56 protein-coding genes, 8 tRNA genes, 2 pseudogenes and 2 riboswitches (1 of these 68 running past the window's edge) are annotated in these 57671 nt (G+C 32.2%); of the genes and pseudogenes, 5 read left to right on the top strand and 61 right to left on the bottom strand.

What is annotated here, in order from left to right; all coding sequences use genetic code 11:
- The 11 genes from DFR78_RS02315 to DFR78_RS02265 form a co-directional block, all read right to left on the bottom strand.
- Positions 1-161, bottom strand: partial view of a type II toxin-antitoxin system MqsA family antitoxin gene (locus DFR78_RS02315; RefSeq protein ID WP_114457232.1) — the 5' portion only. 73 nt of this gene lie to the left of the window's left edge; only the first 161 of its 234 coding nucleotides appear in the window; its start codon is at positions 159-161; its stop codon lies off the left edge, out of view.
- A 6-nt stretch (positions 162-167) separates the two neighbouring features.
- A complete protein-coding gene (locus DFR78_RS02310; RefSeq protein ID WP_114457231.1) occupies positions 168-485 on the bottom strand; it encodes a DUF4258 domain-containing protein in 318 nt (105 codons plus the stop codon).
- Positions 486-747: 262 nt separating this feature from the next.
- Positions 748-1230 carry a hypothetical protein gene (locus tag DFR78_RS02305; protein WP_147267744.1) on the bottom strand — a complete coding sequence of 161 codons (483 nt, stop codon included), beginning with the start codon at positions 1228-1230 and terminating at the stop codon, positions 748-750.
- A 655-nt stretch (positions 1231-1885) separates the two neighbouring features.
- Positions 1886-1962: transfer RNA gene (locus DFR78_RS02300), tRNA-Val, on the bottom strand.
- Between the two features lie 36 nt (positions 1963-1998).
- Positions 1999-2087, bottom strand: a tRNA-Leu gene (locus DFR78_RS02295).
- A gap of 32 nt (positions 2088-2119) precedes the next feature.
- Positions 2120-2194: transfer RNA gene (locus DFR78_RS02290), tRNA-Cys, on the bottom strand.
- 12 nt (positions 2195-2206) lie between these two features.
- Positions 2207-2281 (bottom strand) — tRNA-Gly (locus DFR78_RS02285).
- 10 nt (positions 2282-2291) lie between these two features.
- Positions 2292-2367: transfer RNA gene (locus DFR78_RS02280), tRNA-Phe, on the bottom strand.
- A 5-nt stretch (positions 2368-2372) separates the two neighbouring features.
- Positions 2373-2449 (bottom strand) — tRNA-Asp (locus DFR78_RS02275).
- A gap of 3 nt (positions 2450-2452) precedes the next feature.
- Positions 2453-2528 (bottom strand) — tRNA-Val (locus tag DFR78_RS02270).
- A gap of 170 nt (positions 2529-2698) precedes the next feature.
- Positions 2699-3529: an LCP family protein gene (locus tag DFR78_RS02265; RefSeq protein WP_114457229.1), complete on the bottom strand. Its 831-nt coding sequence runs from the start codon at positions 3527-3529 to the stop codon at positions 2699-2701.
- A gap of 140 nt (positions 3530-3669) precedes the next feature.
- Between DFR78_RS02265 and DFR78_RS02260 the strand changes: the two genes are divergently transcribed.
- A tRNA-Leu gene (locus tag DFR78_RS02260) sits at positions 3670-3756 on the top strand.
- A 512-nt stretch (positions 3757-4268) separates the two neighbouring features.
- Here DFR78_RS02260 and DFR78_RS02255 read toward each other — a convergent pair.
- From DFR78_RS02255 to DFR78_RS02235, 5 genes are all read right to left on the bottom strand, one after another.
- On the bottom strand, positions 4269-4451 hold the full coding sequence (locus DFR78_RS02255; protein ID WP_114457228.1) for a hypothetical protein: 183 nt from the start codon (positions 4449-4451) through the stop codon (positions 4269-4271).
- A 95-nt stretch (positions 4452-4546) separates the two neighbouring features.
- Positions 4547-5377, bottom strand: coding sequence for an energy-coupling factor ABC transporter ATP-binding protein (locus tag DFR78_RS02250; RefSeq protein WP_158531695.1), 831 nt, complete (start codon positions 5375-5377; stop codon positions 4547-4549).
- A gap of 2 nt (positions 5378-5379) precedes the next feature.
- Positions 5380-6042, bottom strand: a complete 663-nt coding sequence (locus DFR78_RS02245) for an energy-coupling factor transporter transmembrane protein EcfT (RefSeq protein ID WP_158531694.1) — start codon at positions 6040-6042, stop codon at positions 5380-5382.
- A gap of 45 nt (positions 6043-6087) precedes the next feature.
- Positions 6088-6366: a PDGLE domain-containing protein gene (locus DFR78_RS02240; protein ID WP_114457225.1), complete on the bottom strand. Its 279-nt coding sequence runs from the start codon at positions 6364-6366 to the stop codon at positions 6088-6090.
- A complete protein-coding gene (locus DFR78_RS02235; protein WP_114457224.1) occupies positions 6359-7006 on the bottom strand; it encodes an energy-coupling factor ABC transporter permease in 648 nt (215 codons plus the stop codon). The genes DFR78_RS02240 and DFR78_RS02235 overlap by 8 nt, the downstream gene beginning before the upstream one ends.
- A 468-nt stretch (positions 7007-7474) precedes the next feature.
- Between DFR78_RS02235 and DFR78_RS02230 the strand changes: the two genes are divergently transcribed.
- Positions 7475-8029: a hypothetical protein gene (locus tag DFR78_RS02230; protein WP_114457223.1), complete on the top strand. Its 555-nt coding sequence runs from the start codon at positions 7475-7477 to the stop codon at positions 8027-8029.
- A gap of 498 nt (positions 8030-8527) precedes the next feature.
- Here DFR78_RS02230 and DFR78_RS02225 read toward each other — a convergent pair whose 3' ends face one another.
- Positions 8528-9943 (bottom strand): MATE family efflux transporter, encoded by a 1416-nt coding sequence (locus DFR78_RS02225; protein ID WP_114457222.1) that lies wholly within the window; start codon positions 9941-9943, stop codon positions 8528-8530.
- Positions 9930-10418, bottom strand: a complete 489-nt coding sequence (locus tag DFR78_RS02220; protein ID WP_233486945.1) for a MarR family winged helix-turn-helix transcriptional regulator — start codon at positions 10416-10418, stop codon at positions 9930-9932. Before DFR78_RS02220 ends, DFR78_RS02225 begins: the two co-directional genes overlap by 14 nt.
- Positions 10419-10817: 399 nt before the next feature.
- Here DFR78_RS02220 and DFR78_RS02215 point away from each other — a divergent pair, with 399 nt between their 5' ends.
- Both DFR78_RS02215 and DFR78_RS02210 read left to right on the top strand, forming a co-directional pair.
- Positions 10818-11018, top strand: coding sequence for a cold-shock protein (locus DFR78_RS02215; RefSeq protein WP_199505536.1), 201 nt, complete (start codon positions 10818-10820; stop codon positions 11016-11018).
- Positions 11019-11115: 97 nt separating this feature from the next.
- Complete coding sequence (locus DFR78_RS02210) at positions 11116-12696, top strand: DEAD/DEAH box helicase (RefSeq protein WP_114457220.1); 1581 nt, start codon at positions 11116-11118, stop codon at positions 12694-12696.
- Between the two features lie 283 nt (positions 12697-12979).
- Here the strand turns inward: DFR78_RS02210 and DFR78_RS02205 are convergent, their stop codons facing one another.
- The 7 genes from DFR78_RS02205 to DFR78_RS02175 all read right to left on the bottom strand — a co-directional run bounded on the left by DFR78_RS02205 (position 12980) and on the right by DFR78_RS02175 (position 21460).
- Positions 12980-15178, bottom strand: coding sequence for a glycosyltransferase (locus tag DFR78_RS02205; RefSeq protein WP_114457219.1), 2199 nt, complete (start codon positions 15176-15178; stop codon positions 12980-12982).
- Positions 15171-16223, bottom strand: a complete 1053-nt coding sequence (locus DFR78_RS02200) for a lysylphosphatidylglycerol synthase transmembrane domain-containing protein (RefSeq protein WP_114457218.1) — start codon at positions 16221-16223, stop codon at positions 15171-15173. The genes DFR78_RS02205 and DFR78_RS02200 overlap by 8 nt, the downstream gene beginning before the upstream one ends.
- Before the next feature lie 78 nt (positions 16224-16301).
- Positions 16302-16766: a 6,7-dimethyl-8-ribityllumazine synthase gene (gene ribE, locus DFR78_RS02195; protein ID WP_114457217.1), complete on the bottom strand. Its 465-nt coding sequence runs from the start codon at positions 16764-16766 to the stop codon at positions 16302-16304.
- Complete coding sequence (locus DFR78_RS02190) at positions 16766-17974, bottom strand: bifunctional 3,4-dihydroxy-2-butanone-4-phosphate synthase/GTP cyclohydrolase II (RefSeq protein WP_114457216.1); 1209 nt, start codon at positions 17972-17974, stop codon at positions 16766-16768. The genes ribE (DFR78_RS02195) and DFR78_RS02190 overlap by 1 nt, the downstream gene beginning before the upstream one ends.
- Before the next feature lie 186 nt (positions 17975-18160).
- Complete coding sequence (ribE, locus tag DFR78_RS02185) at positions 18161-18829, bottom strand: riboflavin synthase (RefSeq protein WP_233486944.1); 669 nt, start codon at positions 18827-18829, stop codon at positions 18161-18163.
- Between the two features lie 139 nt (positions 18830-18968).
- Positions 18969-20075, bottom strand: a complete 1107-nt coding sequence (gene ribD / locus DFR78_RS02180) for a bifunctional diaminohydroxyphosphoribosylaminopyrimidine deaminase/5-amino-6-(5-phosphoribosylamino)uracil reductase RibD (RefSeq protein WP_114457214.1) — start codon at positions 20073-20075, stop codon at positions 18969-18971.
- A 140-nt stretch (positions 20076-20215) separates the two neighbouring features.
- A riboswitch (FMN riboswitch) is annotated at positions 20216-20330 on the bottom strand.
- 251 nt (positions 20331-20581) lie between these two features.
- On the bottom strand, positions 20582-21460 hold the full coding sequence (locus DFR78_RS02175; RefSeq protein ID WP_114457213.1) for a selenium metabolism-associated LysR family transcriptional regulator: 879 nt from the start codon (positions 21458-21460) through the stop codon (positions 20582-20584).
- Positions 21461-21645: 185 nt separating this feature from the next.
- Here DFR78_RS02175 and DFR78_RS02170 point away from each other — a divergent pair, with 185 nt between their 5' ends.
- Positions 21646-22146 carry a YkgJ family cysteine cluster protein gene (locus tag DFR78_RS02170; protein ID WP_114457212.1) on the top strand — a complete coding sequence of 167 codons (501 nt, stop codon included), beginning with the start codon at positions 21646-21648 and terminating at the stop codon, positions 22144-22146.
- On the opposite strand, the gene DFR78_RS02165 is transcribed toward DFR78_RS02170, so the two are convergent.
- The 36 genes and pseudogenes from DFR78_RS02165 to DFR78_RS01995 form a co-directional block, all read right to left on the bottom strand.
- Positions 22107-22904 carry an alpha/beta hydrolase family protein gene (locus DFR78_RS02165; protein WP_114457211.1) on the bottom strand — a complete coding sequence of 266 codons (798 nt, stop codon included), beginning with the start codon at positions 22902-22904 and terminating at the stop codon, positions 22107-22109. The genes DFR78_RS02170 and DFR78_RS02165 overlap by 40 nt on opposite strands.
- 6 nt (positions 22905-22910) lie before the next feature.
- Positions 22911-24068: a ribose-phosphate pyrophosphokinase gene (locus DFR78_RS02160; RefSeq protein ID WP_114457210.1), complete on the bottom strand. Its 1158-nt coding sequence runs from the start codon at positions 24066-24068 to the stop codon at positions 22911-22913.
- 85 nt (positions 24069-24153) lie between these two features.
- Positions 24154-24618 carry a hypothetical protein gene (locus DFR78_RS02155; RefSeq protein ID WP_114457209.1) on the bottom strand — a complete coding sequence of 155 codons (465 nt, stop codon included), beginning with the start codon at positions 24616-24618 and terminating at the stop codon, positions 24154-24156.
- A 78-nt stretch (positions 24619-24696) separates the two neighbouring features.
- A complete protein-coding gene (locus DFR78_RS02150) occupies positions 24697-25188 on the bottom strand; it encodes an NUDIX domain-containing protein (RefSeq protein WP_147267743.1) in 492 nt (163 codons plus the stop codon).
- Positions 25189-25288: 100 nt separating this feature from the next.
- Complete coding sequence (locus tag DFR78_RS02145; RefSeq protein ID WP_114457207.1) at positions 25289-26407, bottom strand: aminotransferase; 1119 nt, start codon at positions 26405-26407, stop codon at positions 25289-25291.
- Between the two features lie 184 nt (positions 26408-26591).
- Positions 26592-27233 carry a GTP pyrophosphokinase family protein gene (locus DFR78_RS02140; RefSeq protein WP_114457206.1) on the bottom strand — a complete coding sequence of 214 codons (642 nt, stop codon included), beginning with the start codon at positions 27231-27233 and terminating at the stop codon, positions 26592-26594.
- Between the two features lie 195 nt (positions 27234-27428).
- Positions 27429-28730, bottom strand: a complete 1302-nt coding sequence (hemL, locus tag DFR78_RS02135; protein ID WP_114457205.1) for a glutamate-1-semialdehyde 2,1-aminomutase — start codon at positions 28728-28730, stop codon at positions 27429-27431.
- Between the two features lie 60 nt (positions 28731-28790).
- Complete coding sequence (hemB, locus tag DFR78_RS02130) at positions 28791-29762, bottom strand: porphobilinogen synthase (RefSeq protein ID WP_114457204.1); 972 nt, start codon at positions 29760-29762, stop codon at positions 28791-28793.
- Positions 29763-29778: 16 nt separating this feature from the next.
- Positions 29779-31362 (bottom strand): uroporphyrinogen-III C-methyltransferase, encoded by a 1584-nt coding sequence (cobA, locus tag DFR78_RS02125; protein ID WP_114457203.1) that lies wholly within the window; start codon positions 31360-31362, stop codon positions 29779-29781.
- Between the two features lie 16 nt (positions 31363-31378).
- Positions 31379-32308, bottom strand: coding sequence for a hydroxymethylbilane synthase (hemC, locus tag DFR78_RS02120; RefSeq protein WP_158531693.1), 930 nt, complete (start codon positions 32306-32308; stop codon positions 31379-31381).
- A gap of 111 nt (positions 32309-32419) precedes the next feature.
- Positions 32420-33514: a threonine-phosphate decarboxylase CobD gene (cobD, locus tag DFR78_RS02115; protein WP_114457201.1), complete on the bottom strand. Its 1095-nt coding sequence runs from the start codon at positions 33512-33514 to the stop codon at positions 32420-32422.
- Positions 33483-34412 (bottom strand): GHMP kinase, encoded by a 930-nt coding sequence (locus DFR78_RS02110; protein ID WP_114457200.1) that lies wholly within the window; start codon positions 34410-34412, stop codon positions 33483-33485. The genes cobD and DFR78_RS02110 overlap by 32 nt, the downstream gene beginning before the upstream one ends.
- A gap of 100 nt (positions 34413-34512) precedes the next feature.
- On the bottom strand, positions 34513-35463 hold the full coding sequence (cbiB, locus tag DFR78_RS02105) for an adenosylcobinamide-phosphate synthase CbiB (RefSeq protein WP_114457199.1): 951 nt from the start codon (positions 35461-35463) through the stop codon (positions 34513-34515).
- A gap of 1 nt (position 35464) precedes the next feature.
- Positions 35465-36916 carry a cobyrinate a,c-diamide synthase gene (locus DFR78_RS02100; protein ID WP_114457198.1) on the bottom strand — a complete coding sequence of 484 codons (1452 nt, stop codon included), beginning with the start codon at positions 36914-36916 and terminating at the stop codon, positions 35465-35467.
- A complete protein-coding gene (gene cbiG / locus DFR78_RS02095; protein WP_114457197.1) occupies positions 36909-37973 on the bottom strand; it encodes a cobalt-precorrin 5A hydrolase in 1065 nt (354 codons plus the stop codon). The genes DFR78_RS02100 and cbiG overlap by 8 nt, the downstream gene beginning before the upstream one ends.
- 2 nt (positions 37974-37975) lie before the next feature.
- Entirely contained in the window at positions 37976-38761 is a 786-nt protein-coding gene (gene cobK / locus DFR78_RS02090) for a precorrin-6A reductase (RefSeq protein ID WP_114457196.1), read from the bottom strand.
- Positions 38758-39501: a precorrin-3B C(17)-methyltransferase gene (cobJ, locus tag DFR78_RS02085; RefSeq protein WP_114457195.1), complete on the bottom strand. Its 744-nt coding sequence runs from the start codon at positions 39499-39501 to the stop codon at positions 38758-38760. The genes cobK and cobJ overlap by 4 nt, the downstream gene beginning before the upstream one ends.
- A 71-nt stretch (positions 39502-39572) precedes the next feature.
- Positions 39573-40400 (bottom strand): energy-coupling factor ABC transporter ATP-binding protein, encoded by an 828-nt coding sequence (locus tag DFR78_RS02080; protein ID WP_199505529.1) that lies wholly within the window; start codon positions 40398-40400, stop codon positions 39573-39575.
- On the bottom strand, positions 40393-41175 hold the full coding sequence (gene cbiQ, locus DFR78_RS02075; protein ID WP_114457194.1) for a cobalt ECF transporter T component CbiQ: 783 nt from the start codon (positions 41173-41175) through the stop codon (positions 40393-40395). The genes DFR78_RS02080 and cbiQ overlap by 8 nt, the downstream gene beginning before the upstream one ends.
- Complete coding sequence (locus tag DFR78_RS02070) at positions 41172-41474, bottom strand: energy-coupling factor ABC transporter substrate-binding protein (protein WP_114457193.1); 303 nt, start codon at positions 41472-41474, stop codon at positions 41172-41174. The genes cbiQ and DFR78_RS02070 overlap by 4 nt, the downstream gene beginning before the upstream one ends.
- Positions 41461-42219, bottom strand: a complete 759-nt coding sequence (locus tag DFR78_RS02065; protein ID WP_114457192.1) for an energy-coupling factor ABC transporter permease — start codon at positions 42217-42219, stop codon at positions 41461-41463. The genes DFR78_RS02070 and DFR78_RS02065 overlap by 14 nt, the downstream gene beginning before the upstream one ends.
- 42 nt (positions 42220-42261) lie before the next feature.
- Positions 42262-43023 (bottom strand): annotated as a pseudogene (locus DFR78_RS12370) (sirohydrochlorin cobaltochelatase); the annotation flags it as partial.
- Positions 43024-43041: 18 nt separating this feature from the next.
- Positions 43042-43791: pseudogene (gene cobM, locus DFR78_RS12365) on the bottom strand (precorrin-4 C(11)-methyltransferase); the annotation flags it as partial.
- Between the two features lie 3 nt (positions 43792-43794).
- A complete protein-coding gene (gene cobI / locus DFR78_RS02055) occupies positions 43795-44505 on the bottom strand; it encodes a precorrin-2 C(20)-methyltransferase (RefSeq protein ID WP_114457190.1) in 711 nt (236 codons plus the stop codon).
- A gap of 49 nt (positions 44506-44554) precedes the next feature.
- Positions 44555-45142: a precorrin-6Y C5,15-methyltransferase (decarboxylating) subunit CbiT gene (gene cbiT / locus DFR78_RS02050; protein ID WP_114457189.1), complete on the bottom strand. Its 588-nt coding sequence runs from the start codon at positions 45140-45142 to the stop codon at positions 44555-44557.
- Positions 45135-45800 carry a precorrin-6y C5,15-methyltransferase (decarboxylating) subunit CbiE gene (gene cbiE / locus DFR78_RS02045; RefSeq protein WP_114457188.1) on the bottom strand — a complete coding sequence of 222 codons (666 nt, stop codon included), beginning with the start codon at positions 45798-45800 and terminating at the stop codon, positions 45135-45137. The genes cbiT and cbiE overlap by 8 nt, the downstream gene beginning before the upstream one ends.
- On the bottom strand, positions 45793-46923 hold the full coding sequence (gene cbiD / locus DFR78_RS02040; protein WP_114457187.1) for a cobalt-precorrin-5B (C(1))-methyltransferase CbiD: 1131 nt from the start codon (positions 46921-46923) through the stop codon (positions 45793-45795). Before cbiD ends, cbiE begins: the two co-directional genes overlap by 8 nt.
- Positions 46924-46925: 2 nt before the next feature.
- Positions 46926-47543, bottom strand: a complete 618-nt coding sequence (locus DFR78_RS02035; RefSeq protein WP_114457186.1) for a precorrin-8X methylmutase — start codon at positions 47541-47543, stop codon at positions 46926-46928.
- A gap of 79 nt (positions 47544-47622) precedes the next feature.
- Positions 47623-48135, bottom strand: coding sequence for a cob(I)yrinic acid a,c-diamide adenosyltransferase (gene cobO, locus DFR78_RS02030; protein ID WP_114457185.1), 513 nt, complete (start codon positions 48133-48135; stop codon positions 47623-47625).
- Between the two features lie 12 nt (positions 48136-48147).
- A complete protein-coding gene (locus DFR78_RS02025; RefSeq protein WP_114457184.1) occupies positions 48148-49671 on the bottom strand; it encodes a cobyric acid synthase in 1524 nt (507 codons plus the stop codon).
- Positions 49672-49675: 4 nt separating this feature from the next.
- Positions 49676-51214, bottom strand: a complete 1539-nt coding sequence (locus DFR78_RS02020) for a cobyric acid synthase (RefSeq protein WP_114457183.1) — start codon at positions 51212-51214, stop codon at positions 49676-49678.
- 160 nt (positions 51215-51374) lie between these two features.
- Positions 51375-51567: riboswitch (cobalamin riboswitch) on the bottom strand.
- A 152-nt stretch (positions 51568-51719) separates the two neighbouring features.
- Entirely contained in the window at positions 51720-52451 is a 732-nt protein-coding gene (locus tag DFR78_RS02015; protein WP_114457182.1) for a bifunctional precorrin-2 dehydrogenase/sirohydrochlorin ferrochelatase, read from the bottom strand.
- A gap of 23 nt (positions 52452-52474) precedes the next feature.
- Complete coding sequence (gene hemA, locus DFR78_RS02010; RefSeq protein WP_158531692.1) at positions 52475-53773, bottom strand: glutamyl-tRNA reductase; 1299 nt, start codon at positions 53771-53773, stop codon at positions 52475-52477.
- 131 nt (positions 53774-53904) lie between these two features.
- On the bottom strand, positions 53905-55092 hold the full coding sequence (locus DFR78_RS02005) for an FAD-dependent oxidoreductase (protein WP_114457180.1): 1188 nt from the start codon (positions 55090-55092) through the stop codon (positions 53905-53907).
- Positions 55093-55172: 80 nt separating this feature from the next.
- Positions 55173-55376 (bottom strand): hypothetical protein, encoded by a 204-nt coding sequence (locus tag DFR78_RS02000; protein WP_114457179.1) that lies wholly within the window; start codon positions 55374-55376, stop codon positions 55173-55175.
- A gap of 210 nt (positions 55377-55586) precedes the next feature.
- A complete protein-coding gene (locus tag DFR78_RS01995) occupies positions 55587-57338 on the bottom strand; it encodes a flavocytochrome c (protein ID WP_114457178.1) in 1752 nt (583 codons plus the stop codon).
- Positions 57339-57671: the final 333 nt, after the last annotated feature.

The raw sequence follows: 57671 nt of genomic DNA, 5'->3' as shown, positions 1-57671 counted from the left end.
TCAATTTCTAAAGCAACTTTATGCTCTAAATAATATTCACCACATTGCTTACAAACTTTAGCAGGAACATTTTTAATAATAATAATAAAATTATCAAGATCCACAATATGATTTACATTTCCTTTTTCTAAATCACCTTTGCACATCAAGCATTTTTCCATATCGCTTCACCTCCGATTCTTAAAATCATCTTTCCAAATTTCTTCATCAGGATAATAAGTAGTAATCATCCATAAATTATCATTTCCTACAGCACAAACTATATGAATTGGGTTTTTCTCTTTATTATAGCCTAAAATAAGACAACTGGGATAAGGATAATCATCAGGATAATTTTCAATAATTTCTCCATTAATTTCTCCATTCTTTATTGAAAACATAATATCATTAATTTTTATTCTTCTTTTCTGCATTTTCTTTAAAATATGTTGACTCCAGTTGATCTTTTCAGATTCTAATAATTGAATTATTCTGTTCAAATCCATTTATATCAAACTCCAATTTGGAAATTTAATTCTTATATACATTATACCATCAGCAACCAATTTTATAAAGAAACCTTGTGTAAGATCAGAAATTTCGCAAATGATTTTTAAAAAATAAAAAAAGAGAATATATTACTTTAAACATTATTTTTCACCTTAAAACAACTTAAATAAGATACAGTACCCCCTTTCCCCCATTGGAATGGAAGGCTTTTAGCGTATTTGTTTTTCAGTTCTAATACCAGCTGTACAAATTCAGATATTATCCTGAAGAAGCTCCTGGATAATATAGCGGTTCATTTAAAAGGATAAGTCCCTTGTAAAATCTTCTTAAAAATGTCTTTTTAGTTCCTTTTTTGAAATCAAAAGTTCTTAAGTTTCTGTAGATATATAAATGAAATAAATTGTATGTTCTCATTTTTTCATAATATTTTGTTGATTTAACATCTTTATGCTCATATTTATGAGCATCCTTACCCAGCCTCTCACTTTCCATACTAAAAACATTACTGCCATCAATTGCAACTACTTTTAAACCATCTATTGTGTTTGCATTTAAAGATTTATTATATCTGGCTTTTTGGATAGTGTCTACTGCTATCTGTCTTAGATCATCCAGATCAGCATGTTTTAAGGCATAGGATATTGTATCTGCAGATGGCAGGTTTGTATTCTCAAAAAACTTATCAAAATCACCATCTTTAATTGCATCTTCCATAGTTTTAAAATTGTGTAATCCAGACATTAAAGAAAAAAGATTAACTAAAATTACAGTTGGTAGTTTAACTGAAGGATGAACTCTTTTATCTTTAATCTTCTCTAATTTTTGAATTAAATCGTAAACTCTGTTACAATATTTATAATATTCTTTATTTTGACACCACTGCTAAGAATACTGTCTGAACGGTATTTTCTTTATTTTTTAAAAATTCTTTGCGGAATCTTTGACTAAAAACGTCGTATTTTATTTTTGAACAGCAGTTACCAGCGGTCAGGTTCAAATTACCACGAATAAAAATACTTACTGAATTTCAAATTTGATGAACGGTTTGCATATATGATTAAATATTACTTCTATATATTGAAAGAATTCTTTTTGCTAATCTCTAAAATCTTAATTAAAATAATAGTTATGCTAAAATTTTATTTAAGATTAAGGCAAGACATTTTAATAAGCTCATATAACATTATTGTAATAATATTATAAATTTGGACTACATTATCTATTTGCCAAAACATCAGGCTACTAAAAAATTATATTATTAAATAAACAATTTAATAATAAATAATATAAAAGAAAATTCTGTAGATTATAGCATATCTAATAAACAAAAAAATCCACAGCATAGGACTTAACTAAAATCCTCTGCTCTGGATTAAATACAAAGCTCTTATTTAAATGGTGTGGATAAGTGGATTCGAACCACTGACTTCTACGATGTCAACGTAGCGCTCTGACCAGCTGAGCTATATCCACACGACAAGAAACTTGTCGTATTTCAATTTCAAAAAGTGGTGCCGGGGGTCGGGCTCGAACCGACACGGGTAAAAATACCCACCGGATTTTAAGTCCGATGCGTCTGCCAATTCCGCCACCCCGGCAGATTTCACTGGCAATTTTTTAAATCTTTTTTTGGAGGCGGCAGACGGATTTGAACCGTCGAATAAAGGATTTGCAGTCCTCTGCCTTACCACTTGGCTATGCCGCCATAATGACCAAATGGAGCGGGAAACGAGATTTGAACTCGCGACCCTCACGTTGGCAACGTGATGCTCTACCACTGAGCTATTCCCGCAAAAAAAACATGGTGGTGAGAGACAGAATCGAACTGTCGACACGTGGATTTTCAATCCACTGCTCTACCGACTGAGCTATCTCACCAAAAATGGCGGAGGAGACGGGATTTGAACCCGCGATCTCCGGCTTGACAGGCCGGCGCGTTAAACCGCTACGCTACACCTCCTAATGGTGGGCGAAACAGGGCTCGAACCTGTGACCCCCTGCTTGTAAGGCAGGTGCTCTCCCAGCTGAGCTATTCGCCCTTTTTCAGCTGCTTAATTAGCAGCCCTTTGTTGTGTCAGCAATAACTAGTATACACAATGATGCAGTCTAAGTCAAAAAAGGAAAAATGCCTTAAGAAAGAATAAAACTCTATTATATTAAAAATACTACAAAATACTTTGAAATTCAAGTCCAAATAATAAATTTTTATTTATTCTCCAGGTAAGTTAAAAATCATTTCCAGATCCTTATTTTTCTTCATATAATTATATATATCAGCCACAAGTGCTGGTCCCATATCTGTATCAACTGATTGATATGTATTTACTATCGCAGTATAAAAATCTTTTATATTAAAAAATAAATCACCATCTAATACCTTGGCAATTACCGCATCTATGACTTTCTTTTGCCTCATAAGTCTATCCCCATTATTACTGTCATAGTTATACCATCTTACATAATTCAAAGCTTCTTTACCAGATAACAAATTATTTCCTTTTTTTAAATTAAGTCCCAAATCTGGAATTCGGAGGGATTCTTCTAAATTAATTTTTATTCCACCCAGTTCATCAATTACTTTTTCGAAAGCTTTATAATCAATATAAACATGGTAATCTATTTTTTCTCCTCTAATTTCTTCTACAATATCGCCAAAATTATCACCATAATTTTGGCTTAATTTTTTGCCATTATATTTTATACTGCTTTTTAAAGGTTCAATAATTAATTTATTTTCTGACGGCCTCAAGCTTACAATCATAATAGAATCAGCTTCAACTGTACCTCTGGCAACACTTTCTTCATCATCCAGACCTACAAACAAAATATTTAAATTCTGTTCAAAATTTGAATCATTTAAACCTACCAGTTCTGGAAGATCTCCAGTCTTCAGATAATATCCAGCTGTTCCAGCAAATAATAAAAGAAGCGCTAATAAAATTACCCAGACCCATCTGTTTTTTGAATTTTTATTATTCGTTGCTTTATTACCATTATCTGCTTCCGTATTTTTTTTAGTTTCATTATTTAACTCAGCCACTCTAAAATACCTCCTCAGCCTTCGCTAAATTAAATATTCGCGATAATAATAACAAATTCCTGCATAAATAAATATTTTGTACTAATTTCTTAAAAATTATTGACAAAAATTGATTATATGGTATAATTTATAAATGTGACGCCGAGGTGGCGGAACTGGCAGACGCGCAGCGTTGAGGGCGCTGTGGGCTTTTGCCTGTGCGGGTTCGAGTCCCGCCCTCGGCACCATCTTTATTTAATAAATTAATTTACCCCCAAGTTTTCCCTGGTAATACAGGTTTCTTGGGGGTTTTTTGATTTATATATTTTTAGCTGAATTTATTCAATAAAATTAATTGTCAAGGATAAACTAACAGGAGTTTCCCCAAAATTTATTTTCAAGCTGCAAAAAGAGGGCTTTAGTCATCAACGAAATTTTTAGATTTATCTAAAACTCAATTCGGGTGTGAAATAGGGCACACTAATCAATGAGTCCTCCTGACTCATGATTAGCTCACTCCATCCTGTAGTTCAACCCTATTTCTTCCTTCATTTCGTTAAGATTCATTGACTAAAAATTTCAATATTCCTGCATCTCCCCTTTTTGCAGCAGTATATAAAAAATGGGGAAAGTCCAGTAAACTAATATTTTCAGTAACCTGCATCATTCAAGTTCCAATAAGCATCAGTTTTAATTAAATACTTATTTTCAGATACAACTTCAAAATTTATTTTAAAATCATCAGTATATATCAATATATTCAACTGCTTTCTATCAGCTTCATTTTCAACTGCAGTATCTGCCCTTCATTTATAAGAGCTCTAATTACTTCTTGACTATCATTATATACAATCTCAAAATTTATAATATCTCTAACTTTGTCTGTTTTATTTTTATCGATTACCTTTTTACTGATGAAGCTGTTACAAAATAACTTTCTCAAATATAATCAATTATCTCCATAAAATAATTGAATTTAGAAGAATTTTACATGGTAAACGAGAATATAAATTTTTATTATTCAATCTCTCTACCAGCTCATTTTAGTCTAATAGTATTCTTTAAATAATCTCTGCTTTCCTTAATCGTTACCGGCAAATCATTTTTTGCTGCAAATCCTTTAAATATTTTACTGCTGTTTGTTAAGCTATTTCCCAGATTTTCGACACCGGAACGAAAGAAATTTTTATTTTCTCTGACTGTTAATTCTCCAGTTTTATTGAGCAGTAAAAATTTTTCTCCCCATTCAGCAGCAAAATTGAGATCATGGGTAGCTATAATAATTGATTTACCATTAGCTGAAATTTGATTTAAGACATTTATAAAAAGCTGCTGGGTAGGAGGATCCAAAAATGCTAGAGGTTCATCAAATAAAATTAAATCAGGTTCTAAAATTAAAACTCCTGCTAAAGCCACTTTTCTTTTTTCTCCATAACTTAAGTTGTGTGGATTTCTCTCGAGAATATTTTTTATAGCAAGCAGTTCTATAACTCGATTAAATCGTTTTTTCTGTAAATATTCTGGAAAAGAAAATTGCTCTGGCCCAAACAATATATCATCTTGTACTGTAGAGGCAAAAATCTGGTCATCAGGATTTTGAAAGACATAAGAAATGGACTGTCTTAATTCATCCTCTTCATAGTAATTTAATAAATTATCTTTAAAATATATTTTTCCATTTTGAGGTTCATTAATTTTTAAAATATTGTGCATTAAAGTTGTTTTACCGGCACCATTAGGACCAAGTAATACAACTTTTTTATTTGGTAAAATTTCAAAAGATATATTTTTTAAAACATTTTTTTTACTTTCAGGATAACTGAAATTAAGATTTTCAACCTTCAAAATTGTTTTAAACGATTTTACCATTATTACCATCCTCTATCTAATAAAATGATCAAAGCTGAAATAAACAGCGTCAGAAATATTGGCTGCCAGCTGATAATTAATTTTTGTTTACTTTTTACAAAAGTTGCACTTTTTAGTCCTCTGAGCTGCATCGCTTTGTAAATGCGGTCACTTCTTTTTAGAGACCTATCTAAACTGCTGCCTATAATCTGAGCTAAAATTATATATTCCTTAATATTAAAAAATTTATTTTTGATTTCGGCTCCCCTCAATTTTCTAGCTCTTATTAATCTATTGATTTCTTCTTTTATAACTCTAAAATATCTTAGAATAAAAAAAATCGTTAAAATTATCAAATTTGGAAAATGCAGTTGGGCAAGCCCATCTTTTAAATCCTGCTCTGCAAAATCTTTAAAGATTAATACATTCCATAAGATTATATTTATTAATCTAGATACTAAAACCCAGTTTTTCTCACTTTGAAGCCAAACAAGTAAAGAAGCGGTTATTAAAAATGGTAAAAAAACTAAAAACAACTTCTTTAATTTTCCCAATAAATTCAGGTATATATCTACAAATAGAAAAAAAATGAACATAACTAAATGTAAAGAAATAGATTTTACAATTAAAATTGTAATAATACCGATTAAATAAACTATTAATTTACCTCCTGCTGTATTCTTCAAAATACGTTCTCCTTACCTATTATATTTAGTCATATTTAAAATTGATTAATTTTTAGATAGTATTTTCCCTATTTTTAATAATAATAAATATAGGATAATAGCTCCCAATAAACCGGCAGCTCCTCTACTTAATAGTTCATTATTGATTGGAAGTGAATAATCTTCAAAAATAGAAAAACTGTCCTGGGCTTTATTTATAAAATTTTTAGTCTCAGCCACTTTTTCCAGTCCATCCGGCAAAGAAGAACTTAAAATAGGATTTAAAAATGCCAAAAAAGCAATAAATGCTATTATGAGATAAATATATTTATTTACTTTAAGCATCCTTAACTCCTTCCTTTTGATATGCCAATTCAAATTGTGTTGAAACTGTTTTTTTGAGATAGGAAAGTACAAGCATTGTAATTATACCTTCCATTAAACCAATAATTGTGTGCCAGCCAACCATAGCTGCCAATATGAAGTTTAAATTAACTATATTAGAAAAAGATAATTCCAATGCTGTAAACACTGCTGAAATAACTGTCGCAGATAAACCAGTTATAACAATTCTTAATTTATCAGAAAAGTTAATCTTAGTTAAAAAGTTATAAATAAAATAACCAGCCCATACTTGAATTAAAGCCATATTTAAAACATTTGCTCCCAGAGCCAGAATCCCTCCATCCATAAAAAAAACAGACTGAATAACCAAAATTGAAGTTATAATTAAACTTGCTGACCAGGGACCTAAAACCAACATAGCCAGTACACCACCCATAAGATGCCCGGAAGTTCCAAATCCAATTGGAATATTAATCATTTGTGCTGCAAAAATAAAGGCTCCCAAAATTCCTAAAATAGGGATATTTTTTTCAGAAAAATTATTTTTTAATTTATTTATTCCATAACTTAAAGCTGCACCAGATAAAAGATATGTAGTTACACAGGTTTTTAAATCTAAAAAACCGTCAGGTATATGCATAAATTATCTTACCTCCTTTTTAGTAACACGAATTTTTTTTTCGTGTTATATATTATTTTTCCCTAAATCTTTTAAAAATCCTTCTTTAATTACAAATTGTTTTTATAAAAACAGAAAAAATGCCTTTCGGCACTATCTTAATTTAATAAGATAATTTATGCCCCAAGCTTTTCCTGTAATTCAGGTTTTTTGAATGATAAAAGGATATTTAATTGTTATTATTTATATTAAAAAATTTATTTAGCTTTTTGAAATAAAATCTTATTTTTATTTTCAGTATAATGAGATATCCTAAAAAAATAAAGTGAAATAAATAAATTGATAGAGGTTTTCCAAATTTATTTTTAAAATTAAAAAATGGGGAAAGTCCTTTTGTAAAATTGATATTGACATTTTAATTTTATATCTGTATAATATAATTAATGTGTGAGAAATATAACAATATATATTAAGAGGAGGAGATTTATCATGAAGAAAACCTTAGTCTTTTTAATGGTAGCATTTTTAATCTTGGGATTAGCTAGTTCAGCTATGGCTAAAAACTCAAATCTGGTGATTGTTGGTGATGGTGAAAACGCTGCTGAATTTTCAACAGACAGAACTACTTCTGATTATGTAAAAGAATTAATTACACTTGTTGATGCTGATAAAGCAGGCGACATTATTTATCCTGATGAAAATGAATACCGCTATCTTTTTGTTCCACTTTACAAAGATGGAGAACTTTTAGGTTATGGTACATGGGTTAATACAGTTATTTATCAGCACCCTGAAGACTTTATTGCAGTAGTTGCTCCGGATGCCAGCATCTTAAAGTGGAAACCACTTGATGCAAATGATCATCATCCAGAAATGAGAAAAGAAGAGTATATAAGCAGATATTATGGTATGACACTTGATTCTACTTTTAATCCTGAAACTGATGTAATTTCAGGTTCTACAATTTCATGTAATACTTTCTATTTTGAAATGAGAAATATTTTATTAACAGCTGCTGAACTTGGCCCTTTAGCTGGAGAATAAAGCAATAACATATATATTTAAAATCACCTCCTGGATTAATTTCTAGGGGGTTTTTCTTATTTCAGTCTACTTTTGAGCTGAAATTTGAGCTGAAATATGTGTTTTTAATATGTGATTTTTATAATTTTCTTTTAAATTTAAACTTTTGAGTTTTTTGTACTCACAAAAATAAACAAATATAAAAGGGATTTCTCCTTTTAAATAATTTAAAATTTGGTTATAAAACTTTTTAAGATAGTATTTATGATCATAAAATCGAGATAGAAGCCGTTTATACCTATTACCTCTGCCCTATTATTATAAACATAATCGAAAATTTAAAAAGTATATTATGTTCTAACAAAAAACTAATAGGTTTAATAACAAAACAAATTTAAGAAAGATGTATCATGCGCTTTGCAGAATTACTAATAAATTAAAGCATATTTTCAATTGAAAATATGCTTTAATTCTTTATTCGGTTCAATCATCTCTGGTAAAAGCTTTATCATACCTTTGCTATTCAATGGCTTTTTCTTTCCAACCACCTTTTTTAAACCAGATAACAGCAATAATTGAAGTGATAAAGTTGGAGAAAAACATTCCCCACCAGATACCATTTGTTCCCCATCCTAAATTTATGCTAAGATAATGAGCCAATGGCAGACGTATTCCCCAGAGAGCAATTATTGCCAGAACCATTGCAATAACAGTATTACCTGCCCCTCTAAAAGAACCACCAAGAATAAATCTAATTCCAAGAAAACCAAATGAAAAACCGACAATCCGTAAAAATGATGTTCCTATTTTAATCACTTCAGGATTTGAATTAAATATAGAAATCACTGCTTTTGGAAATAAATTAAATAAAAAGGCCAGCAGTGTTAATAAGAACAATATAATTCCTGTACTAACCCAGGCACTTTTTTCAGCCCTGTCAGATTGTTCTGCTCCTAAATTCTGTCCAACCATTGTTGTAGTTGCAGTTGCAAAACCTCTAGTAGGAAGCATAACTACCGACAAAATACGAGAACCTATCCCATATGCTGCAACTGCTATTGTGCCAAATTGAGAAACTATACTCATTAAAAGTGTCATACCCAGAGCCACAATAGACTGTTCTCCCGCAGAAGGTAAACCCAAAATTAAGATCTTTTTAATTTCCTTAAAATCTGGCTTAAGTGAGTCCAAGGAAAGAACTAAACCTTTTTTACCTGTAAATAAAATATAGATACCAATAACTCCAGCAACTGCTCTGGAAAAAACTGTAGCAATAGCCGCTCCTCTAACACCTAAATTTGGAATAAATCCGACTCCAAAAATTAGAAATGGATCCAAAATTATATTCAATATTGCAGAAAAAATAACCATTTTCATTGGTGTTTTGGTATCACCATAACCTCTAAGCAGAGCAGAAAATATAAAAAATGAAAACATAAATGGCAGTCCTGCAAAAATAATTGTTAGGTATGAAGATGCATCAGGTAATATCCCGGCGGGAGCCCCCATCAAATGCAAAATATTCTTGTTGAATAAAACTCCAATTGCAGCCAAAACAAGCGAAAGAGTCATTACAAAAACAAAAATCTGGCCTGTAATTTTATTAGCCATTTTCTGGTTATCAGACCCCATATACTGAGCTACCAGCGTAGTACCAGCGACAGTAATACCTCCACCTATGGATATCATAAGAAAAACAAGAGGAAAACCAACAGAAAGTGCTGCAACTGAGTCAGCTCCCAGCTTTCCCAACCAGAATGTATCAGCAAGATTATATACAACCTGCATAGTATTACCAATCATAACCGGCCAGGCCAGTTTAAAAAGAGTACTGGCTATTGGACCATTTATTATATGCTCTCTATTTCCCAATTTTGGGCTATTTATTATTTCTTCGTCCTCAAAATCTAGAGTTTCGTTATCAGCTATACTCATCCATATCATCTCCTTTTTTCAACAAACTTTCAAGATTATTACAAACAGAACTAATAGATTCAATTACTTTATCCTGTTCTTGCAAATCCAGATCATTTAAAGCCTTCTCCAGAAAGCTTTGACGTACATAGAGCATTTTACAGAGAAGTTTATCTCCACTCTCTGTTAATTCCAGCAATACTACTCTTCTGTCTTCAGGACTCCTATAGCGTTTTACAAATTTTTCATCAACTAATTTATCCACTATAACAGTAAGAGTACTATTTGCCATATACATTTTTTCATGTAAAAAACTCATGTTAACCGGCTGGTTTTTCTTTATGTTCCAGAGAACCATAAAACGCGGCATTGTTAATCCGTTCTTCTTTAAATTTCTTTTAGTAAACTGCACTAAATATTTATGAATATCCCGGACGAGTTTATCAATATCCCTGGTTTCTTTGTTTAAATTCATTATTTTTTGATTTGAATCCATCAAAAATCACTCCTCATAGTTATTATCATTAATATTTCGTGACTATAAATATTATAAAACAAAAATATACTAATTGTCAAATTGTTACGCCAAAATATTATCCTATATTATTTATAAGCCCCACTTAAATTCGATACATAGTTTAGACATTTTTTCTAGTTTTCGTAGTATTTATGACTTTTATAATTTAAATTGGAATGCATTCTCATCTATTGTAATAAGCTTCAATATAATGAAAATTATCCTGTTCTGCTTGACTTCTATTTTTATACTTTCCTGTAAAAGGTAGAATGAAAATTGTATTTGACATTGTCTCTAACCTGGGTTATACTAAATAGGCTGGACATTAAAAATATATGTAGACTTGTCCAGAGACAACTAGGAGGAATTTATTTAATGATTTATAGTGGTAAAGTAAAATGGTTTAATGACCAAAAGGGTTTTGGTTTTATTGAGAGAGAATCTGGCGATGATGTATTTGTTCACTTCTCTGCTATCAATAGTGATGGTTTTAAGAGTTTAGAAGAAGGTCAGGAAGTAGAATTTGAAGTAGTAGAAGGTGACCGAGGTCCACAGGCTGAGAATGTTGTTGCAGTATAAGATTATTTAAATCTTTTATATATAGCAGCTGTTCCCTGACTATATTTCTTTAGTCGGGGATTTTTATTTGTAATAAAAAAAGGAAGTGAAAATAGATTTGCAAAAAATTAAATTTGAAGAATTAAATGTATCAAAAGATATATTAAAAGCAGTAAATGACATGGGATTTGAAGAAACAACACCGATTCAGACAAACTCTATTCCCAAAATTTTAGACGGTAAAGATATTATTGGGCAGGCACAGACAGGTACAGGGAAAACAGCAGCTTTTGGTATTCCTCTTCTGGATGAAGTTGATACAAATAACAAAAATCCACAGGCGATTATACTCTGCCCAACAAGAGAACTTGCAATTCAGGTTGCAGAAGAACTAAAAAGACTGGCAAAATATAAGAGAAATCTTCATACCCTGCCGGTTTATGGAGGGCAGTCAATTAAAAGACAGATTAAAGCACTCAAAAAAGGTGTTCAGGTAGTTATAGGAACTCCAGGCAGAGTAATGGATCATATCCGCCGCGGTACTTTAAAGCTTTCCAGCATAGATTATGTTGTTTTAGATGAAGCAGATGTAATGCTGGATATGGGATTTGTAGACGATATTGAGACAATACTGAAAGATATTCCAGAAAACAGACAGACACTCTTCTTTTCTGCTACAATTCCAAGAGCTATTAGGAACCTCAGCAAAAGATATCAAAAAAACTCAGAATTTGTTAAAGTAGCACATGAGAGGCTGACAGTTCCAGGAATTGAACAGAATTATTATGATGTAAGAAGAGGTAACAAATTAAAAGTACTAACAAGACTGCTGGATTATCACACTCCCAATCTTTCTATAGTATTCTGTAATACCAGAAAAATGGTCGATGAGCTGAATATTCAGCTGCAGGCCAGAGGATATTTATCCGATTCCATCCACGGTGGTTTAAATCAGAACCAGCGCGACAGAGTCATGGAAAAATTTCGCACCGGTATTATAGAAATCTTAGTTGCCACAGATGTTGCAGCAAGAGGTATAGATGTTGATGATGTAGAAGCAGTATTTAATTATGATGTTCCTCAGGATACAGATTATTATGTACACAGAATAGGCAGAACCGGGAGAGCTGGGAAAACCGGCCAGGCATTTACATTTATAGTTGGCAAAGATATTTACAAGTTGAGAGATATTCAAAAATATACAAAAACCAAGGTAAAACGCCAGCCGATTCCTACTGTGGATGATGTAGAAGAAGCAAAATTTGAGCAGTTTATAGATGAATTATCTGATTATATGGCAAAAGAACGTCTGGGAAGATATATAAAAATAATCGAAGATCTGCTTGATGATGATTATACTGCTATAGAAATTGCAGCAGCACTGATGAAAAAATCACTGGATACAGAGGATGAGGATGTAGTTGAAATAAAAGATTTTGGTGATACAGGTGCAGAGCCAGGCATGGTACGATTATTTGTTAATGTTGGCAAAAAAGATAGAGTATCTCCCCGCCACATAGTTGGAGCAATTGCTGGAGAAACCGGACTATCAGGCAGCCTCATTGGAGCTATCGATGTTTTCGAAAACTTCACCTTTGTAGAAGTACCAAAAGAAAGCGGCCAGGATGTTCTGCAGATAATGAAGGATAATTATATAAAAGGCAAAAAAATCAATATAGAACCTGCAAAGCCCAGATAATTCGGTATAAAATTAATTTGAAATACTAAGAATTAGTAAAAATAGGACCGGACAGATATCCTGGTATTATATAATGTTGATAGATAAGAAAAAAACTTTATATTGATATAATAGTAAAATCCCCTTCTGGTGGAAGATGAAAAATATGTCCTCCTTAAAAGGGGATTTTTTAGCTATTTATTTAAAATTTTAATTTGATATAAAGTGAGATGAATTTTTGTGGGAGAGGTCACTGCAGATTAAATAACTTCATTATATTTTCATCAGTGTTGAACAGACCAGATTATTTAAGAAGCTTTTTATAAACCTTTTCCGCTTCTTTTCCCATATTCATAATAGAATATTTCTGTGCCATCTTTAGGGCGTTTTCTGATGTTTTCGCTAATAATTCATCATCTTTCATTAACTTAATAACTTTTTCGGCCCAGCTCTTTACATCCTCTTCTGTTTTATAACCGTTATATCCATTTTTAATTACATCATCTGTTCCACTTGATCTAACTGCAACCACAGGCGTTTTACCTGCCATGGCTTCCAGCAGAACCATACCCTGAGTTTCACTGGTTGAAGCAAATACAAATAAATCTGAAGCCAGATAATATCTGCTTATTTCCTCAAAATCGATGCTGCCCAGCAGTTCAACATTATTTTCTAAGTTGTTTTCCTTAATATAATCCTGAAGATTATCTCGTTCCGGTCCATCTCCCAGCACAATTAGTTTAAAATTTAAATCAGAATTTTTCTTAACATACTTAATTCCATCCAGCAGAAAATATAGATTTTTTTCTTTAGAAAGACGGGCAACAGTAATGAGCAGTATCTCTTCATCTGCCAGCTTACTGCGCAGCTTGGAAATTGAACCTTCATCTATGCTGTAATTATCAAAATCCACTCCTGTCGGTATAACTTTAATAAATCGTTTAACACCAATAGCCCTCAGATATTCTTGTGTAGAATCTGTAGGGGCAAATACAGCATTGGCCCTGTTAGAAAAATGTCTGATCATAAGATGGGCAAACCTATTTGCAAAAAGCCTGCGCAAAAATAGAAATCCAGGTATATAGTGAGCATATTTTTCCAGCCTTGTATGATAGGTGAAAACTACCGGCACATTATATTTGTGTCCTAAGGACATTCCTTTTGAGCCAAGCCAGAAAGGGTGATGACAGTGAACAATATCAAAATCATTTTTATAAAATTCATTTTCTATCTTTCTGGAAAAAATATTAGTTATAGGAATATCCATTCCATCCTGTTTATAATAATATAGTAAGCTGCAGCGTATAATATTTTCTTTCTCTCTGTCATAATCCGGATATTGAGGCGCAAATATCTTAACCTCATGTCCAAGATTGCGCAGAGATCTGGACAGCCTTTCTATAGAAATAGGGACACCACCTATTACCGGAAAATAATTGTTGGTGAACATAGCAATTTTTAGTTTTCTGTCCTCATCTACCTCTTCCGAATAGGAAAAGTTGCGGTAATAGTCAATTTCTCTTGTCATTTCTCTATAAATTATATAACCTACCATAAAAATTATCAGTGCGGCAATTATAATATTAATATAGTTTGTGTAAATAAAAGATTGAACCGCAACCCAGATATTGACAGCTATTTTTGCAATTATCCCGGGATTGTTTTCAAGTTTTTTTACCTCGATATCAACACCAGCCTGGTCAACCTCAACTTCTATATAATGATAAAAGCTGCTGTCATTTTCTAATATCAGTTCTCCTCCTGCACCACCGGTTATAATATAGCTGACACCATTGATATTCTTTCTGGAAAAAACATCAGCATTTGACGAAAAAACTGCATCCACATTATATTCTGAAAATAATGACTGGTAAAACTCTCGTTTAGAATCAGGTTCAATAAACTTTTCTTTATCATCAAGCAGTGATTCGGTCTCCACTTTAAAAGGAGCTTTATTCATTATTACAAAAATATTTTCAAAAGAAACAGCTGTTTTAAGCTCATCTTCCAGCCATGACTGCTGCCAGTTGTCCGGAGTATGACCGGTTGTATCCAGAAAAATAAAATAGGAATCAGCAGCAGCAAAAGAAAAATAAAATGGGCCAAAATACTTATAAAAGTTCTTAAATCCTTCATCTCCAATTTCTTTTTGCCCAACTCCAGTCACAAATGGTATATTCATTTTCTGCAGTGTGCGGTAAAAAACCCTGTATTTACCTTCATTACCATCCCGCACATTATTACCAGTGGAGATTATAAAATCTGCTGAATTGGATTTCAAAACCGGCAGTATTCTTTTATCAAAAATACTGATAGAGTTTTCTATATTTCCCACAACAGCAAAAGAAAACTTTTTATCTTTTATATTTTCTTTAATCTGGTTTATATTCTGCAAATTAACAGCATTAAAATTTTCAATTGTCATTGGTGCATAGATACTGTGTGTAAATAAAATTAGTAAAATAAAAACTGTAATTAAAAATACGACTTTTTTGCTATTCATTGCTGTCCTCTCCTCTGGTCATTAAAAATAAAAATACCAGTATACCTATAAATATTCCTACATATTTTGTTAAAAATCGCCAGGCAAACAGTAGTGGGAAAATATCCTGTTTTGATACAAAACTGCTAAAAAAGAAAGAATAACCACCTTCTGCCACACCTGCTGCACCAGGAGTAGGAGCAAAGTACATAAAAAATACAACAACAAGCTGCAGAAAAATAACAGACAAATAATTTATCTGATATCCCATTCCAATTAAAAGCAGTACAGAAAAGGAAAACTCAGCCAGCAAAAATAAAATTGTAAAAAGCACAGAAAGAAAGATATGTACTTTATTCCCCTTCAAAAAAAAACTCAATCTTTCTCCAAACAGATTAATATTTTCCAGCATATATCTCAGCCCTGAATCATATTTATCGGCAGAAATAATATTTTTTTCTTTAAGAAAATTGAGGGCTCTATATACAACTTTTTTAAGAAATCTGTTTTTAAAAATAATTATATAAAAAACCAAAAAATAAAGAATTATAAAGATAAATAAATACACAAAAATGGGTATGCCACTAAAAGATGCCAAAAGTTTCTGGTTGTTTAGAAGTATAGGTGGAGCTGCTGTAAAAATAATTGTAGTAGCCAGGGCAGTCCGGATAGTAGTTGCTGCTGTAGCACTGCCTAAAGGAATTCCTTTGCGGTGAAGAAAATATACCTGAGCCACCCCACCACCGGTAGCAAGAGGTGTAATATTGGAAACAAACAAATTTATAAATACAAGCTTTAAAATATGAAGGAATTCAATTTCTATCTGCAGTGTTTTTAATATAAAAAATAGGCGCAGCCCATCCAGTACAAAATAAAGCATCAGCAGTACAAATAATGAACTTATTACTGGAAGAGGAAATTCTAAAAAGATCTTGAATTCAGATTCTTTTCCAAGCAGATTATAAATATAATACAGTGTCAGTGCAGATATAATTAAAAAAAGTACAAAATAAAACATATATTTTCTTAAACTTATTTTTTTTCCCTGGTTGTTTTTATTTTCCATAACTGCCTCCACCCTGGCTGAGAGATAATTGTTTAAAATAATTATAATATAACTGAGCTTAAAAGTAAATTTCAGCTTTTATAATTCATTAAAAAGATTTACCATCTCAATCAGTGATACAGCTGCATCAAAGCCCTTATTACCTGACTTTGTACCGGCCCGAGAAATGGCCTGCTCAATTGTATCTGTTGTTAAAACCCCAAATATAACCGGTTTTCCTGCATCCAGTCCCACCTTTGCAACTCCTTTTGCCACTTCAGAAGAAATATAATCAAAGTGTGGTGTTTCACCTCTAATAACTGCACCAAGAGCTATAACTCCATCATATTTGCTGCCTGAAGCCATTTTTTGAGCAGTTAATGGAATTTCAAAAGACCCAGGCACCCAGGCAATCTCTATATTATCATCCTCAACCCCGTGTCTTTTAAGTCCATCAAGAGCCCCATCCAAAAGTTTACTGGATATAAATTCATTAAAACGCCCTACTACTATACCAACTTTAATACCTTTACCTGTCAGCTTTCCTTCATAAATTTTTGTCATTATTCTTTTCCTCCTTTATTAAAATTTAAAATATGACCCATTTTTTCTTTTTTTACCTTAAGATAAAATTCATTTTCTTCATTTGGATCTACTTCCAGTGGAATTCTATCTGTAACTTTAAGTCCATAACCTTCCAAACCAATAATCTTTTTGGGATTATTGGTCAGCAGTCTGATAGAGCTGAGGCCAAGATCAGCCAGTATTTGAGCACCAATACCATAATCTCTGAGATCAGGGTCAAAACCGAGTGCTACATTTGCTTCAACTGTATCCATCCCTTTATCCTGAAGTGCATATGCCTTTATCTTATTAACCAGCCCAATACCACGTCCTTCCTGCCTCATATAAAGAAAAACTCCGCTTTTTTCTTTATTGATAATTGATAGGGCTGCAGCCAGCTGCTCTCCACAGTCACATCGCAGTGAACCAAATGTATCACCTGTAAGACATTCAGAATGAACTCTAACAAGAACATTCTCTTTATTTTGGACATCACCTTTAACTAATGCAATATGCTCTCTGCTGTCAATTTCACTCCTGTAAATCTTTATATCAAATTCTCCATATTTTGTTGGCAGTACAGCTTCAGCCGCTTTTTTTATCAGTTTATCTTTTCTTTTTCTGTATTTAATAAGATCTTTTATAGTGACTATTTTTAAATCATATTTTTCCGCAAATTTTTCTAAATACGGCATTCGTGCCATCTGACCATCTTCTTTAATAATCTCACAAATTACACCGGCCGGATAAAGACCTGCCATTTTTGCCAGATCCACAGCAGCTTCTGTATGTCCGGCCCTCCTTAAAACCCCACCTCTTTTTGCAATAAGAGGGAATACATGCCCAGGCCTATTAAAATCAGTCTTTTTAGCCTCTTCATCAATAAGCCTGCTGATAGTCAAAGCCCTTTCTTCAGCAGAAATCCCAGTTGTAGTATCTTTGTGATCAACAGAAACTGTAAATGCTGTTCTATGTGGATCAGTATTCTTACTAACCATAAGGGGAAGATCCAGCTCTTTTAATCTCTCTTCCTGCATTGGTGTACAGACAAGACCTCTACCTTCCTTTATCATAAAATTAATATTTTCTGTTGTTACTTTTTCAGCTGCCATAAAAAGGTCACCTTCGTTTTCTCGATCTTCATCATCAACAACAATAATCATCTTCCCACTTCTAATATCCTGTAAAGCTTCTTCAATTTTATTCATAATAGCTCCTTTCTGATTTATATAATTAAGAAAAAATAATTGATGAATTTGAAATGATATAACAAGGAGTTTACTCAAAATTATTTTTAGAATTACAAAAAAGATTCCGTCATAAATGAAATTTTTTATATTTTACTTGAAAATACAGCCTAATTAAACCACTAATCAACCAAAACTATTAATACTCTAATAAAAACCATTTTTCTTTAAAAAGTCAGCTGTTATACTACTATTATTACTGCCGCTTTTAACCTGATTCCTATCTTTTCCCAGCAATTTTAGAACATATTTCCCCAAAATATCAGCTTCAATATTAATCCTGTCTCCCCGCTTTATATATTTAAAATTGGTTGAACTCCATGTTTCCGGTATCAGAGATATTGTTAATATATTTTCTTTAATATCCATAACTGTCAGACTTACTCCATTTAAAGCTGCAGAACCTTTTTTTACTATATACTGAGTTAAATTATCACTGCAGACCAGCTGAAGCAGGTGAGCATTTTTTTCTCTTTTGATATCTCTCAAAACTGCAGTACCGTCAACATGTCCTGTAACAAAATGGCCGCCCACAAAATCATTCATTCTAAGTGACTGCTCCAGGTTAATTATAGAAGAACTTTTTAGATCAGATAGATTGGTAGAATTTAAAGTTTCCGGCATTACATCTGCCGTAAAAGAGCTGCTGTCGAAATCTACGACAGTAAGGCAGACTCCATTAACGGCAATACTGTCTCCTTTTTTAATATCTATCAGCACTTTATCTGCTGATATTTTCAGCTGATATTTAGTAGCACCCTCAATTCTGTTCTGCAGCTTTCCTGTTTCCTGAACAATTCCTGTAAACACAACCATCACCTCACTTTTTTATCTATTAAGTTAAAGTTAAACTATCTATACTCGTTAAAATACTTTATTAATTATCTGTCTTAATATTATCTATTACCAAATTCAGCCGAAAAAGTCTCGCTCTTTTTAAAATGTGGATAGGGAATCAAATTTCTTCCGCAATTAAAAAAATATTATCATCCAGCATTTTCTGTTCAATTATATGAAGTTCTTTTGCATCTTTCATCAGCTCCGGGCCAGCCCCCGAAAAAGCAGCAGTCCCATCACTTCCGAGCAGAAGTTTAGGAGCAATAAAATAATAATATTTATCTACCAGTCCTGCCTTTGCAAAAGAATAACTTACCCTGGCCCCTCCTTCTACAAGCAGACTGGATATTTTTCGTTTATGCAGTTTTTTTAACAGTTTTTTAACAGGTATATTCCCTTCTCTATTAAGTTCTACTTCCATCATCTCTACATTTTCTTTTTGAGATAATATGTTTTTTTTATCTCTATCAGCCTCTCTACCACATACTATCAGTGTTCCAGCGTCAGATTCCTGATTTAATATCTTTAGATCAGCAGAAATTCTCAGTTTAGAATCCAAAACAATTCGCAGGGAGTCTCTGCCGGGACTATCTTCCAGTCTTGTGGTGAGAGATGGATTATCCTTTAGAACTGTACCAATACCAACCAGTACAGCATCAACCTTATGGCGGAGTTTATGTCCTTCAAGTCTTGCTTTTTTGTTTGTTATCCATTTAGAATCGCCACTTCTGGCTGCAGTAAATCCATCCAGAGTCTGGGCTTTTTTGAGATATACATAGGGCAGATCAGAAGTAATATATTTTAAAAAAATTTCATTTAATTTTTCAGCCTCCTTTTTTAGAAGACCAACTTCAACTTCTATACCAGCTTCTTTGAGCATTTCAATACCTCCTCCAGCAACTTCAGGATTGGGATCTTCCAGCGCTATAACGGCCCTTCTTATATCGGAATCTATAATTTTTAGAGCACATGGTGGTGTTTTCCCATAATGGCTGCAGGGTTCTAATGTTACATATATAGTCCCTCCTGCTGCTTTTTCGCCAGCTGCATTGAGAGCATAAACCTCTGCATGTGGACCTCCATAATATTTATGATACCCCTCTCCAACTATAATTCCATTATTCACAACAACTGCACCAACAACAGGATTGGGGCTGGTAAAACCCTCACCTTTTACAGCTAACTCCAGTGCCCTCTGCATATATTTTCTATCCTCTTTTTCCATTAACACACCTCCAATTAAAAAATCCTTCCATTTCTGGAAGGGTATGAAGTCATCACTGCCGAAAAACACCTTAAATATCATCTCTGCAGATTAAATTTATAATGCAGATGCAGAACAAATTTAGGTAATTTCTCATCAGAAACACCTAACTCCCTTCCAGACTGTACTGTCGGTACTGGAATTACACCAGATCAACCCCAAAGGCTTGTGGACTTTACCACCGGTAGGGAATTTCACCCATCCTCGTTAGTTAATATTCAATTTTTCTGAATTTATTCTATCAGTTCTGTATCTATTTGTAAAGGTTTATTGTAAAAAAAACATCCTGCTATACTTTTTCAACAGCAGTAGCTTTACCGCTGGCTTACTTTTTATTTTTAGGCACAGCAGTTTTTTCATCAGATATAAATGTTCTGCCATATCCGGTAAAAATAGTAAATAATAATACTGCCAGCATTACCCACGGATAAACACGGATAAAATTGAAGTGTATTTAATTTTTATATTTAAAGACAGTCGATAAATCGCTTAATTATAGAATCATTCTCTCTGCTCTTAAAAAAAGCAAGATAAAATTTTCTGCCGCTCTGCATATCAGCAACATCTTTTTCTACAACAGGTCTGCAGCCTGCTGCTTTGGAAGATGCCAGCTGTGAAACAAAAGATATACCCAGTCCTGCCTGAACTGCAGATAAAACAGATTCAGTACTGCCCAGCTGACCGACTATATTGAAGTCATTTAAATTTAATGATAATCTTTTAAATCCAGCCTCCATTGCTTTTCTCGTACCTGATCCTTTTTCCCTTATAATCATTTTTTCGTTCTGCAGATCTTTTAGAGAAATATTATCCTTAAAGACCAGCTCATGATCAGCAGGAAGAATCAGCTTCAGCCTGTCATCAGCTGCCTCAAGAATTTTAAACTTACTATTTTCCGGCCTATATCCAACCACAGCAAGGTCAACTTTGTTTTCCTCCAGCATTTCTATGGATTTAGCGCTGTCACTTACAGCAACTTCTACCATTAGATCGGGAATATAATTTAAAAGACAGGATAAAATATCGGGGATCATATATTCAGATGGAATTGTACTGGAAGCTATATGCAGCTCTTTAACTTCTTTCCCCCTGTTCATCTCAACCTTCTGCAGTAGATCATCCCAGGTCTGTAAAATCTTTTTTCCCTCACTGTAAATGATCTTTCCAACAGGAGTCAGCTTTAACTCTCCCTGTTCTTTCTCCACCAGCTTATCTTTAAATTTTTCTTCAAGAGATTTAATCTGCATACTGACTGCAGGCTGAGTTAAATTCAACTTCTCTGCTGTGAGCGAATAGCTGCCTAAATCTATTAAGTTAACAAATATTTTTAACGTATTTAGCTTCATAGTATTCACCTGTATTTCTAAGTTTTTTATTTACTGTTAATATTAACATGACATAATTTTAACTCTCTGTTATTAAATACTACACACGTTGAGCTTAATATGGTATACTAAAAGTAAATTTATCAGATAATAATTTTAACTAACCATAAATTTAAAAACATACTAAAGACTGGAGCCTGATCAATATGAATTTTGAATATGATATTAAAAAAATTTTAAGACTTGCAGAAGAAAAAGAATCAGAGAATAGAGAATTTTTAATCTTTCTCCAAAATTATGACCACAAAAAAGTAGATAAAATAGTCCACAGACTGGGTAAAAAATATCTCCGAGAATACGACTGCCTAAAATGCGGAAACTGCTGCCACAGCCTCATTCCCAGTCTGTCCCATGCAAAAATACTTGCAATTTCTCATGAATTTAATATAAGTGTAGAGAAGTTCAAAAAAAAATATATCGAAAAAGAAATACCGGGAGGTTATGTCCTCAAAGGTGACAGCTGTCCCTTTATGCAGGAAGATAATAAATGTACCATATATCAAATCAGGCCTGAAGCATGCAGTTCATTTCCTCACCTGTACAAAGATAATATTAACCATAGACTGATAGAACTTTTAGATAACAGTTTGATATGTCCAATTGTATATTATGTACTGGAAGAACTTAAAGAAGAACTTCTGAACTGATAAAACCAGCGGAAAACATCCTGAATTTTTTTATCCCAGTATTCCCACTCATGACCGGCTTTTTCTTCTTCAAAAGTCAGATCCACACCTTTTTCTTCACAGATTTTTTTGAATGTTAAATTATCCTGATAAAGAAAATCTTCTGTACCACAGCACAAATAAAGCCGGGGTAATTTTTCTACATCCTGAACTTCAGATAAAAGGTAAAGCAGATCATTACTGCTGCCTTTCAATTTTTCTAGAACACCAAAAATCCTCCTGAATTCTGCCATTCTTTTTTCATCATCAGAAAAATCCATTATTCTTCTTGCCAGATCAACAGCACCTGAAAGGCTGGCTGCAGCTGCAAATTTATCCGGCAGTCTCAAAGCAAGTTTAACTGCTCCATATCCCCCCATAGAAAGGCCAGCCACATAATTATCTTCTTTTTTATCTGAAATAGGAAAATAATTTTCTGCTATTTTCGGAAGTTCTTCACTAACATATGTCCAGTAATTATATCCATTTTTCATATCTGTATAAAAACTTCTCTGAACATCAGGCATTACAAGTGCATAACCCCATTTTTGAACATATCTTTCCACTGAAGTATATCTCTGCCATCCTGTATGATTATCAGACAACCCATGCAGGAGATATATAACCGGAATCTTTCCGTTTTTATCTTTAAAATCTTCAATATCATCTGGCAGTATTACATTTATCTGTGTAGATACCTTAAGCACTTCTGAAAAAAAATCACACTGTATGTATGCCAATTTAGATCACCCTTTTTTCTGCAGAAATTTTTTTATCTTATCTGTTGCATCAAGCAGTGGACTGATGGAATCATCATAATTCACTTTATCGATCAATGTTGCAATCAGCTGTGACATATCTACTTCCTGAAACCAGTCTGCCTGTTTAAATTTTTCGGGAATATAAGTCAAATTGGTGGAAAACAACTTTTTGATAATTCCTTTTTTGTAGTATTCATCCATTTTATCTATCCCCTCAGTAAAAAGGGCAAAAGAAACAGCCACATAGATATTTTCTGCATCTTTTTGCTTCAACTCTCTGGCTATATCAAATACTGATTCTCCAGAAGCAATCATATCATCCACTATAAGAACATCTTTGCCTGCAACTTTTGAACCCATATATTCATGCTGTATAATTGGGTTTTTCCCATTAACAATTTTTTTGTAATCTCTTCTTTTATAGAAAAGGCCGACATCCAGTCCCAGAACACTTGCATAGTAGATAGCTCTATCCATTGCTCCTGTGTCCGGACTTATTACCAGCAGTTTGGACTTATCAACCTGCAGTTCATTTTGTGTTTCGACCATGGATTTTATAATCTGATATGTAGAATGCAGGCTTTCAAAACCGATCAGAGGAATAGCATTTTGTACTCTGGTTTCATGTGCATCAAAAGTAAAAATATTTTCTACACCCAGGTTTTCTAATTCCTGCAGAGCCATTGCACAGTCCAGTGATTCCCTGGAATTTCTCTTGTCCTGCCTTCCTTCATAAAGCATCGGCATAATTACAGAAATTCTACGTGCCTTACCTGCGATGGCAGAAATCATCCTTTTAATATCCTGAAAATGATCATCAGGGCTCATTCTATTTTCTGTACCGAACATATTATATTTGATGCTGTAATTACCCACATCGGCAATTATAAAAATATCCTTACCTCTGATTGTCTCATTTAAGATTCCTTTTGCTTCTCCATTGGAAAATCGTATGATATCACTGTCAATCACATAGCTGTCTTTTAATGCTTCGAGAAAATATTTGCTGTTACTCTGATTAAATTCCCATTTTCTCCGATCAGCAAGATGTCCGTCAATCTTTTCCCCCAAATCTTTACAGCTCTTATGAACAATTATACCAACATGTCCATAAGGAATTTTAGATACTTTACTGTCCTTCATTCATATTTATCCCCTTTATGATTTTAGTTTTTCATGTAAAAAACCGCTATCTTACTTTAATAAGAAAGCGGTATATTTTATATGCTTAAACATCAACATCGATCAATGCAGTTACACCCACTCCTTCGATTCGATCAATATTTTTTATATCAATTGGATTTTTTGTATTAACAGGTACAAGTGCTCTAATGCGAAATGTACCATCTCTAAAATCACCTTCAAGCTGGGCAACTGCCTGAACCTTATTAATCTCTGCGGCCGGTCCTGACACCTGTACTGCTCCTGCAAAAGTGCCAGAACCTACTGTAACAATCGGCACCACCTTTGTTGCGGTTTCAACCTGAACACCATTGTTAAAAGTTAGAGTATTGATAAAATTATCAATAGGTTCTGCAAATTCACTTACTACAAATCCGATGCCAAAGGTTTTAAGCAGTTGGCCCAATAATTTGTCAGCCGAAGCAGCTGGACTAAAAGTCGTCACTGAAACAGCTATCACAACAATTAGTAATACTGACAGCAGAATATTAAAACCAGCATTCCTGAACAATTCAACTCACCTCCATATCCATAGCAATTCTCTATTCTATAAAATTAGACACAGAAATCAAATTTCCTGTTTTTATTTTTAATAATCCGCTTTTATTTTAACTTCTTTAATTTTTCCTTCCTGATCTACAAATATATCACCAAGAAAAAACTCGCCTGCAAAAACAAAAGGGGATATTTCCTCATAATATCTACTTATCCCTTCTTTTTTAAAACTTTCTTCAATATTACACCACTGTACATTTCCTTCAAGACTGGATTTTATTTCACCAGTAAAGTTTTCAGTCTTAAAATAAAATGTCAGATACTCTTCTTCAAGTCCATCAATAAAATTGTTTATTATTCCCATCAACTTCAGGTTATCAACTAAAAGATTGGTTTCTTCTTCTACTTCTCGCTTACAAGCATCTATCAGATTCTCGTTTTTTTCTTTTTTTCCACCCACTACAGTATATTCATACTGTGCAGGTGGATTGTTTCTCTTTATAAGCAGTACCTTATCATCTTTAATTAAATAACAGAAAACAACTATTACAGTATTCAAATACTTCTCACTTATCTTTTTAACCATTTTTATCACACCATTTATATTATTTATTTGCTGAATTCCAAAAATTTCACCCAACTACTTCTGTATTGATAACCAGATTGAGACATTAGTCCAAAAATTTTTAAGCAAGTTCATACAGCAGTTCTTTTAACAGCTGCAGTCCCTTAACAAGTTCATCTTTATTTCCTGCAAAACCAACTCTAAAAAAACCATCTCTTCCAAATGCACTGCCAGGTACTGCCAGCACACCCTTTTCAGCAAATAATCTGCGGCACAGCTCTTCTGAACCGATATCTAAATTATATTTTAGAAAAGCTGTTGTTCCTGCCTGTGGTTTTACGTAATCTATCAGCTCCTCATTTTTTACCCAGCTATCCAGCAGTTCAAGCTGTGTTCTGATCTTTTCAGTATTTCTAGCAAATATTTTATCTCTGTTTTTAAGTGCTATTACAGAAAGATAATCATCTATCATACCAATACTGATCTCTGTATAGTCCCGATGCTGCTGACAGAGTTCAATTACGTCTTTCCCGGCTGCAATCCAGCCCATTCTCAGTCCGGCCAGAGAAAAAACTTTGGACATGCTCCCGATGCTGACTGCTTTTTCGTAAAGGTCAGCTGCAGACGATACTTCAATATCTTCCTGGTACAGACCGCGGTAAACCTCATCACTCAGCAGATATGCATCAACTGAGCGAGCTATCTCGACCACTTCTTTTAAAACATCTTCTCTCATCAGAGCCCCGGAAGGATTATTGGGATTGTTAATAGCAATTAACTTTGTATTTTCATCAACCAGACTTTTAATTTCATTTAGATCAGGCATAAATCCATCTTTATACTTAAGATTAAGCCTTCTTACTTCTGCTCCAAATGAGGCAGGTATAGAATAAAGCTGCTGATAGGTAGGAAAAACTGAAACAACATTATCAGTACTTTCCACAAGAGAATAAATTGCTAAAAAATTAGCACCAATTGCTCCATGTGTGGCAAGAATATTATCTTCATTTAAAGTCTGATAAAGAGTGCTTACTTCTTTTTTGAATTCCGGGGATCCTGTTATGTGACCATATGTCAGTTTCATTTCTTTTATCCTGTTAATTTTCTCTTCAGCTTCTCCAGAAAGCTCCAGCAGTTCCTCAACAGTTAAAGATTCAACACATGTCTCTGCTATATTATATTCCGCTTCCATTTCATACTCATTCATCCACTCTTCTACTTTAAATGGCGGTATTTTCATTTTATCATTCCTCCAGCTAAATAATTTTCTATTTGAATTACAATTTTAATTGGATCTAATTTAATTATATTTTATATTATTTTTTCTCCATTAACAAATATATAACTAAACTTTCTCCATTTTTTAAATTATGCTGCCAAAAGTATGAATATTGAAATTTTTACTATATAAATTTATCACATAATTATTTTTCAGCTCTAAAAACTTTTTTGTATTTTTCCACTTCTTCTGCAAGAGAATTAAACTCCCTGTCGGCAATCTCCAGCATACCAGCCAGAGAATAAAATCTTCTCTGCAGATGTCTGGGCAGGTTTCCCTGCAGCTTATAATTTCTGTCATGTTCAATTTCCGCCCAGGCATGTTGAAGTATGCTTCTTAGCTGAATTTCAAAAACCATTCCAGAAAATCTGCTGTATTTTTCTATATTCAAATGTTTTTCAGAAAGTGCGGCAACATAGTGAACAGATTTATATCCCATTCTGTCAGCATCCAGCAGATCAGATTTATCCTCACTATTTATATAGTCGATTTCAAAGTTTTCCTTTATCAGATCACTAATATTGTAAACATCTTTTTCAAACAGTGTAATAATACGTATACCTGCCAGATCAGTAATTTCATTTTGAGGATCAACATATTTGTCCCGTCTGGCTTTTCTTTCAAAGCTCTTTATATCTTTTGTCCTGCTTTCTAAACTTTGATAAAGTATATCATTATCTTTTAATATTTTTCGGATAATAGAAGCAGTTTTCTCTGTTAGTTCTTTATAGTTTTTTCTGTTCTTTTTATACCAATCTACAGCTTTTTTAACATTTTTAGTATCCAAGTCAATCCCCTCTTTCTTAAGGAAATTTTCAGAAAATATTTTTTGCAGCTATATTCTTTTATTATTATAATTATAGATTAAATATATTCTTTCTTCAACTTAAAACAAAAAGCTGAATTGACCATATAAGAGCAGAATTTCCTTTCTTTTTTTAGCTATTCTAAAAAGTATAAAATACTTTTAATTATATAATTCTTATAAACCAGCCTTCAATTTTTTTAAAGCTTGATAATTAGCAGTAATAGTTTTTTCTAAATCTTCATCAGTTAAGGCAAGGGAAATAAAATTAGCCTCAAATCGTGATGGGGGTAAATAAATACCTTGGTTAATCATTTCTTTAAAATAAGCTGCAAAAAGATCTAAATCACAGTTTTTAACATCCTGATAATTTTTTACTTTTTTCTCAGTAAAAAATAAAGTAAACATGGAACCAACTCGATTAAAATAAGCAGGGAAATTAAGCTTTTTAATATTCGTTTTAAACCCTTTTTCCAGTTTTTCTGCTTTTGCTTCTAGTTGATCATATATCCTTTTGTTTTTTAATTTTTTTAAAGTAGCTAATCCTGCCTGCATAGCCATCGGGTTACCAGATAAGGTTCCTGCCTGATAAACTGGCCCAGCAGGAGCAACATAATCCATAATTTCTTTTTTGCCAGCATAGGCACCAACTGGCATTCCGCCACCTATTATTTTACCGAAAGTACTTAAATCAGGCTCAATCTCATATAATTCTTGAGCTCCGCCCTGGGCCAGGCGAAAACCTGTCATAACCTCATCAAAAATTAAAAGTGCCCCATTTTTTCGGGTAATTTCTCTTAAAAATTCTAAATAACCTATTTCAGGAGCAATAACTCCCATATTACCAGTTACAGGTTCTAAAATAATAGCTGCAATATCAGATCCATATTCAGCAAAAACTTTTTCAACTGCCTCCTGATCATTATAAGGTACTACTATTGTCTCTTTAGCTGTATTCTCAGTTACTCCAGGACTACCTTTAATACCAAGAGTTGCAACCCCAGAACCTGCATCAACTAAAAGGCTATCCCCATGACCATGATAACAACCTTCAAGCTTAATAAATTTATCCCTGCCAGTATAACCTCGCGCCAGCCTAATTGCACTCATCGTAGCTTCTGTACCAGAATTAACCATTCTCACTTTATCAACTGCAGGATAAAAATCTACTATTAATTGCGCAATTTCTGTTTCAATTTCAGTTGGAGCTCCAAAACTTGTACCTTTTTTGAGCTGTTTTTTTAATTTTTTTATTACCTGGGGTGGATTATAGCCTAAAATCATCGGGCCCCAGGAATTTACATAATCTAAGTACTTATTACCATCAATATCATAAAGATAGGCCCCATCTCCTTTTTCGATAAATATTGGATCCATTTCCACAGCCGAAAAAGCTCGAGCTGGACTATTAACTCCACCTGGAATAAATTTTTTTGCTTTCTTAAAAGCTTGACTGGATTTTTTCCTTTTATCTCTCATCAAAATCACTCCTTTGCTAATATTTTCACACCAACACATTTACTGTTTATAAAGTTTTAATTATTCATTTAACCACTGAACAGCACTATCAGCCCAGTATGTAATGATAATATCTGCACCTGCCCTTTTAATAGAAGTTAAAATTTCTAAAGCAACACTTTTTTCATCAATCCATCCTTTTTCTGCTGCAGCCTTAACCATTGCATATTCTCCACTTACATTATAAGCTGCCAGAGGTAGATTAAAGTTATCACTGGCTTTTTGAATAATATCTAAATAAGAAAGAGCAGGTTTAACCATTATAATATCTGCACCTTCCTTAATATCTAATTCTATTTCTCTTAAAGCTTCATCAGAATTAGCAGCATCCATCTGATAACTGCTGCGGTCACCCTGTTCTGGTGCTGAATGAGCAGCATCACGGAATGGTCCATAAAATGATGAATGATATTTAGCAGAATAGGCCATAATTCCTATTTCCTTGAATCCATTTTCATCTAATGTCTGCCTTATTTTTGCCACTCTCCCGTCCATCATATCTGAGGGAGCAATCATATCTGCACCTGCCTCTGCATGTGAAAGTGCAATTTTAGCCAATCTACTTAAAGTTGCATCATTTTTGATTTTACCGTTTTCTAAAATTCCGCAGTGGCCGTGATCAGTATACTGACATAAACATAGATCAGTAATCACTAAAAGTTCTGGAAATTCTTTTTTTAGCTGTCGAACAGCTTTTTGTACTATTCCATTCTGCTGCCAGGCACTGGACCCTTCTGCATCTTTGTATTTAGGCAGCCCAAAAAGTATAATTGCTTTAATTCCTAGATCTAAAAGTCTTTCAACTTCCTTTTGCAACTGGTCTAAAGATAAGTGATAGTTATCAGGCATTGAAGAAATTTCTTCTCTTATATTTTTACCATTAACTACAAATAATGGTTTAACAAAGTCTGCTGCAGATAAATTTGTTTCCCTTACTAAATCCCGAATATTTTTTGAACTGCGTAAACGCCTCGGTCTTCTATTTAAATCCATTTTAAAAAACCTCCATTTATAAATAATATTTTAAAATTTCGTCAAATAAACCTTCAATAGTATATTCTGCTGCTGTAATTTTAACATTCAATCCATACTTTTTAGCTTGATTGGCTGTTACTGGACCAATACAAGCAGCTGGAATTTCTTTTAACCGCTGCCATAATTTTTTTTGATCAATTTCTTTTGAATCATTTTCTAATAATTCATTTTGAGACTTAATTAATTTTTCTAAACCAATAATGAAATTATCTACTGTTGAAGAACTGGTAAAAGTTAATAAGTCAAGGTCATCATTTTTAAGCAGATCTAAAATTTCTACCTCCATCTCAACTGCTTCTGTTTTGTAAGCTTCAACATTTTTAACTTTTGCGCCCATATTTTTAAGTTCTTTTTCAAGTATTTTAGGAGCAATATCCGCTCGGGGCAATAAAAATGAAGCTTGTCTTAGATTAATTTCACCTTTACTCTGAAGTTTTCTTAAATAATATAAGATACCTGAAGTTGAATAATCTTCAGGTAAAAAATCTGTTCTAATTCCATTTACTCTTAATTCTTCAGCAGTTTTAGAACCAATTGTCATTATTTTTGTTCCAGCCAGAGCTCTTAAATCAAGCTGCTGACGATCCAGTTCTTGCATAAAATACTTAACACCGTTAACCGAAGTAAAAATTAGATGACTATAGTTTTCTAAATTACCAACCTCTTTCTGTAAAGGACCAATATTTTCAGCTGCTTTAATCTCAATTGTTGGAGCAAAAACAGCGCTGCCAGCCTCTCCTTCAATCATTTCTATAAAAGAAATTGCCTGTTTTTTAGGTCTAGTAACTAAAATATTTTTACCCAACAATTTTTTGTTTTCAAACCAAGCCAGCTTTTCTCGTAAATTAACAACACTTCCAATCACAATTACTGCTGGCGGCTTAAAATTTGCCTGTTCAACTTTTTGAACTATGTTGTCTAATGTGCCAGTTATAGTCTGCTGCTTGGATCGGCTTCCCCAGCGAACTAGAGCCACAGGAGTTTCCGGACTTTTACCGGCAGTTAAAACTCTTTCTACAGTCTGAGCTAATTTACCGACTCCCATTAAAACTACCAGAGTATCTACAGCAGCTGCAATTTTTTCAATATCAATTGTGCTCTTTTCTTTGTCAGCTGCTTCGTGTCCGGTAATCACAGCAAATGAAGATGCTAGATGTCTCTGTGTCAATGGAATCCCCGCATAAAGAGGTACCGCAAGTGAAGAACTAATACCAGGAATGATTTCAAAATCAATTCCTGCTTCTTTTAATTTTAAAGCCTCTTCACCCCCACGACCATAAACAAACGGATCTCCGCCTTTAAGCCTACAGACAGTTTTTCCAACTTTAACTTTTTCAATCATTAAAGCCTCAATTTCGGACTGAGTATAGTGATGATTCTTTGCTTTTTTACCAACATAAATTTTTTCGGCCTCACTGCTGGCATATTCTAAGAAGCGATTATTTGCAAGACGATCATATAAAATAACGTCTGCCTTTTCAATTGCTCTTTTTGCTTTTAATGTTAAAAGAGACGGATCACCTGGACCGGCTCCAGTTAAATAAACCTTTGCTCCCATTTTTTATTCTCCTTTTTTATTTCTTTAGTCTAGCTAAAATTTCGGCTGCACCAGCCGCTTTTATTTCTTGTGCCAGACCCTTTCCTAATTTTTTTAATGAATTTAAATTTAATTTTTTGGTGCTGACTTTTCTTTTTATAATTCTACTGCCATCTATTTTCCCAACTGCTGCTGTTAAAGTTAGGCTTTCAGCTTCAATTAATGCTTCGGCTGCAAGTGGTGCATGACATCCAGCTTCCATCTCTTTTAAAAATGCATGCTCTGTCCATACTTCAAGAGCAGTATTTTTATCTTCAATCATTTTTAAAATTTTTTTTAGTTCAGTACTTTCTTTTCTAATTTCTACTGCTACTGCACCCTGTCTGGCAGCAGGAAGACAAATCTCAGGTGGTAAATATTCTGTAATCTGCGCTTTAAGTCCTAGACGTTCCAAACCGGCTGCAGCTAAAATTATACCATCTAGATTCTGACTTTTAATCTTTTTTAGTCTTGTTTCTACATTGCCTCTGATAGGAACAATTTCAAAATCAGAACGGTAAGCTAAAAGCTGTGATTTTCGACGTAAACTTCCAGTTCCAAGCCTTGCCCCTTTAGGTAATTCATCCAGCTTTTTTTCTGCCCCTGCAAGTACATCATAACGATTAGCACGATCAACAATTGCTGCAATTTCTAAATCTTTGGGCAGCCTAGTAGGAAGATCTTTAAAACTATGTACTGCCAGATCAACCTCCCTCGAAATCAGGGCCATTTCTATTTCTCTAACAAAAATACCTTCTGCATTAATATCAGCAAATTTTTTATCTCTTTCTCGATCTCCCTTTGTTGAAATTTCTTTAAATTCAAATCCTATTTCTGGAAATTTTTTTTGTAGTTTTTCTTTTACTATATTACACTGTTTCAAAGCAAGATTGCTATCACGAGTACCTATAATATAATTTTTACTCAATTTAATCATCCTTATTTTCTTAATTTTATAAAAAGAGATTCTCAAATTCAACATTAATGCTGCCATTTGAGTGACTCTTCCCGAAATATGTCCAAAATCTCTACCCAATTTTTAATCTAATATAATTTTTAATTTTTCAATTAAGATCTTATTTGCCTTTCTATTTTTAACAGCAACTCTAATATAGTTATCCTGTAGGTTATAATAGCTATCACAATTACGAATTAAAATAGCTGCTTTGGAAAGTTCCTGTTTTAATTCGGCTGAGTTATAATTTGTTTCTGAAATATCTATAAAAATATAATTAGTTGTTGGCTGATAAACTTTTAGTTTTTTAAATTTTTTTAGTTTTTGATACAGGTATTTTCTTTCGGCAGCAATTTTTTCTTGACTTAATTTAACATAATCTTTTATTTCCTGCTGATTGGAAAAAATAATCTCTCCAGCCAGCTGCGAAAAATAATTAACTGACCAGGGATCTCTTTTAGTTTCCAGTTCTAAACTTAAACTTTTATTTGTTAGAGCATATCCCAGCCGCAAACCTGGAATAGCAAATAGTTTGGTCATTGATTTAAGTATTACTAAATTATTATAACTGTCTAATAATTTAATTGTTGAATATTTATCGGGATCAGTTAAGAAATCTATAAAGGCTTCATCTATTACAACAATAATCTCTTCTTTAACTGCTTTTTGAATTAAGCTTTCAAGTTCAGCTGTTTTTAATAAATGAGCAGTTGGATTATTGGGATTACAGATAAACAATAGATCAATATCTTTATTTAAGCTTATTTTCAACTTCTCTAAATCCAATTTAAAATCAGCTTTTTTACTTAAGCTAAAATGTTCTACTGCTGCAGCTGCTGACTCTGCTGCCAGCTCATATTCCGAAAATGTAGGATCAATCACCATCACTTTTTTGGGTTTTAATATCTTTGTCAGCTGATAAATCATTTCTGCTGCACCATTAGCAACTGTTACCTGCTCAGGATCAAGAAAGTGTTTTTTTGCGATATCATTTTTAAGAGATTTCGAATTGATTTCAGGATAATTTTCTATTTTATTCATATTACTTTTAATAGCTTCTAAGAGTAAAGACGGGGGTCCTAAAAAATTTATATTAGCACTAAAGTCAATAATCTCATCAGGATCCAAATTATTTTTTTGAGCCATCTCAGTTAATCTGCCTCCATGCATGTGTTCCATTATTAACCCTCCTTTCTATTCCACCTGAAATTATTTTAACTCTTTTTAAATGCTCAAGCTCTGTTTTTTCTTTAATTTCGTTTAAAATTTTTTCTGTTCTTAAATTTTTAGCTGCTAAAACTCCAATCATGGTACCACTGTGAGCAATATTTATCCCATATATTTTATTATTTTTCTGGATTATCTGTAATAATTTATTCAAATCTTTTTTATAAAGAATTTTTTGATGAGCAAGACTGCTCAAAGTAGTACCTCTCCCCAGTAAATAATAATCATTTTCTTTAAAACCACTTTTTATTAATTTAAAAGATTTTTTTATTTTTTCTTCTTTGTCTTTATTTAAAAGATTTAATTGTTTTGATTGATTAAAGCTAATAGAATCCACAGTTCCTTTTTCTTTAAAGATTAGTATATCTATTTCAGGAGGAAAAGCAGTAAGTAAATAATCTTTTTTCCCATTTAAGTGATCAAAAAATCTAATCCCTTCCAAAAAAACACTGTCAGTGGGTTCTAGATCAAGACATATTTTTTTCAAAAGCTTAAAATCAACTTTATTTTTTAATAAAAGCATTACTGCTGCAGCAGCAGCACTTATATCTGCTGTGGAAGAAGCCATCCCAATTCCTGATATTAATTGAGAATTTATTCTGATTTTTATAGCTTTCTGTTTAAAATTATAATGATTTAATAGTTTTTTAACTGCAATTTCTGTTTTATAAGTATTTTCTGTGCTAGAGTTGTTCTTATTGATAATTATTTTTTTTTCAGAATCAATAAAATGAGCCTTTACTTCAGTATATAAATTTATTGGGCAGGAAATCAAAAAATTCTGATCATCTATACTGCCCTGAAGAAGTTCTCCACAGCTGCCTGGAACTCTAAGTATAACTTGCTGCACTATTCATTCTCCTCTCATAACTAAATTTTAATAAATCAAATTAAAATTAAAAATTTAACTTTATAAATATTTATTTTATATTTTTAAGCTCTTGATATTTCTAAATCAAAGCAAAAATAATTAAAGCTAATATTAAAAATAATCCAACCGTATAATAAATTATTTTATTCAGCTTTAAAATATCACTAGCCTCAAATTTTTTCTTTTTCTGTCCGATATAGGCCCTAAAACTCTCCTCTCCCTGATAATAATTGATTCCTCCAAAACGCAGAGAAAGTGCTCCTGCAGCTGCTGCCTCTGGATAACCAGCATTTGGACTGGGATGTTTTGCTGCATCATTTAAAACTGTTTTAAAAGCTGACTTAAAATCGAAATCAAGTAGAAAAGATGCTGCAATAATTAAAAATGCTGTAATCCTGGCGGGAATATAATTAAAAAAATCATCAGTTTTAGCTGCTGCATAGCCAAAATTTATATATTTATCATTTTTATAACCCAGCATCGAATCCATAGTATTTACTGCCTTATATGTAACAGCAAGTGGAAGCCCTCCTAAAAGATAATAAAAGGCAGGTGCCAGGATTCCATCTGAAGTGTTTTCAGCCAGAGTTTCTAAAACTGCTCTGATAACTTCCTGGCGACTGCTCTGACTGCAGTCTCTACCCACAATTAAATCGACTTTTTTTCTGGCCTGCTCCAAATTATTGATTTTTAGGGCTAAATAAACTTCTTTACCAGCTTTGATCAAACCTTTTAAGGCCAGCATTAAACTCAGAAGAATTATTTCAATAAAATAAGCAAAATATTCATTTAGCCTCAGTGACTGTTGAATAATATAATTTGAGATAAAATAGCTAACTAATAAAACTATGATTACTAAAAAACCACCTTTTAATTTAGCAGCTAAAGTACCATCTCTTTCTTTTTGTAAATGTTTTTCCAAAAAAGTTATTAAGCCACCTATTATTACAACAGGATGTGTAATCCAGTTCGGATCAGAAATAATCAAATCTATGATTAAGGCAATAATTAAAAATAATATGAACTGCAAACTAAGCACCTCTACTTTTTTTATAGATTAAAGCTTTTTCCAAATAATTTTTCACTATTTGAAGGTTAGAAGCAAAGTGCAGGTGTATATAGGAGGCTAAAATATTATCCAGACTGCTGTAACCCTCTTCTTTTTTTCGATAATTATAACTTCTTTTAACTTTTTGGTCAATCTTTGAAATTCTGGAATAATGAAACACATGCCCTCTTGCTTTTTCTCCTTTTTTAAATAATAAGTTATCAGCTGAAGCTTCAACTTCTCGATATCCCATTTCCTGTAATTTAGAAGTCATTTCTATCTCGGCTGGAAGTAAGTCCAGCATTTGAAATTCTTTCCCCTCAAAATCTTTGACCTGACGGCAGAAATACATCAGCCCTCCGCATTCTGCATAAGCTGGAAGTCCCTGTTTGACTTTTTCTTTGAAATCGCTTTTGAATTCTCTATTTGCAGCAAGTTCTTGCAAAAAACTTTCGGGAAATCCTCCTCCCAGATAAACTGCATCTACTTCAGGGAGTCTAGAATCTGTTAAGGGGCTGAACTCGACAATTTTTGCTCCCGCTGCTTTTAAAAGATCTAAATTTATTTGATAATAAAAGTTAAAAGCCTGATCAGAAGCAATACCTATTTTTATATTTGCAGATTCCATTTTTCCTTTAAAATTTTCAGAAAAACTTTTTGTTTCAATTTTTTCTTCTCTTTTATTTTTTATCTTTATATTTTTTATAGTTGATTTCGTAGCCGAATTATCTTTAAATAAATTTTCTGGTTCTACTTGCGAAATTTCTATTACCTGCTCAATATCAATATATTTTTCCATAATCTCAATTAATTTTTGACTGTATGCTTTAAGTTCACTACTTTCAGAAACTGGTACCAGACCAAGATGTCTTTCCGGAAGTTCGAGATCCTGATTTTTAGGAAGATAGCCCAAAACTACTAAGTCATTCATTTTAGCTTTAATTGCTTCTTTTAATAGTTTGAAATGATGAGGACTGCTTATATTATTAATTATAACTCCTTTTAGGTTTAATTTTTGATCGTAATTTTTATAACCATAGACTACTGCTGCAGCACTCTGAGCAACTTTGCGAGCATCAATAATTAAAATAACAGACGCCTTGATAATTTTAGCTATTTCAGCTGAACTGCTGACTGACTCTTTACCTTTACCATCAAATAAACCCATAACTCCTTCAATCATCGAGATATCAGCCTGCTTACTGTTTTCTGAAAAGACTTTTTTAACTCCAGCTGCTCCCAAAAAATAGCTGTCTAAATTATAAGAATCCCTACCACAGATTAAAGTATGAAAACCAGGATCTATATAATCAGGTCCAACTTTAAATGGCTGTACTTTAAGCCCTCGCTTTTTAAGTGCTGCCATTAACCCTAATGAAATTGTAGTTTTACCAACTCCACTCCGACTGCCGGCAATAAGTAATTTTTTATTCACTTTCAATTTCCTCCTCAAAAACTGCTAGAGTAATTCCTGCATATTTTTGCTTATCTACTATTAATTCCCCATTGTTTGATGCCAGAATTGCTGCCGGGGCTGCTGCTGCCGCAACTCCAATTGTTTTTTTAACAAAATCTGATTTTTTTATTTTTAAACTATCTTCAATTTCTCTGATTTTTTTTCGCGTAATTATTTCAAGCGGCCAGTCATTTTTTTCTGCCAGTTTTAAAATACCTTTTTCATTCTTTTTTAAATCAATAGTTGCTAATTTTTTTATACTTTCTCGAGATAAATTGTTTTCAATCAAAATTGAATTTAATGCACTTTTAATAGCGAAAAAAGAGATATTTTTTCTACAGCCAATACCAATAATAATATTTCTGGGAATTAACTGCAGTTGATTTTCTTTTAATTTATACTGCTGATTGGAAATAATAACTTCAAAAACATCATCTTTAATCTTGTTATTAACATAATTTAAACTATGTTTTTTTAATTTTTTAGTTTCTTTAATATGAATTTTATAATCAGTATAAATATGAACTTCTTTACCAAATAGTAGAGCTCCATTTGCCTTTTTCAATCTTTTAAAAGGCTCTATTTTGCAGTTAAGTTTCTGAGCTAAAAGATCAAATGCAGGCTGATTACTGCAATCTGTGGCGGTAGTAATTACAGGATTAGAGTCTAAAACAGCAGCAATTTCTACTGTCAGCAGATTTGCTCCTCCCAGATGACCAGAAAGAGTACTGATTACATTCTGGCCTGAGTCATCAATTGTTATTACAGCTGGATCAGTTTTTTTGTTATTCAGCAGCGGAGCAATTATCCGCACAACTATCCCCAGGGCCATGATAAAAACTATGCCATCATATTTATTAAATATATCATTTATTGTTGTTTTAAATGAATTAAAATAATAAAATTGATTATTCTTATCTTTTAATTTATTTGGCGAATATATATCCAGGCTGCTGACTACTTTTTTTAGCTTTAGAGCTATTTTTTTGGCGGCTGGAGTCAAAATAATTATAGCTATTTTTTTATCTTTCAGCATAGTTACACCTCAGTTTTGTAATTAGCTTTAATATAATTAATCAAATTATCAACTTCATTAAAAAAAAGAGGATAATTTATCTTAGGTCTTTGAATCACAATAACAGCTATCCCCAACTCAACTGCTGCCTCAATTTTGCTTTTTAAACCACCGCTATCTCCACTTGCTTTAGTAATTATTACATCAGCCCCATATTCTTTAAATAAAGACTGATTGAATTCTTTAGTAAAAGGACCTTTAGCTGCAATAATATTTGCAGGCGGCAGACCAAGATCAATAGTGTTTTGAATAAATGCTGGGAAAGTCATGATCCTCATAAATAATCTGTTTTCAAAATTGGAGATCTCATTGATAAAGATTTCTACATTTTTGGAGCCGGTTGTTAAAAATATTTTTTCAAAATCATTTGCTATTTTTGCTGCCTTTTCATAATTTGAAGTTTTTATGATTTTTGCATTATAATACGCATACTGACTTAAATCAAATTCTTTTCTTTCAAAACGAAGATATTCAATTCCTGATTCTTCAGCTGCTTTTATTGCTTTTTTACTTATTTCTTCCGCAAAAGGATGAGTAGAATCCACTACTAATGAAATTTTTTCTTTTTTAATTAAATTATAAATATCATCCTGGTCTAATCGTTTCTTAATTACTCTAATTTTAAATTTATCTTTAATTAATTTTTCTCCATAATCTGTAGTGACTGTAGCTATTAAATTTTTTTTTTGTTTTTTTAAAGCTTTGATTATTTGATAACTATCAGATGTTCCAGCAATAAGTAAAATCATATATTGTAACCCCTTGGGGTAATTATTTGTTTATTTGCTATGTAACTCTGAGAATTTCCAATTATCACTGTTGTCAGCATATCAACCTTTTCTAAGGGCATCTTCTTTAGCGTACTGATCATAATCTCTTCTTCATCTCTTCCTACACTACGGACAATTCCAACTGGTGTTTCTGGATTTCGATATTTTAGAAAAATTTCTCTAGCCTTTTTTAGCTGCTTTTTTCTTCTGCTACTTCGAGGATTATAAAGAGTAATTATAAAATCTGCTTCTGCAGCAGCTTCTAATCTTTTTTTAATCAGATTCCAGGGAGTTAAAATATCACTTAAACTTATTACAGTATAATCATGCATCAGTGGAGCACCAAGTACAGCGGCTGCAGCATTAGCGGCAGTAATACCTGGTACAATTTCTGTTTTTATATTAATTTTTTGATCTTCTATCAATTCTAGTGCCAGACCTGCCATTCCATAAACACCAGGATCACCACTACTAATTAAAGCACATCTTTTACCTTGTTTGGCATAATCAATTGCTTTTTGAACTCGTTCTTTTTCTTTTCTCATTCCACTAATATATATCTGCTGTTCTTCGGAAATTAATTTTTTTATACATTCAATATATTTTTTATAACCAACTATGACATCTACCTCTTTTAAAACCTGATAGGCTCTGCGGCTGATATCAGATAAATTACCAGGACCAATACCAATTATATATAAATTTTCATTTAACTTCATCCAATCATCCTTTCTGCAGAATTCTGCAGGAATACTTTTGTAAAATAAATTCTACAAAATAATCAATTTTTTTAAATCAATTCGAAGAGTTCACTTTTAGATTTGGGCACCGAAACCGTTGAAGATATTTTACCATTTTGAATAAGTTTTTCATATACCTCAATTATCCAAGGTTTTATAAGATCTGATTCTTTAAGAAGTTTATTATCTCTAAATATTTTTTCTGAATTTCCTTCTCCAATGATTTTCCCATCAGAAAAAATATAAATATAATCTGCCCACTGGTAAGCTAAATCAACATCATGAGTTGATAAAATTACAGTAGTTCCTTTTTTATTAATCTGATTAATAAATCCTAATATCTCTTTTGAGTGTTTTGGATCAAGCCAGACAGTCGGTTCATCAAATATTATAACTTCAGGTTTCATAGCCAGGATATCAGCTATAGAAATTCTTTTTTTCTGACCATAACTCAATAAGTGAGTAGGTTTATCTTTTATATTAGTAATCTCCATAATCTGCATAGCTTCATCAACACGTTCCCTTGTTTTTGTTTCAGATAAACCCAAATTAAGTGGGCCAAATGAAATTTCTTGAAAAACACTGGATGAAAAAAGCTGCATATCTGGATCCTGAAAAACTATACCAATATTTTTTCTTAAATTTTTCAATTCTTTTTTCTTATAAGATACTTTTTTCCCTCTAAATTTGATATTCCCTTTTTTAGGCTTTAAAATTCCATTGAAATGAAGAAATAATGTTGACTTTCCGGCACCATTTGCTCCAAGAATAGCTATTTTTTTACCCTTTTCAATGCTAAGGGATAAACCATCTAATGCATTAGTTCCATCTGGATAGTTAAAAACTACATTTTCTGCTTCAAGTACTTTTTTAGACAAAATTACCACCACCGAATATTGAAATAATAATTAAAAATGTTTCAAATAATATGATTATCATTATATTTTTATAAGAAAAACTATATTTTCTTTCTAGTACTCTTATCTTCCCATCATATCCCCTGGCCACAAGAGCTGTAAGCAGACCTTGAGCCCGATAATAAGCCCTGATAAAAAGATTAGATATCAACTTAGCAATAGAAAAAAATGATTTCTTGATTGAAGAATAACCCAATCTTGATAACTGTGACGTTCTTATTAAATCTGCAGTATCTAAAAGAACAAAAATAAAACGATAAATAAGCATCATCAATTCTATAACTATTTCAGGGAGTTTGAACTTTCTTAAGACAGAAATAATTTCTAATACTGGGGTTGTTAGAGTTAAAAAATACAGGCAGCAGATTGAAGCAAATGATTTTAAAAATAATAATACTGCTGTATTTAGTGATTTAGACTCTAAACCGAAAAACCATCCACCTAATTCAAAATAAAAAAAATAGTTATTTAACTCTCGAGAAAAGCTAACTACTGCTGTTATCGAGGCAATAATAAGAAAAGATAATGGTATAAAAAGCAGCTTTAAATAAAACTTAAACGGAATACCTGCAGCAGTTATAAGCATGAGACTTATAACTGCTATTACAATTATTGATGTCATAAAAGAATTGGCAGTTAAAGTGATTAATATTGTGAATAGAGCAAAAAAAGATTTTTCTAATGGATGAAAACTGCTGAAATTATTATTATAAGCATATTGATCAATATCTATCATTTTTTATCTTGCCTATCATTATTATATTTGTGTTTGCCTCTCTGCAGACCAATATAATATCCTAAAAATCCTGCACCAATGGCTGCCTGAAGAGCAAAAAGCAAGCTTTCTATTTCTCCACTTGGAGGTTCCCATATATTGCTAAACCAGGCAGTATATTGTGGATTTATTTCTGAAATCACACCTTCAGCCATTCCATCAGCACCCAAAAATTCGGAATTTCTTTTTATTATTAAGGGAGTAATAACTACTATGAGGATAAGTAAAATTATTATTAAATTTTTCTTAGCTAAGCTCATGTCTCTTCCTCCTTGAAATAATTGATAATTCATCTAGTTCATTTTTACTATATTCTTGAATGATATTAAATACAAGAACAGTTAGAAGCCCCTCAACAATAGCTAGAGGTAATTGAGTAAATGCAAATACACTTAAAAATTTAAATAAAGCAGCCATAAACCCAGAACTTTCAGGAAAAGCTGCCGCAAGCTGTCCAGCAGTTGTAATATATGTAAAGAAATCGGACAATGAAGCAGCCAAAAAAACAGAAAACCAGACCGGAGTACCAACTTTTCTTGATAGTTTAAACATAAAATGAGCTACAAATGATCCGACTACTGCCATTGCAAAAAGATTTGCCCCAAGAGTTGTTATTCCTCCATGAGCTAAAAGAATTGCCTGAAAGATGAGCACAATTGTCCCAAGTAGAACCATAGGCCAGGGACCAAATAAAATAGCACCCAAACCGATGCCAGTTGCATGAGAACAACTGCCAGTTAACGACGGAAGTTTAAGTGAGGATAAGACAAATATAAATGCACCAGCAAGAGCTAAAAGCATTTTAATACCCGGATTTTCATCTTTTAGAATATTATTTACTTTTTTAACACTGATTATTAAAAATGGAACCGCAAGCACAGTCCAAAAACCAGCCCATTTCATTGGCAAAAAGCCTTCAGCAATATGCATTGCATAAACAGTTCTAGGTATTAAAAGTAAAGTAAAAATTAGTGATGTAGTTAAAACAATTTTATTTTTCTTCATGCTTACTCTCCTTTATTTTTAATTTATCTCAATTTAAGTAATCTACTTTTCCAGTAAAGACTTTACTTTTTCTGCATATTTATTTTGAATACCCTCATATTCACCAAGTCCTTTTAGCTGAAATTCTACCTCAAAACCTTCATTTTCTAAAAGATTTTTCCAGCTATCTTCATTTTCTCCAATCATATCATTTTGTGCATGAGCTCCTGCTACAAGCATAAGCGGCGCCAACTTTACTTTTTTATAGTTTTTTTTCTTAAGTTGTTTAATAACTACCTGAATTTCTGGATATCCTTCAACTGCGCCAACATAATAATCCTTCATACCCCTTTCTTTTAGCACATAATCAAGAGCAGCATAGTCTGAATTAGCAGCATAAGAACTTCCATGTCCCATTAGTACAACAGCCTCTTCTTCTGAATTGTTTTCTACTTCAGTTTTTAATATTTTTGCTACATCAAAATAATCAGCAGTTTTAGATAAAAGTGCATTACCCCATTTTAAGCTTCTAAAATTATTTTTAAATTTCTTTACAGTTCTAATCAAATCATGAAATTCGCTACCATTAATTATATGAAGAGGCTGAACAATTACCTCCTGGAAATCTTCCTTATACAATTTTTTTAGAGCTTCTTTAGGATTATCGATATCAATATTGTCTCTTTTCTTAAGTTTTTCAATTATCATTCCTGAAGTAAAAGCTCTTTTTACTTCATATTCCGGAAAATGATCTTTTATTCTTTTTTCACATGCTGCAATAGTTTTCTTTCTGGTTTCATGATAACTTGTTCCAAAACTAACAACTAAAACTGCTTTTTCCCCTTTTTTTCCATTTCTATATTCATGGGCAAAATTCTTATCATATAATTTAGATTTTTGATAATCACTGTCTAAAAAATCACCAACTAAAATCAAGGCAGTCTTTTTAATCCCAGCTGCTTTTACTTCAGCTGCAATTTCACCTAAAGTAGCTTTAATTACCTTCTGATCTGGCCAAGAAGCTTTGGCTGCAATAGCAGCTGGAGTTGTTAAAGGATATTCCTTGCTTAAATTATCTACTACTTCTTCTATCATCTGTACACTTAAAAAGATAGCCATTGAAGCTTGATGTTGAGCTAAACTAGCCAATTTTTCTTTGTCTGGAACTGGAGTTCTTCCAGCCTGTCTAGTTAAAATAACAGTTTGGGAAACATCTGGTAAAGTATATTCTGCTTCTAAAGCTGCTGCTGCAGCTAAAAACGAACTAACTCCTGGTATAATCTGATAATCAATTTCATTTTCTGCTAAACTATCAATCTGTTCTTTAATTGCTCCATAAATAGAGGGATCTCCTGTATGGACTCTAGCTACATTCTTATCCTCAGCTGCAGCTTTTTTTATTATCTCAATTACCTGATCTAAACTTAATTTAGCACTATTATATGTTTTAGCTGCTTTATTATACTTTAAAACTTCTGGATTAACTAATGAACCAGCATAAATTATGATTTCTGAATTCTCTATTGCTTTTTTTCCTTTAATAGTTAATAATTCTGGATCACCAGCACCAGCACCTATTATATATACTTTCATCTATTAGAGCCCCTTTCTTTTTACTATCATTAATGTCATATATTCAATTTTTTTATTTTTAAACACTTCTATATTTTCAGTATAAAACTCATCTTCAAAACCGCATTTACTAGCAATAAGCACATTTTTCTTTAAACCTAATTTTTCTAAGACACGGTATGCTGTCTCATAATTGCGGCTCAACTTTAAAATTACTACTGTTTCAAATAAATCAAAAACTCTTTCTAAATGGTCTTCGTTTTTAATATTAGATAAAATTGCTGTATTTTCTTTTTCTTCTGCCAGAGGTAGATTATATCTTGAAGTAGCAGCTGCAATAGAATTAATCCCGGGTATTGTTTCAATTTCAATTGAATTATCCCAATCTTTAATCTTTTTTAGCATATAAGAATAAGTGCTGTACAATAAAGGATCCCCTATAGTTACAAAAGCAATCTTCTTATCTTTTTTTAATAACTGATATATCTTTCGAGCAGCAGCTGTGCGTGATTGTTCAAGCTCTTTTCTGCTTTTTGACATTTTAAAACTCAATTTAACAATTCTACCTTTTAGCTCTATTAAATTAGAAATAATTTCAAGAGCTTTACTGGAATCACTTTTAGCAGACATTGGAGTACAGATATAGTCAACTTCTTTTAAAATTTCTACTGCTTTTAAATTGACTAATCCAGATTCTCCTACGCCAACCCCGATTCCATACAATTTTTTAGCCAAATTAGTTCCTCCATTCATTTAAATTTATTCAGATACTTTTCTTGAATTTTTAGTTTTTTACTGCACTAATGATATAAACTGGACTTAAAGCTCTAAACATTTTGTATTTATTAATATCTTTAGTCCTAGTCACAGCAACATTAACAATATCCAGGTGATAATCTAATCTTTCAAGTTCCTGGACAGCAGTTGTCAAAGTATTAATTGTAACTGCAGTTAATACAATTCTACCTGTATCTTTTAGCTTTTGATCAGCCGCCTCAAGAATTGCAGTAAGTTGGCCTCCACTGCCGCCGATAAAAATTCTATCTGCCCCAGGTAAAGCATCAATTCCTGCAGGAGCTTCCGCCGCGATTATTTCAATGTTGTTTATATTAAATTTTATAACATTTTTTTTAATTAAATTAAGGGCCTTCTTTTTTCTTTCTAGTGCATAAACTTTTCCTTTTTTTAAAACCAAAGCCATCTCAATTGCAACACTACCGCTGCCGGCTCCAATATCATAAACTACCTGATTTTTTTTAAGTCTTAATTTAGATAAGAGTACCGCTCTTACTTCTTCTTTAGTCATCGGAACTTCATCTCTGATAAAACAATCATCAGCAATCCCAGGAGTATTATATTCCCATTCACTCATCAATATCACCTCTAAGGCTAGAATTTAATTGATTCTTATCCAGAATAATAATCACTGTCAGTTTAGAAAATGAAAACTTTTTAATTTCTTCTGCACTGCCAACAGTAATATTTTCATCTACATAAGAAAGATTTTCAAAAACACAAATAGTTTTATCTTTAATTTTATTTTCTATTAAATACTCAGCAATCTTTGCCGGAGGAAATTTGCTATCTGTAAAAAATCCAACCTTAGCTTCTTTTTTTAAGAGAACAAACAGCTCCTCTTTATTATCTTTACCGTGGAGACTGGTAATTCTCATATCATTCCAACTAATTTGAATTCTAGAAGCAGCAAGCTGTAAAGAACTGATCCCAGGAATAACTTCCAAAATATCAAGATTTATTTCTCTTTTTAAATAATTAAGTAAGCTGTATAAACCTGGATCTCCTGAAACTAAAACAGCAATTTTTTTCTTCTCATAATTAGTCAAAATATAATTTTTAATTTTAACTAAGGGCAGAGTAATTTTAATTTTTTTAGCCTTTTGTTCTGCAAAAGTCTCTAAAGCTCTACTGCCTCCGATTAAAACATCCATTTTTTCTATAATTTTTTCTGTTTTTTTTAGTAAATAGTCTTTATTTCCCGGTCCAATTCCCAGTACATAAACTTTATTCAAAATTAAAATCCTCCTCTGCTTCTTTTGAAAGAGCAACAATACCCTGATTTAAAGTAAAAATTACTGCTTTACACTTAATTTTATTTTCAAGTTTTGCTTCTACTTTACTGACTACTGCTTCACTAATATTTTGCAAAACACTCTCCAGATTATGAGCAAGAAGAAATTCAGCAGCTTCCTCAGCAGTATTAATTGCAAAAATATCTTCAATTATTTTTTGTTCTGCTCCCGTTAAAGCTGCATGAGCAGCAATTATTTCCCGGCGGCCATCAGCTAACTTACTATGTGTATTAAAAATTCCACCGGCAACTTTAACTATTTTACCAATATGACCAACCATCACAATCTCATCTATTTTAAGCTCCTTAAGCTCTGTCAGCATAAAACCTACAAAATTACTCATTCTAATAATCTGTTCTTCTTTAAAGCCTGCCTTCAGAGCCCGCTTTTTGCCATGATTGCCAAAAACAAAAATTAATTTTTTATATCCTAAGGCAGCTGCCTGTCTCAATTCTACAGCTAGCGACTCTTTGTAGGCTGATTCTGACATCGGTTCTACAATACCAGTCGTCCCAAGAATTGAAATACCACCTTTAATTCCCAGTTTGGGATTAAAAGTTTTTTTAGCAATCTCTACTCCTGCAGGAGCAGAAATATGCACTTCAAAAATATTGTTTTCTGGAAAAATATCCCGCACAGCTTTTTTAATCATTTTACGAGGTTCAGGGTTGATTGCCGCCTGACCAACATCCAGCTGCAGTCCAGGTTTAGTTACTTTACCAACTCCTTTACCTCCTTTGAGTATCACTTTGCTTTTGTTCAAAGTTTTATCAAATTTTATTCTTTTTAATTCTACTGTAATTTTTATTCCATCTGTCTGATCTGGATCATCACCAGCATCTTTAACAACTGCCGCCCGGGCCAGATCTGTACTGTAAAAACAATCCTGGGTCTCCATTTCAACTTCTATTTCTGCAGGCGTCTTAATAATGATTTTGTTTACAGTTTTCTGTTCTAATAACATTAGTGCCGCAGCTTTTACTGCCCCAGCAGCTGTGGTGCCAGTAGTATAACCCAATCTATATTTTTTACCACCTTTTGTTATATAACGTTCAAAAGCCATAATTAATCATCTAAATTATATAAGACAGAATTAACAATTGAAGCAGCAATAGCACTGCCACCTTTACGGCCTTTTAAAGAAATATGTGGTATTTCAGTCTGCATTAAATCATCTTTAGATTCAGCTGCTCCCACAAAACCAACAGGTGTGCCGACAATGAAATCAACTTTTTTTCCTTTTTGACTTAAGTTAATTAACTCAAATAAGGCTGTAGGTGCATTACCTATAGCAAAAATTTTCTTACCTGGTAAATCAATAGCTTTCCGCATAGCCATAATTGATCTCGTTAAAGAGGTCTTTTCTGCTTTATCTCTAACATCTTGATCAGCAATAAAACATTTTACCTCTCCTCCATATTCAGCCAATTTATGCTCATTAATACCAGCTTTAAGCATTGTAACATCAGTTATGATATCTGCTCCTTCTCTAATTAAATTACTCATAATTTCTATTGCATTTTGAGAAAATTTAACCTTTGAAGCTAGCTTTGGCTCCGCTGAAGCATGAATCACCCGTTTGATTGTTTTTAATTCTGCATCACTGCAGTCTAACTTGCCAATTTCTTGATCGATCAACCTCATGCTTTTAGCTTCTATCTTTTTTGGATTATTATCTTTCATACTTTCCTCCTCAATTTTTTAAAAAGCCCAATAAATTTCTCTAAGTTGAAGCTAAAGCTTCAAAATATGTCTCAAAAATTTATTTTTCAATTCCAATTCTTGCTTTAACACCTTTTTGATAATAATGTTTAATTTCTTTCATTTCTGTTACCAGATCAGCATATTCTATTATCTTATCTGCCGCATAACGACCAGTAATTACAACTTCCACTTCTTCTGAACGATTATCTATAGCTTCAATTAATTGCTCTTCAGAAAAAAGATCATAATAAACAGCAATATTTGCTTCATCCAAAATTACTAGCTCATACTCACCTGATTTTAAAATCTTGGCTACTTCTTCTAGGCCTTTGCGAGCTGCATTAATATCTTCCTCTTCTGCTTTCCCTTTGATAAAACAATTTAATCCATACTGTTTAATCTCAATTCTTTCTATCTTTTTTAAGCTTTTTAATTCACTATATTTCATACCTTTAACAAACTGAGCTATATAAACATTTTTCCCTGCTCCTACTGCCCTAATTGCCAATCCAAAGGCAGCAGTTGTTTTCCCTTTGCCTTTACCTGTATAAACATGAACCATTCCCTGCATCTATTACACCACCTAATTATCAAAAATAATTTTATATAATGACTCAAGATCAATATGTTTTCTAAATTCTGATGCCAGATAGTTATAATTGTCTTCTCTGATCTCAGCTGCACTTTTTTCTAGTTCTGAATCTAAACTCAGACCTTTTTTTGTTAAAAGATGATTAATTAATGATTTTCTAAAACAATCATTTTTGAAAATATCATGAATATATGTACCCCAGACATTTCCTCTCTCATTTACTGTTCCATCACAAACAGTTTTTTCTGACTTACCTAATTTCTGTCTTTTTAACTTAAATAATGATTTCTGATCAGCAGCTAGTATAGTTTTACCCTGATGAATTTCATAACCACTTAAAACTTTCTTCTGACTATTTTTAAAAAAATTTAGTTTATTTAAACTCTCCACCTTAACCTGTCTCGTTATTTTTTGAGATTCCAGAACAGTACTAATCTTTAGTAGTGAAAGGCCTTTTATATTTTGCCTGGTCCCTTCCAAATTATCCGGATCTGATATTTTTTGACCTAGCATTTGATAGCCCCCACAAATACCGATAATTTCAGTATTTTGGGCTGCCTTTTCAATGATTTTTCCAGAAAGTTTTGATTCATATAAAAATTCTAAGTCACTAATAGTAGTTTTAGAACCAGGCAGTATAATTAAATCAGGATCTCCCAGCTCCATTTCCTTTTTTACATATCTAAGCTGAATATCTTTTGCAGTTTTAAAATAATCAAAATCTGTAAAGTTTGACATCCCTGGATAGGCAATAACTGCAATATCAACCTTGTAGTTCTGATTACTATAAATTTCTTGCTGCAAACTATCTTCTGAAGGTAAATTAAGTTTTTCTAAATATGGCATAACTCCCAATACTTTTTTATTAGAATATTTTTCTATCAACTCTACTCCAGATTTAAAAGCAGCAGGATCACCTCTAAATTTATTGACTATTATTCCTTTAACTCTCTTTCTTTCTTTTTCAGTAAGCAAATCCAGAGTTCCAACAATTGAAGCAAAAACTCCACCTTTATCAATATCTGCAACTAAAATCACTGGCGCATCAGCTATTTCTGCTGCTTTCATATTAACAAGATCCTTATCTCTTAAATTTACTTCAGCCGGATTACCCCCACCTTCTAAAACTAAAAGATCATAATCCATTTTTAATTCAGCAAGGGCTTCTCTTATAATTTTAAGTAACTTCTCTTTTTGGGAAAAATAATCAGCAGCCTTCATATTTTTAAATACTCTTCCCTTTAAGATTATCTGAGACATATCATCGGCGATAGGCTTCATCAAAATTGGACTCATATTAACTTCTGCTTCTACTTTTGCTGCCTCTGCCTGTACTGTCTGGGCAATTGCAATTTCCTGACCCTCTTTTGTAATATAAGAATTCAAAGACATGTTTTGAGATTTAAAGGGAGCTGTTTTATATCCATCCTGAGCCAGTACTCTGCATAGAGCAGCTGCTAAAATACTTTTGCCGGCATCTGAAGCTGTACCCTGAATCATAACTGTATCTGCCATTTGATCACCTTCTACTTAAATTTAATAATTTATCAGTATCAATATTTTCTGCTACCACATCTGCCAGCCTGTCAATATTTTTTTCAATTTCCTGCTGATAGTTACATGATTTCGAGCTGGCTGAACTATTATTATTTCTGAGCTTATTTAAAAGTGCACTGCGAAAATTATCATTATCAAATAATCCATGCAGATAACTTCCAAAACAATTTCCAGCCTGATTAACTGCACCATCTTTTAAATTTACTTTTATGTTAGATCTCTTTATTATTCTGAATAATTCTTCAGTCCCATTTAAATACTCTGTCTGACCCATATGAATTTCATACCCTAAAAAAAACTCTTGAGGGTTAAATCTAGACATCAAATTTTCAAGCTGCTGAGTTAAATTGATTTTCACTTTTACTTGATGAGTAGTTTTTTTATTTAAAAATACTGTATTAATATCTAGTAATCCAAGTCCATTTATTTTTTTTATATCTCCTTCTGTTCCATATTTATCAATTAGTTTTCGTCCGAGCATTTGGAATCCACCACAAATACCAATTATCATAATTCCGGCTTTATTAGCTTTTTTAATTTCGGCTGCCAATCCGCTTTTCTTTAAAAAATCAAGATCTTTAGTGGTTGTTTTAGTTCCTGGTATAATTATTAAATCAAAATTAAGTAATTCTTGGTTGTTTTTAATATATTCAAGTTTTAGATCAACTTCCATTTTCAAACTATTAAAATCACTAAAATTTGACATGTGAGGTAATCTTATTACAGCGATTTTTAATTTTTTAGAATTTTCTCCATAATTATTTAAGTTTAAAGAAGCAGAATCTTCTTCTGGTAAATTAAGACTTTTAAGATAAGGTAAAACAGACATAACTTCTTTTTCTGTATAATCCTCTAAAAACTTAACTGCAGGTTTTAACAAATTATAATCTCCCCGAAATTTATTGATTATCAATCCTTTTATCAACTTTTTATGGACTGGAGATAAGAGTTTTAATGTTCCAACTAAAGAAGCAAGACAGCCTCCTTTTTCAATACTGCTGATTAAAAGCACTGGAGAATTATAAATTTCTGCTGTAAACATATTAGCAAAATCAGGTGTAGTTCTATTAATTTCTGCAGGACTTCCTGCTCCCTCAATAATTATCAGCTCATTATCTTTTCTCAATCTTTTTAATGAATCCTTAATTGTGCTCTCATAAATTTCAAGATATTTTTTTTTGTTTTTTTGATAATTAATATTCTTATCCACTTCACCATTAATAACAATTTGGGTCTGGCCGTCTCCCATCGCTTTAACTAAAATTGGCTGCATATCTACAGAGGCTTCTCTAAAAGCAGCTCTCGCCTGTAAAGCTTGCGCTATGCCAATTTCTTTGCCATTTTTTGTTATGTAAGAATTAAGAGACATATTCCAGGCTTTAAAGGGCACAGTTTTTATTCCTTTTCTAGTAAAAATTCTGCATAAAGCAGTAACAAAAAAACTTTTACCAGCATCAGAAGAAGTGCCTTGAATCATTAAAGTTCCAGTTTTATTCTTCATTTTTTTAACTCCTTAAAAAGCTATATATAACAAGAAAATCTCAACCTAAAGGTTGAGATTTAAAGTATATAATCATAATTAAAGCTAAATAAATTGATAGTCTGATTAGCTTTAGTAAAAAAACTAATGATTATCCACCTGCAACCTGTTCCCGAGGCCAATTGTAGATTATATAAAAGGCAGGTCTCCTGACTCCTGATTTACATTTTAAATTCTAACCTTCCCTGTAATAACATTACAGGTGGTATAAAAGAATCTAAAGATCAGTTACAGTGGCGGGCCCGTTCAGGATTTTAACCTGATTCCCTATTCTCTTCAGTAATAGCTGAAGCACCTTTTTATATAAATTATTTAATTTTAAAAATAAATATTTAACAATTTATATTATAACTATATAACAATTTAACGTATTTGTAAAATTTAATTATACAATTTAAGTTAAAATTTATATCCATATTATAAAATTTTATATCTGTAAATTTAAGCTTTTTCCAATCCTCAAAACTTATTTTTCTAAATTTTGATTATTTTTCGTTCGTGCTATTAAATATGTAATTTCTTTTTTTATTTCTTCTTTCAAGGCTAGATATTCTGATTTTTTAAGATTGTAATTATCATTTGCTAAAATTTGAGAATCATAATTATCTATAATATCCCTTATTTTAATCAAAAAATCATCAGCAGCAATTTTTCTAAAAATATTTTTTCTGAGTTGATTATTTTCTATATTCTCTACCATATTTCCTCTATTTCCGGACATAATGTCTAAAAGAAGTTGATACTCAATCCCAAACTCAGATTCCATTTTTTTTCTAATATTTTTAGAAAGTGCAGGTAGACTAGAACCAGTAGAAATAGTTAAAAGTAGTTCTCCTCTGTTAACAATTGCTGGTAAAGTAAAATCAGATATTTCAGCATTATCAGCTGTATTGACTAAAATGTTTTTTTTTCTAGCCAGGAAAGCAATCCGTCGATTTAATTCTGAATTATTAGTGGCAGCAAAAACTAAAAATTGTCCATTTAAATCTTCATCTCTAAATTTTCTTTTTAAAAAAATATATTTTTCTGATTTCTGATTTAAATAGGGTAAAAATTCCTGATTAAATTCCGGTGAAGTTATTTTTATCTGGGCTCCGGCCTGCAGGAGCCTCTTGAATTTACGCAGTGCCACTCTGCCCGCTCCTACAATTAAAACTTTTTTATCTCTCAGATTTAAATTGATTGGGTAAAATTTCACATCTTTCCTCCTTCAATTTACAATTAATCTTTTCCACCTACTGCAAAAATAATTTTTGCAGCCTCTAATTGAACTTCTTTAGTTTTTTCATTTTCTACCGCTAATTTTTTAAGACCAACTGTGGGTTGATGTAAAAGCTTATTTAAAAGGCGATGACCCAGCTGTTGAATAATCTCTGAAGCTTCCAGTTCTGAATTTTGCAGCAGATGCAAAGCTCTTTTAACTTCTTTTTCCTTAATACAGCAAGCATTAGCTCTCATTTCTTTAATCAGTGGAACACAGCTCCGCTCAAGCAGCCAGCGCTGAAAATTATATTTTTCTTCTTTTATTATTGCTTCAGCTTTTTCTACTTCATTTTCTCTTAAATCTAAATTTTTATCAATAACATTTTTTAAATCGTCAATATTATATAAATGTACCCCAGGCAGTTCTTTGACATTTTGATCAATATCTCTTGGTAGAGCAATATCAATTAAAAACATTGGTCCATGTTTTTTCTCTACTGTATCTAAAAGATCATCTTTATGAAGTACTGTATGAGGAGCTGCTGTAGAAGCAATTATAATATCAACTTCTTCCACTCTAGCTTTAAATTCTTCCCAGTGAATAGCTTCTCCCCCATATTCAACTGCTAGTTTTTGTCCATTAGCATAAGTACGATTTGCCACCAGAATTCCTTCTACACCATAATTAAGTAAGTTTTTGAGTGTAAGCTCTGCTGTTTTCCCAGCACCAAGAATCATAATCTTCTCCCCATCAAGATTCCCAAATATATCTCTAGCCAGCTCTACAGCTGCATAACTAACTGATACCGCTCGTTCATTAATTTTAGTCTTAGTTCTTACTAATTTGCCAACTTTAATGGCTTCTAGACATAACTGATTTAAATAGGAATCTGTAAAATTTTCTTCTTTATATTCTTGAAACTGTTTTTTAATCTGAGCTAATATCTGATCTTCTCCTTTAACCAACGAATCAAGACCTGAAGCTACCCGGTATAAATGTTCAACTGCCTGCAGATCATGATAATGATAAAGATAATCATTTAAATCATTTCTCGCGTATTTAAAATATCCTTTTAAAGTTTTTTTGAACAATCGAAAAATATATTTTTCCAAATATTTTCTGAATTCAGCTTCTTTTTCAGAATAAAGATAAATCTCAAAACGATTACAGGTATTTAGAATAAAAAATTCTGCAAAAGTATTATTATCCAATTCTTGTTTTAATTCTTTTTTAATTTTAGATATTTCTTGAGAAAGTCGGTCTCTAATTGATATAGGAGCTGTTTTATGATTAATTCCGAATACTAAAAGCTGCACCAAAAATCCCCTACCTTTTAAAATATTGAAGTGTAAATTTTAAATTTTACTTTATTTTCAATCATTTCAGTTTTAACTATACAATATCATAAATTTTATAATTTTACCAATTTATTATTTTTACCAGTCAATTAACTTAAATACTGGTTTACTCTAAGTGCAGCTTTTGCTCCTTCTGCAGCAGAAATTACTATCTGTTTATCTATAATATTGCTTACATCTCCTGCGGCAAATAATCCTTCAATATTTGTCTCGTTTTTATCATTTATTATTATTTCCTTCTGTTTATTCCTTTCCATTATATCTGGAACAAAATCACTTTTTGCAGAAAGACCAATTTCTATAAACAGACCATCAAGTTCTATTCTTTTTTCTTCACCTGTATTTTTATTTTCCAGAATAACTGCCTCAAGACTATCTTCTCCTATAATTTCTTTAACACTGGTTGAAGTATAAACATCTATTTTATCTGAACTGGCAACTTTCTCCCGAAGTACTTCATCTCCCATTAAATAATCCATAATTTCTACTAAAATAACTTCTGCATCCATTTTTGCAAGGTCCAGGGCTGCTTCAAGTCCTGAATTTCCTCCTCCAACCACTGCTGCCCTTTTGCCTGCATAAAGATATCCATCACAGCTAATGCAGTAGTGAACTCCTTTTCCTTTAAGCACATACTCCTGTTTCATACCGAGATGTCTTTTTTCTGCACCTGATGCTATTATCACTGAACGAGCAATATATTCCTTTTCAGAATCTGTTCTTAAAATATGTTCACCATTCTGACTTTCTATTTTTAGTATTTCTTCTCCAATGACAGCTGTAATATCATAATTGTGAATATGGTCCCAGAAATCCATAATTAAATCATCTCCATTTATCTGTGCTTTGCCCAGATAATTATCGATTTCATTGGTATCTATAACCTGTCCACCGATATCTTTGGATATCAGCAGCAGATCAATACCCTTGCGTGCTGCATAAAGAACTGCATTTAAACCTGCCGGGCCAGCACCAATAATTATTAGATCCCACTTTTTTTGGCTGTAATCTTCACTTTTAACTCCGAGTATATTATCGAGATCACCAGATTTTTCCAGCTTAATAAGATCATCATATCCACCTAGGCACTGTCCATTTATTATTATCTGAGGAACTGTTTTTCTGCCAGTTCTAGTCTTCATTTCTTCAAATTTTTCTTCATTATCGATATTATATTCGATATAATCAAGATTTTTTGATTTTAAAAATGCTTTAGCCTTTTTACAGTATGGACACCATCCTTTAGAATAAACTTCTATTTTTAACTTATCTGTCATTTTAACCACCCCTGTAAATTTTTTATAAGATAGAATGAGCTTTTTCTTTATCCTGAAATTATTATTCTCTATCTTAATCTTTAATCAAAAAAGCTTTCAAGATAGGAATTTACTGTATCATTAATAAATTTAATATTATCTTCATCATTGTCATGTGTTTTCTGCTGTAGAGGTATATAATTATAAACCATGGTGAAAAACCGGTTTAAATCTTCTTCACTTTCATTAATATCAACCTCATATTCTTTTTTTGAGGTTGCAGAGAAAAAGCTGATATATATCATTCATCATAATATATAGTTATATTAATTATAGTTTAAATTCCAAAATAATGTCAAATATTTATTCTGCATTATATAGAATATTTGTATCTTAAGCTCAGTTTTTTAATTTTTTAGACAAAAACAGGCTAATAACTAATAAAATAGTTATCAGCCTGTGTTAATTATTTAAACGATTATTTATTTAATATTTATAATTATAAATAATCCACTTTATTTACTTATCATCTGACCGGCAGTTCTACCATAAACAATTGCATCTGTAATTGCATTACTACCAAGCCTATTAGTACCATGTATTCCACCAGTTACCTCACCAGCTGCATATAGGCCAGGAATAACATTTCCATCTTTATCTAATACCTGAGCATTAGTATTGATCTTAATTCCACCCATTGTATGATGGATAGCAGGTACTGCTTTCAAAATATAAAATGGTGCTTTTTCAATTGGCAGCATATCTCCTCTATTATTAAAATCTTCGTCATAACCCTGTTCAGCAAATTTATTATAACGGGCCACTGTTTTACTGAGCTGTTCAGCGTTTATAGCGAAAATTTCTGCTCCTTCTTTAATATTATCAACTTTTACAAGCAGATTATTTTTTAATAAATAATTCATTTCAGCTTTGTGATTTTCTTCTACTTTACTAATATTCATTATATTCTGATCCCATATCTGATATGCTGCAGAACCTGTCTGAGCAATAATAGATCTGGAAACAATATCTCTGCGTTCCAATTCTTCAACAAAGCGATTACCTTCTTTATTAACAAGTATTGTACTTACAAAACGTGTATCACCAATATAAGAAAGCTGACCAGTTATTGGATTACAGATAGGATATGATTGAATATACTCCATGCCTTCTAGAGCCGCACCAGCATTTTCAGCCATAACAATTCCATCACCTGTAATTCCTTCACCATTAGTACTTAGATAATGTTCGTCATATTCTGGATTAAAACGCTTTCTCATTTCAACATTTGAACCAAATCCACCTGTTGTAAGAATAACACCTTTTTTAGCATGAAAAACTATTTCTTTACCATTTTTTTCTGCTTTTACACCAGTTATTCTATTACCATCTTTTATTAATTCAACAGCTTTTGTTTCAAGTTTAATGGGAATATTTAATTCATCAGCTTTTACCGCAAATTTTTGAATAAGTTCATATCCTGTAGCACCTTCAGGTATAAGACTTCTTTTTGCAGTATGTCCACCAAATAAGAATAGATGATCTTCAAATACTACATTAACATAATCTCTTAACCATTCAGCAGCTTCTGTTGCTTTATAAGCAAGCTTTGTGACAAGTTTGGGATCATTTTTGAAATCTCCACCAGCAAGTGTATCTTTAATATGTCTTGCTTTACTGTCTTCAATTCCTTTTTCTTTCTGTACCCAGTTTTCAGCTGCAGCCATTTCTCCACCAGAAATTTTTGTATTACCTCCAATTGTAGGCATTTTTTCTAAAAGTACAATATCTGCTCCACCATTTCTGGCTTCTACTGCAGCGGCCAGACCTGCACCACCAGCACCTACAATTACTACATCATAACTCTGTTCTAAAGCTTCTTCTCTTTCTTCTGTTTTTTCGGTAGAAGCTACTTCTATACCTTTTGCTTTTTTAACTGCATTTTTAACAGCTTCTATGAGACCTTCACTGGCAAAAGTAGCACCAGAGATAATATCCACAGAAAAACTCTGATTTGCTATGATTTCTGCAGGAATTTCTTCAAAAACTGAATCTGTAATACCATCAGTTTCATCTTCACTTATAATTTCAATACTTTCAATTTCGCTTTCACTTACTTTAACTTTTACTTCAATTTCCCCATTCATTCCCTGTGCTTTTCCATTATATATTCCAGCTTCCATAGTAAGATCTTCTGCTATCACTGCTGAAGTCATACCACCAATGATTAACATAAGAGACATTATAATTACTGCGATTTTCTTCATTTTAATAGTCCTCCTTGATTTTAAATCTTTTAAATTATTTTAGTTATTTACTGTGATATTTTTGTGAAAAATATCACTACATTTAACAAAAAATTGGTCTTTTATTTAATTTTGAACAAGTATGTAATTAGTTATTATTTCTGTTTTTTTCACCTCCTGAAACTATATATTAACGAATTCATCTGTCAAACAGAGCAAGTATAACACAGAATAAAATGCCTGTCAATTTATAGAAAATAGGAGTTTCCCCAAAATTTATTTTCAAGCTGCAAAAAGGGGGCTTTAGTCATCAACGAAATTTTTAGATTTATCTAAAACTCAATTCGGGTGTGA

The sequence above is a fragment of the Halanaerobium sp. MA284_MarDTE_T2 genome (assembly GCF_003337245.1).
Lineage (GTDB): Bacteria > Bacillota > Halanaerobiia > Halanaerobiales > Halanaerobiaceae > QPJE01.
The sequence above is the reverse complement of the archived record's forward strand: the minus strand, read 5'-3'. Positions and strand labels throughout refer to the sequence as shown.

Coding starts and splice junctions, on each gene's coding strand:
- DFR78_RS02310 (WP_114457231.1), bottom strand. CDS start 485: ATGGATTTGAACAGAATAATTCAATTATTAGAATCTGAAAAGATCAAC.
- DFR78_RS02305 (WP_147267744.1), bottom strand. CDS start 1,230: ATGTCTGGATTACACAATTTTAAAACTATGGAAGATGCAATTAAAGAT.
- DFR78_RS02250 (WP_158531695.1), bottom strand. CDS start 5,377: ATGGTAAAATCGTTTAAAACAATTTTGAAGGTTGAAAATCTTAATTTC.
- DFR78_RS02240 (WP_114457225.1), bottom strand. CDS start 6,366: ATGCTTAAAGTAAATAAATATATTTATCTCATAATAGCATTTATTGCT.
- DFR78_RS02235 (WP_114457224.1), bottom strand. CDS start 7,006: ATGCATATACCTGACGGTTTTTTAGATTTAAAAACCTGTGTAACTACA.
- DFR78_RS02230 (WP_114457223.1), top strand. CDS start 7,475: ATGAAGAAAACCTTAGTCTTTTTAATGGTAGCATTTTTAATCTTGGGA.
- DFR78_RS02225 (WP_114457222.1), bottom strand. CDS start 9,943: ATGAGTATAGCTGATAACGAAACTCTAGATTTTGAGGACGAAGAAATA.
- DFR78_RS02220 (WP_233486945.1), bottom strand. CDS start 10,418: ATGGATTCAAATCAAAAAATAATGAATTTAAACAAAGAAACCAGGGAT.
- DFR78_RS02205 (WP_114457219.1), bottom strand. CDS start 15,178: ATGAATAGCAAAAAAGTCGTATTTTTAATTACAGTTTTTATTTTACTA.
- DFR78_RS02200 (WP_114457218.1), bottom strand. CDS start 16,223: ATGGAAAATAAAAACAACCAGGGAAAAAAAATAAGTTTAAGAAAATAT.
- ribE (WP_114457217.1), bottom strand. CDS start 16,766: ATGACAAAAATTTATGAAGGAAAGCTGACAGGTAAAGGTATTAAAGTT.
- DFR78_RS02190 (WP_114457216.1), bottom strand. CDS start 17,974: ATGAATAAAATTGAAGAAGCTTTACAGGATATTAGAAGTGGGAAGATG.
- ribE (WP_233486944.1), bottom strand. CDS start 18,829: ATGGTTGTGTTTACAGGAATTGTTCAGGAAACAGGAAAGCTGCAGAAC.
- ribD (WP_114457214.1), bottom strand. CDS start 20,075: ATGGAAAAAGAGGATAGAAAATATATGCAGAGGGCACTGGAGTTAGCT.
- DFR78_RS02175 (WP_114457213.1), bottom strand. CDS start 21,460: ATGAAGCTAAATACGTTAAAAATATTTGTTAACTTAATAGATTTAGGC.
- DFR78_RS02170 (WP_114457212.1), top strand. CDS start 21,646: ATGAATTTTGAATATGATATTAAAAAAATTTTAAGACTTGCAGAAGAA.
- DFR78_RS02160 (WP_114457210.1), bottom strand. CDS start 24,068: ATGAAGGACAGTAAAGTATCTAAAATTCCTTATGGACATGTTGGTATA.
- DFR78_RS02150 (WP_147267743.1), bottom strand. CDS start 25,188: ATGGTTAAAAAGATAAGTGAGAAGTATTTGAATACTGTAATAGTTGTT.
- DFR78_RS02145 (WP_114457207.1), bottom strand. CDS start 26,407: ATGAAAATACCGCCATTTAAAGTAGAAGAGTGGATGAATGAGTATGAA.
- hemL (WP_114457205.1), bottom strand. CDS start 28,730: ATGAGAGATAAAAGGAAAAAATCCAGTCAAGCTTTTAAGAAAGCAAAA.
- hemB (WP_114457204.1), bottom strand. CDS start 29,762: ATGGATTTAAATAGAAGACCGAGGCGTTTACGCAGTTCAAAAAATATT.
- cobA (WP_114457203.1), bottom strand. CDS start 31,362: ATGGGAGCAAAGGTTTATTTAACTGGAGCCGGTCCAGGTGATCCGTCT.
- cobD (WP_114457201.1), bottom strand. CDS start 33,514: ATGGAACACATGCATGGAGGCAGATTAACTGAGATGGCTCAAAAAAAT.
- cbiG (WP_114457197.1), bottom strand. CDS start 37,973: ATGCTGAAAGATAAAAAAATAGCTATAATTATTTTGACTCCAGCCGCC.
- cobK (WP_114457196.1), bottom strand. CDS start 38,761: ATGATTTTACTTATTGCTGGAACATCTGATAGTTATCAAATAATCAAA.
- cobJ (WP_114457195.1), bottom strand. CDS start 39,501: ATGAAGTTAAATGAAAATTTATATATAATTGGTATTGGTCCTGGTAAT.
- cbiQ (WP_114457194.1), bottom strand. CDS start 41,175: ATGATAGATATTGATCAATATGCTTATAATAATAATTTCAGCAGTTTT.
- DFR78_RS02070 (WP_114457193.1), bottom strand. CDS start 41,474: ATGAGCTTAGCTAAGAAAAATTTAATAATAATTTTACTTATCCTCATA.
- DFR78_RS02065 (WP_114457192.1), bottom strand. CDS start 42,219: ATGAAGAAAAATAAAATTGTTTTAACTACATCACTAATTTTTACTTTA.
- cbiT (WP_114457189.1), bottom strand. CDS start 45,142: ATGAGTGAATGGGAATATAATACTCCTGGGATTGCTGATGATTGTTTT.
- cbiD (WP_114457187.1), bottom strand. CDS start 46,923: ATGGCTTTTGAACGTTATATAACAAAAGGTGGTAAAAAATATAGATTG.
- DFR78_RS02035 (WP_114457186.1), bottom strand. CDS start 47,543: ATGAAAGATAATAATCCAAAAAAGATAGAAGCTAAAAGCATGAGGTTG.
- cobO (WP_114457185.1), bottom strand. CDS start 48,135: ATGCAGGGAATGGTTCATGTTTATACAGGTAAAGGCAAAGGGAAAACA.
- DFR78_RS02025 (WP_114457184.1), bottom strand. CDS start 49,671: ATGGCAGATACAGTTATGATTCAGGGTACAGCTTCAGATGCCGGCAAA.
- DFR78_RS02020 (WP_114457183.1), bottom strand. CDS start 51,214: ATGAAGAATAAAACTGGAACTTTAATGATTCAAGGCACTTCTTCTGAT.
- DFR78_RS02005 (WP_114457180.1), bottom strand. CDS start 55,092: ATGACAGATAAGTTAAAAATAGAAGTTTATTCTAAAGGATGGTGTCCA.
- DFR78_RS02000 (WP_114457179.1), bottom strand. CDS start 55,376: ATGATATATATCAGCTTTTTCTCTGCAACCTCAAAAAAAGAATATGAG.
- DFR78_RS01995 (WP_114457178.1), bottom strand. CDS start 57,338: ATGAAGAAAATCGCAGTAATTATAATGTCTCTTATGTTAATCATTGGT.